This is a genomic window from Flavobacterium geliluteum, from assembly GCF_017948595.1.
Taxonomy (GTDB): Bacteria; Bacteroidota; Bacteroidia; order Flavobacteriales; family Flavobacteriaceae; genus Flavobacterium; species Flavobacterium flavipigmentatum.
The window spans coordinates 115,343-173,013 of sequence record NZ_JAGFBV010000003.1 but is presented as its reverse complement, the minus strand read 5'-3'; the positions used below and the strand labels follow the sequence as shown (position 1 = coordinate 173,013).

Below are 57,671 nucleotides of genomic sequence, written 5' to 3'. Positions count from 1 at the left end.
ACATTGGGACTTCTTGCTGTACAGGTCTAGGAAGTGTTGATATGAGTACATCTTCATTGTACGCATTCTTGTATGATATAGAATTGCCTTTCCATAATTCTTTAATTTCATTAATGTTTTCATATAACAATTCATTACGTTTTTCATAATTCTCAGGAATTAAGACAAAATCATTAGCATTCCATCCAGAAGCTAAACAGATACCTGCTCTACCATTAGATAAATTGTCTACCACAGACCATTCTTCTACTATTCTAATAGGATGATGTAAAGGGGTTACAATACTACCGGATCTAATACTAATATTTTTGGTAATTGTTGCTAACGAAGCTCCTAATACACTAGGATTGGGGTATGGGCCTCCAAATTCATTAAAGTGTCTTTCTGGCGTCCAAACTGCACTATAATTATTTGCATCTGCATACTTTGCTCCTTCTATTAATAATTGGTAATTGTTTTTTTCGGTTCCTTTATTTCCAAAGTAAAAAAGACTAAATTTTAAGTTTTTTTCTTCTTGTTCTTTTAATAAACTTTTTTCATTAATTACTCCTCCAAATTCTAAAACTTGTTTTTTTTCGATATCCGTTACTAAATCTATTTTATTAATGCTTACTTTAGTATTATTTAGAACAATATCCATTAATAGTTCTATATGATTGGCTAGCTGTTCTATAGTCCTTTTATTAAAAATACTTCGATTATACTCAATAGCGTATTCAAGTCCTTCTTCTGACTCTCCACAGTTTATAATTAAATCAAATGCGGCATATCTAGTATCTTTGCCTTTAAATTCAGTTACTTTTAACCCCTCAAAACTTACTGCTGTTTCTTTTGAGGCAAAATGTTCAAAATTTTGAAGCACAACAAATACATCAAAGAAAATAGTTCTACTAGAATCTCTAATTGGATTTAATTCTGTTATTAATTCTTCAAAAGGGTAATCTTTATGCTCATAAGCTTCAAAAGCTCTTTGATTTACATTATTTAGTAATTCTTCAAAACTGTTTTCTCCATTAAATTTTGTTCTTAATGCTAATGTATCTGCAAAAAATCCTATTAGTTTTTCTAATTCTACAAATTCTCTTCCATACATTGGGAAACCCAAAATAATATCTGTTTGATTGGTATATTTATAGAATAGAAGATTAAGTAGACTCATTAAGCCTGTAAATAATGTCGCTCCTTGATTTGAGCAGTATTTTATGAATTTATTAGTTAGTTCTTTATCAATTTTTCTTTTGATCATGCCCGCTTCAACCATTCGCTGTGCCGGCCTTTTCTTATCTAATGGCAGCTCTAAGACTGGTAATTCTCCTTCAAATTGTTTTAACCAATATTCTTTTTGAGTTTTTAGTCCTTGACCTTTCAAATTAGTATCTCTCCATACAGCGAAATCTTTATATTGTATATCTAATGGTATTATGCCTTTTGAGTTATTATTTACTCTAGCATTATATGATAATAATAAGTCTCGTTTCAAAACATCAAAAGATCGACTATCACATATAATATGATGAATTACAAAAAGACAAACCCATTTATTTTTTGAAATCTGGTATAATTTACATTTTGTTAATGGGCCCGTTGATAATTTAAAAACAACTTTGATTTCATTTAAAATTAATGCTTGTAATTGCTCATGTGAATGGGTCTCTTCTTTTAAATCTACCGTTTCTAATGCAAAACTAAATTCCTCTGTTTTTCTAACAAATTGTCTAACCTCTCCATTATCATCTTCTTTAAAAACTGTTCGAAATATTTCATGTGCATTAATTAAATCTATTAATGCTAATTGCAATTTTTCCTCATTTAGTTCCCCTTCAAGCACAAAAGCTTCATACATATTGTATGCGAAATTATAGCCTTCCAGCTGACTTAGTATCCATGCTCTTTTTTGTGAAGGTGTTAGCGGATATCCATTATTGGAGTATGCTGCTTTTGGAATAGTTTGATTCGAACTATTTAAATAATCAATAATTTCAGTTTTGTTTACTCTTATTTCATTGATAATTGTCTCTGATAAATTATCCTTAAAGTTTACCTCTAGATTATTTTTATCTCCTGACAAAATGATCTCAATACCCTGATTTTTTAATTCTTCCAAGAAAATACTTACACTCATATTGTAATTGTTTTATATGAATTTAAATGAGACTTATTAGATTGAAATTGTACTATTTTAGAAGTAATATCTACTATTGATTCACATTCAAAAAATTCGTGCAGTGTAAGGTCTATCCTAAATTCTGTTTTAATATTTTTTAATAAAAGCATTCCGTTTAATGAATTTAATCCTAATTCAAAAAAGTCACTTTCAACCTTAACTTCCTCAATATCAAAAAAGTCTTTGAATATTTTTTTTAATTTATCCAGTACTATATCTTCTTCTACAATTGGCTCTGATACGATAATTTCATCTTTTTGTGTATGGAAAATATTTGATGCGGCAGAAGATGGTATTTTTGTTTCAAACATTGCTTTAAATGGTTCAACTTCTGAGGGAAATTGATTTGTTTCAAAAGGGTGTACTGGTAATGAAATTCTCTTATATTTACATTTATCATAGTAAGCTGCCCAATTTACATTTATGCCGTCATACCACAGTTTTACCAATGCTTTTTCTAACACATTTGAGTCCTCAGCATTATCTTTTGATTGTCTAGTTAAATTAATAATTGTTGCTTTTTTATTTATTGAAACGGCTTCCCTTTTTATTAATTTTTCAAGAGTATTTCCTGAGCCAACTTCTATAAAAACAAGATCATTCTCTTTTTCTGTTAATGCTGCTATACTATTATAAAATCTGCTTGTTTCTGTAATAAGATTTAACCAATATTCTGGTTTCGTTACTTCTTCCTCTTTTACTATTTTTGCTGTTATGCTAGAAACAAAAGGGACATTCATTTTATTTAGTGATAATTCATTCCAAAATGAAATAAATTGTTTTTTAAAAGCATCATTTACATTTGAATAATCTATGTGCTTTTTTTGAAGCTTAGAATTCATTATTCCCATTTCACTTAACTGATTACTAAGATCTTCTATTTCTTTTTGCTTCCCGGAGAAGGTTACTTGCTGTGTACCGTTTACAGCTGCTAATGAAATTTTCTTATTAATAAACTTTTCTGCTTCTTCTTCTGTCAAGAATACACTTAATAAAATATCAGTTTTTTTCTCATTTAATAAATTTGATTTTAGAATCATTAATTTTAAGCCTTCTTCAAATGTGAATATTCCACTCACGCATGCAGCAGCATATTCTCCAATATTTTGACCTAATACATAGTCTGGTAATACATTAAATGATTTTAACAAATAGGCTAGCGAATATTCTACTAAGAAGAGTAATGGCTCTGCATATTTTTGTTTCTCAATTTTTTCGCTTTCGGAAAATAAGATTGTTTTAAAATCTTCGCCTGTTAGTTCTTTTAGATAATTACATCCTCCATCAATTTTTTCTTTAAAGATATTTTCGTTTTCATAAACATCTTTTACCATCCCGCTATATTGACTTCCCAAACCTGGAAAAAGAAAAACAGTCTTTTTTTTCTTGGTTACATCTGCAAAAAGATCTGATCTGCCGTAATTTTCAGACAGCCTATTTAGAAGTTCATTTTTATCCTTAAATTCTAATGCTATTCTATGATTAAAAGAAGTTCTCCCTACTCTATATGTGTATATAAGATTATCTAAATTTACGTCTTCCGATTCCAGAAAAGTATGAAGCTTATTTAAATACTTTTTGAGTGAGCTGCTAGTTTTTGCAGAAACTGTTAAAACTCTATTTCTCTGTATTTCAACTAGATTATATGCTTGTTCAGGGGCTTCTTCCAGTATTAGATGAACATTGGTGCCGCCAATTCCAAAGGAACTTACACCAGCTCTAAGAGGTTGTCCATTACCTTCCCATTCTTTCAGTTCTGCATTTACATAAAATGGTCCTTCATCAAAATAAATTTCAGAGTTTGCTTTTTTGTAATGTAGAGTCGGAGGTATTTTTTTATATTTTAAGCTAAGTGCCGTTTTTATTAATCCTATAACTCCTGATGCAGCATCTGTGTGCCCAAAATTTGTTTTTACTGATCCTAAAGCACAATGATGGTTGTTATTATTATTGAATGCTAAATTTAAAGCTTCTACTTCAATTGGATCCCCTATTTTGGTTCCTGTTCCGTGAGCTTCAATATATTCAATAGTTTCTGCTTCTACATTTGCTAGTTTATGAGCTGTTTTTATACATTCTGTTTGGCCTATAATACTAGGAGCCGCATATCCTACTTTTCTATTCCCATCATTATTTGCAGCACTCCCTTTTATAACAGCATATATATGATCATTATCTTCAATAGCATCACTTAATTTTTTTAAAACTACCACTCCAGATCCTTCACTACCCACTGTGCCACTTGCCGCATCATCAAAAGTTCTACAATGCCCATCAGAAGAATATATTAGCTCTTCCTGATATTTATATCCTTTTTGTATTGATGTATCTAAGGAAATACCTCCTGCAACAGCTAATTTCGATTCTCCCATTAGTAACCCTCTACAGGCTAAATGAATGGCTGCTAATGACGATGAGCATGCTGTATTTATTGAGTATGCCGCTCCTTGTAAATTAAGTTTATAAGCTATTAGTGATGCTAAATGATCTTTACTTGAAATAAAATTTAGTGTCAAATCATCTAATAACCCGTCCATATTTTTCATCATGGCATAGGCCTTCCAATTTGTATCATCCCCTACTCCTGCATAAATGCTAATTTTACCATTAACTTGATCAGGAGTGTATCCCGAATCTTCTAGCGCTTCCCATACATTTTCGTGAAACATTCGGTGAGTAGGATTCATTAAAGCAGCTTCTTTAATTGAGTATTTAAAAAAAAGATTATCAAAACTTCCCTTATTATTCACAACAGATTTTGCTTTTACATAATTCTTTTCTGAAAATAGAGATTTATTTACCCCCAAATTTTCTAATTCAGCGTCTGTATAAAAATGTATAGATTCCTTTGCACTTAATAAATTATTCCAGAATTCTCTCCAATTATCCGCACCTGGAACTTTACAAGACATTCCTATAATAGCAAGTTCAAGCCCTGTTTTATCTTTATTATAATTTTTCATCATTACTGTCTAAATTGTTTAAAATTCTAATAGTATTTTGTATAGCCACTAGTGAAGATTCTATTTTTATAGTATCTGTTTTTATTTGAGCGGTATTGGCTTGATTTATTTTAAGGCTTAATAATTTTATTGTATTATACTTATACAAATCAACTACAGGAATTATAACCTCAAAAGCTTCTTTAATCAGCCTCGCCATAATCATTACTTTTATAGAGTTCCCTCCTAAATCGAAAAAATTATCATCAAGATCAATATTGGGATAGGATAATATTGATTGCCAAATCCCTTCTATTATCTGCTCTGTTTCATTAAATATTAAACTCTTTCTTGTTTCATTAGTTCTTGGAAGTGGAAAGTCATTAATGGCTATTTTTCCATTTGCTGTTATTGGGAATTCCTTTATTGTTAAAAAATATGATGGAATCATATGATTGGGTAATTTTATACTTATTTCTTCTTTTAATTTGCTAAGATTTAAGTTTTCTTGTCCTTTTATATAAGCTATCAATTCTTTTTCATTATTATTAATTGCCTTATATAGTACTATCGCATTTTCTACCAAAGGATTATCCTCAATAATACTTTCAATTTCATGTAATTCGATTCGGTGTCCTCTTATTTTTACTTGAGTATCCTTTCGACCTAAAAACTCTATTTTGCCATTATTAAGCCATCTCGCATAATCTCCTGTCTTGTATATTTTTTTATTTGAAACGACTGATTCTTTGAAGTTTGCGTCTTTCTTCTCATTAATATACCCTCTGGCTAATTGATTTCCTGTAACACAAATTTCTCCAGAGACACCAATTGGACATAATCTTTCTTGAGGATCTAAGATGTAAATTTTAGTATTGTCATTTGGCACACCTATGATATTCCCCTGGATTACCTCCCACTCATTATTTTCATATAACAATATCATCTGTTTCTACACCTTTAATATCAACAGCCGTATTAACCCAAATTATATTATCTATTTCATTAGATAAATCTCCTAAAATAGGTGCTTCAAATAATAGAGATATATTAAGTTCTACGCGAAAATGTTTATAAATTTCTGCGATTAAACGAGTCGCTTTTAAACTATGGCCTCCTAATTCAAAGAAGTTATCGGTTATACCTATTTTTTCTATTCCTAATATTCCTTGCCAGATCTCTGCTAATTTCTCTTCGGTTTCGTTTCTTGGAGCTGCATATTCTCTTTTAATAATGTCTTCTCCTGAGATACCCGGCAAGGCCTTTCTATCTATTTTTCCATTTGGAGTTAAAGGCAGGTTTTCTAATATGACATAAAAACCCGGAATCATATAATCAGGTAGTCTGGTTTGTAGAAAGTTTCGCAATTCTAATTTATCTACATTGATGTTCGATACCAGATAAGCGACTAATACTTTCTCCTGAATGTTTTCTTTTACTTCAACAACTACTTGTTTTAAATCCTCTGAATACTGCAAAATGGTATTCTCTATCTCTCCAGGCTCAATTCTGTAGCCGCGTATTTTTACTTGCTGGTCTTTTCTGCCTAAAAACTCAATATTACCGTTGGCTAACCAACAACCTAAATCTCCGGTTTTGTATATTCTACTACTTAAATCAAATGGATTTTCGATAAATTTTTCTTCCGTTAATTCTAGTTGATTTATATAACCTCTTGTAACTCCGTCACCTCCTACACATATTTCACCTGCTATACCCAATCCACAAGCTTGATTATGCTCATCAAGAATATATATACTTGAATTTGGATTAGGACTTCCTATTAAGGCTCCATTGTATTCATTGTCTTTTGAAGTACTATGATAATGATGAGCGGTAACAAATATCGTACTCTCTGTTGGCCCATAAAGTTCGTGTATGGCTGCATTTGGAAAGACTTCTCTCATTTCTTTGAGAATGCTTGTAGAAACTGCATCTCCTCCTATAAACAAGTTATTAATTCCTTGAAATTGATGCTGCGTATTTGTGCTTTTTATATAATTTAATATTTGAGTCATTAAGGCCGGTACAGCATGAAATCCATTTACCTTTTTCATGCATTGCGCTAAATAATTTATGTCTTTAATATTATTAGTGCTTAAAATTGTAACTGTTCCTCCTGTCGCTAAAGGATAAAACAATTCAAATAAAGAAATATCAAAGGCATTAGATGATAATAATGGTAATCTTAATTTTTCAATACTAAATTCTTTTTTGCAACTTTCAATAAACGATACTATATTTTTATGTTCAACCATTACACCTTTGGGTTTCCCTGTAGTTCCTGATGTATAAATAATATAAGCCAAATCATTTTGTAACAATCCTATTTTAAAATCATTATGTATTGGCGATATTTCGGTTTTATTTTTAAACTGGCTTATTTTTTCTTCATCGATTATCACTTTACAGTTACAATCTTCTACAATAAATTGAATTCTTTCTTCTGGATAATTTATATCGACAGGAACATATACCCCGCCAGATTTTAATATTCCTAACAAGGCTATAATAGTCCATTCTGTCTTTTCTAGTTTAACAACAACAGTGTCGCCTAACCCAATTTCATAATTACTTTTTAAGTAGTGAGTAAATTGATTCGATTTTTCCTCTAATATTTTATATGTAATGTTTTGGTCTTCATAAACCACCGCAATTTCATTAGGTGTTTTTTTTGTATATTCTTCTAAAAGAGTAATTAGATTATTTGCTTTATTATATAGTAATGTATCATTATTAAAATCTATTATTATTTGTTGCTTTTCTTCTTTTGACACATAATCCAGTGTGTCAATAATACAATCAGGATCTTTGGCAATTGCATGGATACAATTTTCTAAAAGCGCTTTTAATCTTTCTATTATTAAAGTATCATAGATTAGGCTATTATAATTAAACCTGATATCCAAACTGTCCTTTCCTGGAACAACAGCAACTGTAAAATCATAATTATTATGCTCATAAATTTCAGATTCTAACACTAAAAGTTCCTCGTCTGACGCAACTATTAAATTATCATCTATAGGAAAATTTTCAAAGACTAAAATATGATCAAATAAATCTCTTCCTAAATCACTCTCTTCTAATACGTCACTTAATTGAATGTAATGATGATAGGTACTGTTAATTGACTGCTGCATAACTTGTTTAAAAAGTTCCTTTGCTGTCATATTCTTTTGCGATTGTATACGAACAGGAATTGTGTTTATGAATAGTCCTATTATTTTTTCAACTCCTATTATTTCAGCTGGTCTACCAGATACTACAGAACCGAAAACAACATCATTAGTTCCATTATATTTTCCTAAAAGAATCCCCCATATTGTTTGAATAAAAATATTTTCTGTTATTCCCAGATTCGCGCAAACATGCTCTATTTCATTTCTTACAGATTTTTCAATCTTTAAAGTAATTTCTTTAGAAACAAAACCTTTACTGGCTACTGTTTTTTTAGGTGGTGAACTTTTGGTTTCATAATTTAATAAATAGTTTTTCCAATATTCCTTTGATTTGGACACATCTACTTTTTCGAGCCATTGTATATATTTTGAATAAGGAATAACATGATCTAATACAGGCTTTTTATTGATTTTTAAATCATTATAAATCTGAAAAAAATCTCTAATTAAAATACTTATACACCATCCATCCATTAAAATATGATGTTGACTCCAAACCAATTCGTATGTTTCGTGTCCTACTTTCAAAATACTTATCCTCATTTGTGAGCCTCTGCCCAAATCAAATCCCTTATTTCTATCTTTTTCTTTAAATTCTTGAAAAGAAAAGTCCGGATTTAAGCTTACATCTTCATAAGAAAATATTGATTCTCCTGTTTTTTTAACCACCTGCAGAACGTCTTCTCCAAATTTATGGGTAAAAAAAGTTCTTAGAGCGGCATGTCTATCAACCAAAACTTCATAGCTTTTTTCTAGTAATGCTATATTTAAACAACCTTTTAACCTATAACTTACTTGCTCAAAGTAAGATGTTGGAGAGGCTAACCAATGATAATACATTCCCTTTTGTAAAGGACTTAGCGGATATACATCTTCCATTTTTATTGAATTTTGTTTAATTGTTCCAATTCCTGCATGCTCAATCCCTTAAATGTAAAATCAGAAGGAGTTGCATAGGCTTCTTTTTCCATTGATAACTCTTCAATTAATCCTATTAAATTAATTTTACTTTGTTTTATTATTTCCTTTATGGTTTCATCATAAAATTGATCTTGACTATAACTTATATCTACATTTACACATCCGTGAGATATTATTGCTTTTACATCTAAAAGCTGCTCTCTTTCCATTACGAATGAACTCTCATTTCCTTTATATTTGTCCATTATCTCGAATAATTTTGTGTCTTGCTTTATCTCTATACTATCGTTAGAATTCCCTAAATAGTTAAAAGAAATCTCAGGATTTAAAGTATATTCTTTTGATGCTAAATATTTTAATACGCCATAACCAATTCCTTTATTAGGCACCCGTCTTAAAGTATCCTTAACCGATATTAATTCTAAAATATTTTTGTCTTCTTTTAGACTAAAAACGACTGGATATATAGACGTAAACCACCCTATTGTCCTGCTTATATCTATATCTGCATCAATATTCTCACGACCATGAGCTTCCATCCAAACAGCAACTTCCTGAAGGTGAAAAGTTTTCTTTATGGCAGTTACACAACTTGTTAATAAAATTTCATTTATTGTTGTACCGTATGCTTTATTACATTTGGTTAATAAAACTTCTGTTAACTCTTTGTTTAAACTATACGATTGAGTTGATTCATTCTTCACAAAATTATTTCCACTTTTTTTGTCTAAAGGAATTTTATCTATTGCTATTTTATTTACAGATGACCAGTAATAGTGTTCTTTTTCTAAAGTCGTACTCTTAGAATATCTTTGCAATTCTTTCTGCCAATGAATAAATGAATCTGTTTTTAGGGGTAATTTTAAAGTCTCACCTAGCATGTATTGATTAAACAATATTTCTAAATCTTCCAGTAAAATTTTCCAAGAAACAGCATCGATTACTAAGTGATGAATAACAATTAATAAATGGTCGCCAGCTGCACCTTTAAATAATCCCAGTTTTAATAGTGCCCCTTTATTTATATTTATGCTGGACTGTAATTGTTCGCATTTTTCATAAAAACTGTCTAAATCATTATAATTCCATTGTTTCAAATCATACTTTAATTCTTCCCCGTGATTCTTCTGTAGCCAAACATTTGATGCAGATTTATGATATGTCATTCGTAAAGCATCGTGATGCTGCATTATTTTGTCAAACACTTTTCGAACACCTTCTTCCTTGATCCCTTCTCTATTAAACAAGAGTATTGATTGATTAAAATGATGATAATTTATTGGGTGTTTTTCGAAGAAATAAGACTGTATTGGACTTAAGCCAACCTCGTCTTTTACGATTTCTTGAGAAATCGTTCGATCTACTTTTTTAACTATTCTAGATAAATCTTCTATAATTGGATTTAGCAAGATATCCTGAATCGTTAAGGAAAGGTTTCTTTGTTTTAAGCGAGCAACTATTTGAATTGATTTTATAGAATCTCCTCCCATAATGAAAAAATCATCTTTAATTCCTATTTTTTCTTTTCTAAGCACTTCTTCATAAACACCTACTATTATTTCTTCTATTTCGTTCCTTGGTGAAACATAGGTTTCTTGATCTTTTAAATCTGAATGTTCTGGGTTTGGCAGTGCCTTTATATCTATTTTACCATTATTAGTGAGCGGAAATGCATCTAATTGTATAAAATAGGTCGGAATCATATAAATAGTTAATGTTTTCTGTAGCATATTCCTTAAGGATTTTGTTTCTATTTCTTCATCGCTGATTAGATATGCTACTAATTCATCATTATTTTTTGATACTGCTTTTACTACTACAACTGCTTCTTTTACAAAACTTAAACTATTTAAAACATGTTCTATTTCTCCTAGTTCAATACGATGGCCTTTTATTTTAACTTGAGTATCTTTCCTTCCTATAAACTCTAAAACACCATTGGAAAGCAGCTTTCCATAATCTCCAGTTTTATATATTTTTTCGTATTCATTTTTGTATGGATTAGTAATAAAATTTTCAGCAGTTAATGCTTCTCTTTTTAAATACCCTCTTGCCACACTATTGCCTCCAATACAAATCTCACCTGGTATTCCTATGCCGCATAATTTATTTTTATTGTCTAATATTTGAGTATATGAGACTTTATTTGGTGTACCTATCAATGCACCATTATAATTATTTTCACTATGCGTTTTTGAGTAATGGTTTGCGGTAACAAATATTGTTGTTTCTGTAGGCCCATATAACTCATATATTGACGCCCTTGGAAACACTTCATGCATTTCTTTTAGTACACTGGTAGAAACTTTATCGCCTCCTATAAACAAATCTGAAATTCCATAATATTCTTCTACTTCTCCAGTGCTTTTTATATGAGCTAATATTTGTGACATCAGCGCTGGTACAGCATGAAATGCATTCATGTTTTTTAGAATATCTGCTAATAAGTACATGTCTCTAATATGTTCATTCGGAAGCATTAACACAGTGCCTCCTGTTAGCATAGGATAAAAAGATTCAAATAAAAAGATATCAAAGGCATTAGATGCCAATAAAGGCATTTTCATATTAGAAAGCCCAAACCTGCTTTTACAGCTTTCAAGAAAAGCGACGACATTTTTATGCTCAATCATCACTCCTTTGGGTTTTCCAGTAGATCCAGAAGTATAAATGACATACGCTAAATCACTAGGTGTATTTATAAAAGAAATGGCATCTTCTTTATAATAATGCGTTTCATTTTGGAAAGTTAAAATCTCCTCTTGATCTATAACTAGTTTACAAGAACTGTCTTCTAACATGTAATCAATTCGTTCTTGAGGGTAAGATGGATCTAAGGGCATATAAGCACCTCCAGATTTTAAGACACCTAACATTGTAATGATTATCCATTCATTACGTTCCAGCTTAATACCCACTAAATCTTCTTGCTGGATTTTATATTTATTTCTTAAATAATTTCCTAGTTGATTTGATTTTTCTTGAAGATCTTTGAATGTATATTCTTTTTCTTCAAATAATAAAGCAATCGCATCAGGGGTCTTGTTTGCTTGATCCTCAAAAAGTGATACTATAGTTTGTTCTTCATCATATGCCGAAGACTTAGCTCCAAAATTATTAAGCAGTTGTTCCTTTTCAAAATCATTTATATACTCTAAATCGTTTATCGAATTATTTGGCTGGCCAATAATACTTTCTGTAACCTGTAAAAAATGTAAAGCGATTCGTTCTGCCGTTTCTTTATAAAACAAATCTGAATTGTATTCTAAACTTAACCATAAGCCATCAGAACTCTGATTAAAGTTAAATGTTAAATCAAATTTTGTGACTTTAATCGTTGTTTCATTATAGTTCTCTATTTGCAAACCTGGAAATGATCTATTTTCACTGCTTATAACTGCATTTTGTAACGCTACAAATACATCAAATAAAACATTCCTACTCATATCTCTTTGTAAGTCTAATTGACCTACTAATTCATCAAATGGATATATTTGATGCTCAAGACCTCCTAAAGCTATTTCTTTAACTTTTTTTAATAGATCCAAGTAACTGTCATTTCCTTTAAATTGAGATCTTAAGGCTAAAGTATTTGTATAAAACCCAATTTGGTTTTCTAAATCTGAATGTGTCCTGCCTCCTACCGGACTACCTATAATAATATCATTTTGATTAGTATATCTGTATAAAAGTACATTCACTATTGCTAAAAGACTCATGTACAGTGTACCCCCTTCTTTAGTACTTATTTCTTTTAAAGCTTCTATTGTTGCTTTAGGAAGTTGTTTATTAATAATACCTCCATTAAATGTTTTAATTATTGGTCTTTTTTTATCGGTTAGAAGATTTAATACTGGTATTTCTCCTTCAAATTGTTTCAACCAATAATTTTTATGTCCCTCACTATCAATTTCTTGTAATTGTTTCTGCTGCCAAGAAGCATACTCTTTGTATTGTATACGGAGTGGAGTTAATGGATTTTCTTCTCCTTTAATAAAGGCGTTATACAATATAAATAGCTCTTTTGTTAAAATATCCATTGACCATCCATCACTAATGATATGATGTATTACATAACAAAATACCCATTCATTATTTTCTACCTGTAATAGTGTACATTTTAATAAATCATCAGAAGAAAGATTAAATTTATAATTACATAATTTATCTATAATTCGTTCTACTTTATCTCTTTTTTCTTTATTATCTGTTAAGTTTTTAAATGTAATTTTATTTTTAACGTCCTTTTGTTCTTTAATAAACTGTTTAATTTCCCCATCTTCATCTTCTTTAAAATTAGTCCTTAAGCTTTCATGGCGCAATATTAACGTTTGATATGCTAAATTAAATGCATCTAAGTTTAACTCTCCTTTAAAAACATAAACCTCTGGCATATTATAAGTTACATTACCGTCTTCCATCTGGCTTAAAACCCAAACTCTCCTTTGAGAAGATGATAATTCATAATGTTCATGTTTTTTTATTATTGGGATCTGTTTATCCCATGTTATTTTAGATGTTGAATATCGTTCAATTAATACAATTAAATTTTCTTTATTGACTTCGATTTCATTCAATAACTCTTTATTTATAATACCTTTAGGTGCTTTAATATCTAATTTGTCATTAACTATTTTTATAGTAATATTAAGTTTTTTTAACCTAGTGAGTAAATCATTAACTGTGTCTATATTTTTAACTTCATTAATGACCTTAACTTGGTCTTCTAATAATTGAATTTCATAAATATCTTTTAGTTCTAATTTTATGTGAAACTCTCTATCAATTAAGCTTATTAATCGAATTAATTTTAAACTATCTCCTCCTAAATCAAAGAAACGGTCTTTAACGCCTATCTTCTTTTTGTTCAGTACCTCTTGCCATATTCTTACCAATATTTCTTCCTCTTCCGTTCTTGGAGCCACGTACCCAGCTCCACTCTCTAATCCTGCAATTTCCATGGATAATAAGGCCTTGGTATCTATCTTTCCGTTGGGAGTTCTAGGAAATGAAGGTACTTGGGTGTAGTTGGATGGAATGGCATAACTTGGTAATATACCTCCTAGATATTGTTTTAGCTCCGATACATTTAAAGCGCCATCTCCTAGTACATAAACATACAGCTCATTATCGCCAGCGGGGTTGTCTTTGGCCAATACTACTGCAGATTCTATTGATTCGTAAGTTTCTAAGGCATATTGAATCTCTCCTAGTTCTATGCGATAGCCCCGAATTTTTACCTGATCATCTTTCCGTCCTAAAAACTCAATCTCTCCCTTGGCATTCCATCTCCCCAAATCGCCAGTCTTATACATTTTCTCTCCAGCACTAAACGGATCAGCTACAAACTTCTCCTCGGTTAATTCTGGTCGGTTTAAATAACCTTTGGTCACTCCTGCTCCGCCTATACATATTTCTCCGATTACTCCAATCGGAACCAAGGCATCTTCTTTGTTCAATATGTAGATATAGCTATTGGCTATTGGCTTGCCTATGGTTGATGTGACTTTCTCACCTGCCGCATATTTATGGACACTGCTCCATACCGTACATTCCGTTGGACCATATTCATTAAATAAACTACAGCCGGACTGCCCTATAGCGCTTGCATAATGGTCTGTTATTAAAGTTATTGGACAGTGTTCTCCTGCTACTGTAACCTCTTTTAATGAACTTGAGTCACCTTCTGACAAGGAATTTAATAGTAAACGATAATATGAGGGAACGGTTAATAAGTGACTAATCTGCTCGGTGATAATATAGTCGGCTATAAAAGAGACATTACTTATGTCAACCCCTTTAGTTACACACAATTGCCCACCAGTGCTCAAAGTACTGAAGATTCCGGCTACGGAACTGTCAAAAGCTATAGAGGACAATAACAAAAAACGGTCTATTGTACCATACACGGATTCGCGTGGGGCCAATGAGTGAATTAAGTTACCATGGGACACTAAAACGCCTTTGGGGTTTCCGGTTGAACCTGAAGTATAGATAATATACACCAAGTCATTTGCATTGATAGATATTGATGGTGCATGCTTGGAGTTAGTCAGCCCCAATAACTGTAGATCCATGGCGAACAGGTTCCCGCTATAATAGCTTAAATCAAAGATGTAGTCTGATTGGGTCAGCAAGACTTTTACTTGAGTATCCTTTAGAATGTATGCCTTTCTTGATTCCGGATAATCAGGATCGATGGGCACATAGGCTCCGCCTGATTTTAAAATCCCTAAAATACCAATAAACATTAGCTCGGAACGGTCCATCATAATACCAATTAAATCATTCCCAGAAACACCATATTCTTCTATTAAATAATGGGCTAATTGGTTGGAACGGTCTTCTAGTTCCTGATAACTTAAACGAATCCCTTCATAATATACAGCTATGGCATGTGGAGTCTTCTTTACTTGTTGCTCTATAAGGTTTACTATCGTTGTAGATCTATCATAAGGGATTTTCAAAGCATTAAAACTTTCTAATAGATGATTCGCTTCTTGCTCTGTTAAACAACTTAGCTGTGACAGCGATGTTTTTGAGCTCGCCAGCATCTCTTTTAATAACTCTTCTAAATGGATATGTATTTGAACGAGCCATTCATAATCAAAAACATCCGTGTTATAGATTGTACTGATATGAATACTGTCTTCGCTTTCTATAAAGTTAAATACAAGGTCAAAAATACTCGTGTGGGATACCTCTCCTTCATAATACGTTACAGAAAGTCCTTCTAATTCTTGTGAGGTGATCCTCTCTGTACTTGTTTTGTTTTGAACAATTACCTGCACATCAAACAAGGGGTTACGGCTCATATCGCGTTGTAGGCCTAAGCCCGACACTAGATCATCAAAGGGGTATAATTGATGGGCATGAGCATCTAAAACGACTGTCTTGACCTTAGATAACAGTTCTTCAAAGCTATCTTCTTTGCTGAATTGAGTCCTTAAGGCCAGGGTATTGACATAAAATCCTATCTGATCCTCTAAATCTCTATGGTCACGCCCTGCTATGGGACTGCCGATTATTATATCTTCTTGAGCGGTGTAATGGTAAAATAACGCGTTCACTGCGCTCAACAGACCCATAAATAGTGTAGCTTCTTCTTTTTGCAATAAAGCAGCCAAAGTATTACTTAAGGTTTTAGAGAGCTTACTGTTATAAACACCGCCATTATAGGTCTTTATTCCTGGACGTACCTTACCACCCGAGAGATCTAAAACGGGTAAGTCCCCCGAAAATTGATTGAACCAATAGGCCTGATCTGAACTGGAATCATTAAGGGTGTTCAGCTGCCAAGAGGCATAGTCCTTGTATTGGATTTGTAAGGGTGGTAAAGAGTGTGACACTCCTGTTACCAGACTATTGTAAAGTATCAAGAGTTCTTTGATTAATACCTCCAAAGACCAGCCATCACTTATGATATGGTGTATAACACTACTAAATATACAGCTGTCTTCTGATACTTGATATATGTCAACGCGTAACAAAGGTCCTTGTGACAGGTCAAATGGGGTTTTTAATGTCTTGGATAATGCTAATGAAAGGTCAGCCTCTGAGAACTTGCGGGCATCTACAGATCCCAAACTAAAATCCACCGATGCAATAGGTTGTATATATTGACGGATATCTCCTGAGGCATCCTTCTTAAAATAGGTTCGTAAGATCTCATGTCGGGATATTAAGGTCTTAAAGGACTGCTCTAACAAAGATAACTCTAAATGCCCCTTAAAGACATACACCGTCGACATGTTATAGGCGATATTAGCGTCTTCCAATTGACTCATGATCCATAAACGTCTTTGCATCAATGATAATGGATAAGAATCTTGCTCCTCCAGTCGAGGTATGGAATCGTATCTCACTGATTTTTTAGAGGATATCAACGCACTTTGTGATTGTAAATCGGGATGGTTGAAGAATTCTAATAATCGGAGTTTGACATTGAATTCCTTATGAATTCTGCTCATTAGTTTTGTCGCCTTGAGACTATGCCCTCCTAATTCAAAAAAGTTGTCCAACAATCCTACTTGAGGGACATTGAGGATCTCCATCCAAAGCTCACTCAATTTCTTCTCTATTTCATTCTCTGGTGCAATATATAAATCGCTGTTCACGAGTACTCCAGTCATGTCTGGCAGATTAGTTCTATCGATTTTACCATTTACCGTTAATGGAAATCGCTCCAGTACATGTATATAACTCGGTACCATGTAAGATGGTAATCTTTGGAACAACCAGTCGCGTAAAACACTCTCTGCTATTACTTCTTCACTGGTAATGTACCCTAACAACAGCTTATCGCCTTGACTCTCTTCTACCACTACTAACGTAGAATTTACCCCAGGATAGGTACTCAACAGGTGTTCAATCTCACCTAATTCTATACGATAGCCTCTGATCTTTACTTGGGTGTCTTGTCGTCCTATAAATTCGATCTCGCCATTTTGATTCCTCTTTACTAAATCTCCTGTCCTGTATAGACGCTGTCCTGCAATAAAAGGAGACGCTATAAATTTTTCTTCTGTTAAATCCTCTCTATTCAAATAACCTCTTGAGACTCCAGACCCTCCTAAATAGAGTTCGCCGACTACTCCTTTTGGAACCAAAAACATGGCAGTATCCAATATGTAAGCAGTACTATTGCTTATAGGGTTTCCTATTGGAATCGTATGGGTTCCTTCACGTACTTCTTTTACTGAATGACTTGTTGAAAAGGTTGTGTTCTCTGTTGGGCCATAGCCATTTATAATTTCCATCAAGGGGTATCTTGAACGCAATTTTCCAATGTGTACAGGTGACAGACGATCCCCTCCTGATAATACAGTCGTCAAGCCTTCAAATACCTCTATGGATTCGTCTATTAGTTGGTTAAGTAAGCCACAGGTAAACCACATGATTGTGACTCCTTTGGCTTTTATTAAAGAAGATAAATCTATAGGAGACAAGAAGAGATCTTCTTCACTTAAAATCAATGTCCCGCCATTTAATAGCATTCCCCAATATTCAAAAGTGGTGGCATCAAATGAAAAAGAACCAGTAGACAATAAGACGGAACTAGGTCCTATATTGATATAATTTGACTTTTTCACTAATCGAATAATACCTCTCTCTTCTATTAAAACGCCTTTTGGACGTCCTGTAGATCCTGAGGTGTACATCACATAAGCCAAACTCGATAGGTCCCTGGAGCAGATGTCTTTTTCTTTTGAATAATCTCCAATGCTGGATTCGAAATCGAATAGGAGTTCTGGCGTGATCACAATCTTACTTTTAGTATCGGATACAATGAAGTCTATTCGGTCTTGTGGATAATCCAAAGCGATTGGGACATACGCACAACCTGATTTTAAAATACCTAAGATCGATATGATCTGCCAATGGCTTTTAGGCAAGGCTATGGCTATTAAATCTTCCAAAGCCAATTCACTTTGCTTCTCCAAATAATGACTGAATTGACTGCTCAGAACATCCAACTCAGTATAGGTTAACGAGATTTCACCATAGATCAATGCGGTCTTATCAGGAACCATTGCGACTTGCTCTTTAAACAAACCCAGTAAAGAAATCCCTTCTTCATATCTTGTTTCTGTTGTATTGTAATCCACCAATAGTTCGTGTTTCTCTAAAGAATTTAAACAGGAAATCTCGGAGAGTTCTTTTTTTGGAGAAGACACTAGTCCTTCCAGCAGCTGCTCCATATGCAGCAATAGTTGCTCACACAGCCTTTTACTAAAAATATCACTATTGTATTCTATTACCAGGCTTAAGCTATCTGATACTTCGGCAAATGAGAATAACAAATCAAATTTACTTCCAAAATGTTGTTCATTTTTATAAGGTGATATAGATAGGGAAGTTCCTTCTAGTACATCTGCTATTTGTTTTTCTTTTGAATCTTGAACTACCAGCATTACATCAAATAATGCATTTCTGCTTAAGTCTCTTTTAATGTTTAAATCATCTAAAAGTTCATCAAAAGGGTAATCTTGGTGTTCGAAGGCATTAAGTGTATTTTCCTTGACCCTACCGAAAAGAGTTTCAAAACTATCCCCCGATGTAAATTTAGTACGAAGTGCCAGAGTGTTTACATAAAAACCTATTTGATCGTGAAGCACAGTGTTAGTCCTTCCAGAAACGGGACTTCCAATAATAAATTCTTCTTGGCCTGTGTATTTATGTAATATTACATTTAGAAGGCTTAAACACCCCATAAACAAAGTGCCTTCATTGGCTTTGTATAACGTTTTGAATTGCTCATTAAGTGCCGTGCCGATTTTACGCTCTACTATTCCTCCATTATAGGTTTTTATTGCCGGACGGGGAAAGTCTCCAAAATGGAATAGTGTTGGCAAATCGCCTTTTAAATGTTCTAACCAATAGGTTTTATCTTTTTCTAAATGGCCATTAACCAGCTGGTTTTGCTGCCATACGGCGTAGTCTTTATATTGGATTTCGAGTTCCTTTTTTGAGTCAAATCTATTTTCACCTAGTAATTTATACTGCCCTATCAATTCATTCATCATGACATCAATAGACCAGCCATCACTTATAATATGATGCATCACAAAACAAAATATCCATTTTTCATTAGTTAAACGAATTACAACACCTCTTAATAGAGGACCTTCTTCTAAATCAAATAGTAATGCACATTCTTTTTCTATGTATGTTTCTAATTTCTGCTTATAAGTATTGATTCCTCTAAAATCTATCTCTACTAACGAAAAATCTATATCTTCAATGTTTCTTATATACTGCTTTACATTCCCTAGCGTATCTTCTTTGAAAACTGTTCTAAGGATTTCATGACGGTATACTAAATTTTTGAAAGATTGATTTAATAATTCATAACTAAACTCACCCGTTAATTCATAGATACTAGGCATATTATAAGAAATACTAGCACGATCTACTTGACTTAATGTCCATAACCTTTGTTGAGATGATGACAAAGGGTATCCATTTAATTCTGGAGTTTTGTGTATTGTGTTTTTTATATTATTTGAATTATCAAGACTTCCATTTTCTAAAATAATTTCTGTTAACTCTTCTTTTCTTGCCTTTATTTCTGCAATTAAGTTTTTATTAATATCTGTTCCATTAGTAAACACTTTTAGTTTACCATCTATAACTTTTAATAATAAATTATTCTCTTGTATTTTATTTAATAAATCTTTCATTAATCTATATTTATTTCTTGAAGTTCTTTGTTTTCAGATAACTCTTTTTGCTGTAACATAAATTTCACATGTTCGGAAATTCCAGATATTGTAGGGTCTTCAAAGATTTTTTTTATCTTAATTTTAACTAGAAACAATTCATTAATTTTATTTATAAGCCGTGTAGTTTTTAAACTTTCACCTCCTAAATCGAAGAAATTATCGTAAATACCAATGGATTCTTTTTCAAGTAAATCTTTCCAAACTTGCGTTATCTTAATTTCAATTTCATTTCTTGCTGGCGCAAATGAAATTCCAGATTCTAAAAGAGTTCCATTTTGTTTATGAAGAGCTTTTTTCTCAATTTTCCCATTCGTATTTAATGGCATTTTATCTATTTTAATATATTTAGAAGGAATCATATAATCTGGCAATATTTTATTCAGATACCTTCTTATATCGAGTACATTAAGTTCTTCTTTCACTACAAAATAGGCTGCCAATTCTTTTATTCCTTCATTATTTAAAGCAACTAAAACGGCTGCACTTTCTATGGCAGGATGATTTTGTAAACTATTTTCAACCTCCCCTAATTCTATTCTATATCCTCTAATTTTTACTTGGTCATCTTGTCTTCCTATAAATTCAATATTTCCATCTGGCAGCCATTTTCCTAAATCACCTGTTTTATAGGTTCTGCCCAGCAATTCACTTGTAATAAATTTTTCTGATGTTAATTGGGATTGATTTTTATATCCTCTGGCTAACCCAGAACCGCTTATCCGGATCTCTCCAATAATTCCTATAGGTTGAAGCAGTCCTTTATTATTGGTAATAGTTATGGTTCTGTTTGTTATCGGTTTTCCGATGATACATTTTTCAGAAATATTATTAATTTTATAATAGGCACTGCAAACTGTAGATTCACTTGGCCCATAAGTATCATATACTATGGTTGTATCTAGAAATTTAGAGACATAATTTCTATTAAGTTTATCTCCCCCGCTTATTAATAATCTTAATTTGTTTACATTAAACTCAGACTCATTTAATGCTTTTATTATTAATGGCGTAGAACTTAAAACGGTAGCATTTTCTTCTTCTATTAGATATTGAATTTCTTTAATATCTCTACCTCCAGTTACTCCCATTAAAATTGTTGCTCCTGTCATTAAAGCGGGATAAATTTCTTCTACATGGGTATCAAAAGATATTGAAGATTGCTGGATGATAGTATCCAATTCATTTAACTTGAAGGTTTCGATAAAGGTTGAACAATAATCTAATACACTAGAATGCTCCACCATTACTCCTTTTGGGTTTCCTGTTGTTCCTGAAGTATAAATTGTATATGCTAAATCCGAATTATTAATATCCCTTTCTAAGTTATTTTTTTTAAGAGTGTCTATATCTTGTTCAAATTTCAATAATTCAAATTCATCAATTATACAACTACAAAAACTGTCTGATTTTATAAATTCTATACGCGCCTTAGGATATTCAGTATCTATGGGTAAATATGCTGATCCTGTTTTTAGTATTGCCAGCATACTTATAAGCAGCCACTCACTTCGTTCAAGTTCAATCCCAATTAATATATCAGATCCAACAGCATATTTTTCTTTAAGGTAGTGTGCTAATTGATTAGCTTTTTCATTTAACTCTTGATAAGTAAAATACTTTTTATCAAATAATAATGCTTTGTTTTCAGGATATTTCAATACCGTGTTTTCAAATTCTTGTATGACTGTTTTTTTAGAAATATTCCTTGAATCTGTAGAACTAAATTTTTCTAATAGCAGCTTCTTTTCTGTTGTAGTTAGAATATCTATATCATTAATTTTAATATCAGGATTTTCTATTACGCTTAAAATTACTTGCTCTAAATGCTGCAACATTCTTTGAGCTGTTTCTTGAGTATATATATCGCTGTTATATTCTATACTGGCTTCTATTTCGTCATTGACTTCCAGAAAATTAAATGATAAATCAAACTTACTTACTTCGTAATCAAAATCTTGAAAATCAGAAATATGCAGCCCTTCTATCTGGTGTTCTTTATTTTTAGTAAGTTGATTATTAGTTGCATTTTGCAATACCACCATTACATCAAATAAAGCATTTTTGCTCATGTCTCTTCGTAGTTTTAAATCGTTTATTAATTCATCGAAGGGATAGGCTTGATACTTATAAGCTTCTAGTGTATTTTGCTTTACTAATTGAAATAATTCTTTAAATGAATTCGTGCTGTCAAACTGTGTTCTAAGTGCCAATGTATTTAAATAGAACCCTATTTGATCTTCTAAATCTGCATGTTCTCTATTAGCTATCGGACAACCAATAATAATATCTTGAGAGTTTGTATATCTATATAGTAAAATCTTAACTATTGTGAGTAAACTAATAAATAAAGTAGCTCCTTCTTGATTAGTTTGATATTTAAGTTTCTCTGTTACATCTGCAGTTATTTTTGTTTGAATTATTTTACCATTGTACGTCTGTACTAAAGGTCTTGGCTTATCTTCGGGTAATTGAAGCATTGGTAATTCTCCTTGAAATTGTTTGAGCCAATATTTTTTATGAAGTTCTAATTTTCCTTCTTTGAATTGATTTTGCTGCCAAACTGCATAGTCTTTATATTGAATTTTAAGAGCTTCTTTTTCTATGTTTACACCTTTATTGTATTCATCATATGTTTCCAATAGTTCTTTAATTAAAATGTCCATAGACCATCCATCACTAATTATATGGTGCATAACATAACTAAAAATCCATTTATCATCTTCTATTTGATAGATAGAAGCTTTTAATAGTAGTCCAGACTCTAAATTAAAGTTAGTTTCAACGTCATTTTTTATATATGCCGCCAACGTTTGTTTTTTATTAGTAACTTCTTGAAGATTCTTATAGGTTACTTCAAAATCAACATCTTCAGCTGATAAAATATATTGTCTGGCTTCTCCTTCTTTATTTTGTTTAAAAACTGTTCTTAAATTTTCATGACGTTCAATAAGGCTTTCAAAAGCAAATGTTAAACTATCATAATTTAAGGTCCCTGTGAATTCAAAAACCGCTGGCATGTTATATGCAGTGTTGGCATCTTCAAATTGACTTAAGATCCATAATCTTTTTTGAGAAGAGGAAAGCGGATAATTGGATTGTTCTTCAACTTTCGGAATTTGATAATAATCACTTTTAACAGCATTATCAATCAGCATCGCCTGATCTTGTAATATCGTTGTTTCGAATAATTTTTTCAGTTCAATTTTAACGTCGAACTCCTTGTGTAACTGACTTATTAATCTGGTCACTTTTAAACTATGTCCTCCTAAATCAAAGAAATCATCAGTGATGCTTATCTGATCAAAATCTAATATTTCTTTCCAAATTTCAACTAATTTGGCTTCTGTTTCATTTCTTGCTTTTAATACTACTTTTTCAAGGTTTAAATCTAGTTCTGGTATTGGCAGTTCTTTTTTATCTACTTTCCCGTTGGAATTTAAAGGCAATGCTTCTAAACATATAAAATATTTTGGAATCATGTAATCTGGTAACTGCTCTTTTAAATATTTTGGAAGGTTGGATATTTCTTTAGCTTTACTAGTATAGTATGCAACAAGTTCATTATCCTTATTTTTAGTTTCTCTTGCTATGACTATACATGAAACAAGGTCTTCATGATTAGACAAAATATTTTCTATTTCCCCTAATTCTATGCGATGCCCTCTTATTTTTACTTGATCGTCTAGTCGACCTATAAACTCAATGCTTCCATCTGGCAGCCATCTTCCTAAATCTCCTGTTTTATAAATGGTTGTATTGGATTTATAAGGATGAAGTACGAATTTTTCGGCAGTCATTTCAGGATTATTCAAATATCCTCTCGACAATCCTACTCCTCCCACATATATTTCACCAACAACGCCTATTGGCGGAATTGTTTTTTTATAATCTTCATGATTTAGTATATAACATTCTGAATTTGAGATTCCTTTTCCTATAGGTATCGTATTCGTATTATCGACCACTTGTTCCACATTATAAAAAGAAGAAAATGTCGTGTTTTCTGTTGGTCCGTAAACATGAACTAAATTGGCTTGATTATAGCGTTCTTTAAACTGTTTTACATGGGATACTGAAACTCTTTCCCCTCCAAACAATACATATTTTAAGCTATCAAATCTTGAAAAATTAATATCAACTAAAGAATTAAACAGTGCTGTAGTTAAAAAGAATATAGATATTTTATTGTGATTAATTGTTTCTCCTAAAACTTCATAATCGAGAAAACATTCTTTAAGAGGAATATGAAGCGTAGCACCATTTAATAGAGATCCAAAAATGTCAAAAACAGAGCCGTCAAAAGCAAAATTAGATAAACTTAAGATGTTATCTTCTGCATCTATATTTACATAATTCATAGACTTTATTAATCTAACAATACTTTTTTGTTCTACCATAACTCCTTTAGGTATTCCGGTAGATCCAGAGGTATACATTACATACGCCAAGTCATTACCTGATGAGTTACTAGTGATTTGATTATTTGGAATATGGATATCGTTTAGTTGTACATCAATTGCAAAAAATCCTCCTTGATAGAAATCGTAATTGAAAAGATATTCTGTTTGGGTAATTAGTATTTTTATTGCTGTATCTGAAATGATATATTCTTGACGTGCTTTAGGATAGTCAGGATCTATAGGAACATAAGCTGCTCCAGATTTTAGTATTCCTAATATAGCAACAATATACAGGTGTGATCTATCTAAAGCAATACCAATAAGATCCTCTTTTTTTAGATCGAAATTTTGCTTTAAAAAGACTGCTAATTGATCTGACTTATAATCTAATTCACTATAAGTCAACATTTCTCCATTAAACACAAGTGCATTTTTATGCGGATCATTCTTTACTTGCTCTTTAAATAATTCTATTATATTTTTATCATTTGGAAATTCTATAGCAGTATCATTAAAATCCTCAAGAATTTTTTCTGTCTCTTTTTGGGTTAAAATATTGATTTGATCTAGAGTACATTCAGGTTTTTCACTAATAACTTCTACTATTTTTTCAAAATGCTGTAATAATTGATTAATAGTAAATTCATTGAAAATGTCTGTATTAAACACAATGGTGGTTAATAGCTCTCCTTGTGTTTCAATGAAGTTAAAACTAAGGTCAAACCTACTAACATTCAATTCGCATTCTTTGTAAACTTGAATGTCTAGATCTCCCATTTTTTCTAATGTGACTTTTTCGTCTAGGTCTGCATTCTGTAAAACAACTGTTACATCAAATAAAGGATTACGGCTGATGTCATGCTTTAATTTTAAATTGTCTATTAGTAAATCAAAGGGATAAAGCTGGTGCTCAAAAGCTTCTAATGTCCCTTTTTTTACATTTTGTAATAATTCTCTAAAGCGATCTACTCCTTTAAATCGAGTTCTTAAAGGCAGAACATTAATGTAAAGACCTATTTGTCTCTCTAAATCAGTATGCACTCTACCAGACATTTGACTTCCTATTATGATGTCTTCATCACTTGTATATTTATAGAGTAAAGTATTGACAATGGCTTGCAATCCCATGAATAGTGTAACTTCTTCTTCTTGAAAAAGTTTTTTTAAAGTGTTTAAACTTGAGGCATTTATTATTTTTTCTTTTATAGCACCGTTGTAGGTTTTAATTTTTGGTCGTGCTTTATCTCCCAATAAATTAAGTATAGGAATATCTCCTTTAAATTGTTCAATCCAATAATCTTCATGCCCTCTTAATACTTGTTCTTCTAATTGTTTGTTTTGCCAAGTAACATAATCTTTGTAATGAATTCTCAATGGATTTGGCATCTTCGAATCCCCATTTACATATATATTGTAAAATAAGAATAACTCTTTTATAAGAATTTCCATAGACAAACCATCACTTATTAGATGATGTAATATGCAGCTGCAAACCCATTTTTCGTCTTCAAGTTGAATTATATCTACTTTTAATAATGGCCCTTCGGCTAAATTAAATTGAGTCTCTGATAATGTCGATACTTTATTTTTTAATTCATTTTCTTTACTTTCAAGCTTTCTAAAGTCATGGTAATCAATATTAAAATTATAATCGGTGCCTGATATGATATATTGTCTTGGCTCCCCATCTTCTCCTGCTTTAAATAAGGTACGTAGGCTTTCATGACGCTCGATAAGCGTTTTAAAGGAAGACATTAAAGCCAGTCTATCAAGATTACCCGTAAGAATATAGATGCCAGAAATATTGTAAGCTTTTTTAGCTCCTTCAAATTGACTTACAGCCCATAATCTTCGTTGAGAAGAAGATGTCGGGTAACTTTCCTGCTTAGGAACAGGCTCAATTTCAGTAAATTTGGTTTCGTTTAAAGCCTCTATCGTTTTTGAAAGTTCAACAATTGTTCTTGCTTCAAAGACATTACTAATTCGAATTTTAATTCCTAGTTCTTTATGAATCATAGAAACCAAATGAGTCGCTTTGATACTATGCCCTCCAGATTCAAAGAAATTATCTGTAACTCCTATCTTTTGGATTCCTAAAACTTCCTGCCAAATCTCTGCCAATTTTTTTTCAAGCCAACTTCTCGGAGCTATATATTCTTTTCTTACAATATCTTCGCCCGAAATACTTGGCAGTGCTTTCCTATCTATCTTACCATTTGTAGTTAATGGGATTTTATCCAATTTTGGATAAAAACTTGGAACCATATAGTCTGGTAATTTTTCCTGTAGAAAACTTCTCAATTCCGATTTATCCATGTCTGTAGCAGAGACTAAATAAGCAACTAATACTTTCTCTCCATTTACTTCTTTAGTCTCTACAATTACTTGATTTAAATCCTCTGAGTACTGTAAAATAACATTTTCTATTTCTCCAAGCTCAATTCTGTAGCCTCTAATTTTTACCTGATGATCTTTTCTGCCTAAAAATTCAATATTTCCATCAGATAACCAACAGCCTAAATCTCCCGTATCATACATTCGCTCTCCTGCTTTGAAAGGATTTGCAATAAACTTCTCTTTTGTAAGTTCTGGTTTGTTTAAATAACCTCTTGAAACTCCCGTGCCCGATATATAAATTTTACCAGTTACTCCTATTGCGACTGATTGTAAATTTTCATCTAGTATATAAATCTGGGTGTTTGAGATTGGGCAGCCGATGGGCGGATTATATGTCAGGTAATTGTCTTTTATTGTAATTGTTGAAACAACATGTGTTTCAGCTGGACCATAGTGATTATGGAGTTTGGTATCTGATGCACTAATTTTATCTATCGCCTCATTACTTAAAATTAGTTGTTCTCCCGCAACTATAATATTTTTTATTAAATTGGACTTTAATAGGTCATAGAAGGCCTTAACATCAATTAATATCTTAAAATATGACGTTGGTAAAAAAACCGTATCGATATTATTCCTTTTTATAAAGGCAGACAGCTCGTTTGAATCTGTTTTAACTATTTCTTTAACTGGATATAAGGCTGCTCCTCTTGTTAATGTTGTAAATATTTCCTGAAAAGACACATCAAAACTTATGCTTGTAAATTGTAATACTTTATGAACATCACTGTTCTGAAATTGTTTGTTGTGAAAAACGATTAGATTGAACATGCTTACATGTTCCATCATAATCCCCTTTGGAGTTCCCGTAGAACCAGAAGTATAGATAACATAAACAAGGTTATCGTTTTTAATAATTAGATCCCCTTTTTTATGAGAATATTTTTCCTTGACTACATCAAATCTTTCCAATTCCTCTTGGTCAATAACAACTTTACAATTGCTGTCTTTTTCCATATAGGCTATCCTCTCTTTCGGATAATTGATATCTATAGGAACATAAGCCGCACCAGCCTTTAGCACGCCTAAGATGGCAATTATAAATTTTTCACTTCTCTCTAGCTTTATGCCTATTAGATCATCAGATTGAATAGCGTAGTTTTTTCTTAAATATGATGCAAATTGGTTCGTTTGTTCATCGAGTTCTTGATAAGTTAATTTGGTTTCTTCAAACACAACAGCAACATTATTTGGTGCTTTCTGTACCTGCTCTTCAAATAAATCGATTATTGTTTTATCTTTAGGATAAACTGCTTCTGTATCATTAAATCCTGACAATACCTTATGTTTTTCAGATGCTGTTAGATAATCCAATAAACCGACGGAAACTTCAGATTTTGCAATAATGCAATGCAATAAGACTTCAAAATGGCTTAATATATTTTCCGCAAAATATTTTGAATAAATATCAGTATTGGATATCAGTGTTAAACCCAGTCCTTCAGCTGTTTCTTTAAAAGCAAATTCTAAATCAAACTTACTGAGAACTTTTTCTTCAGATTGATATCCCTTAATTTTAACTTCCCTTTCTTTTTGGCTACTTACTTTAAATAAATCATCATTCTGAACTGTAACCATAACATCAAACAATGGATTACGGCTCGTATCTCGATTGAGAGGCAAATACTCCACTAGCTCATCAAATGGAAAAATTTGATGTTCGTATGCTCCAAGGGTAACCTCTTTTACTTTTGTTAACAATTCTTTAAAACTGTCATCGGCTTCAAACTGTGTTCTTAACGCCAAAGTATTTACATAAAAACCTATTTGATTTTGTAAATCTACATGTTCCCTTCCTGCTATAGGGCTTCCTATAACTATATCTTTATGATTACTATATCTAAACAATAACACTTTTACAGCCGTTAGTAACCCCATAAACAAGGTACTCCCTTGTGATTGACATAATTCATTGAAATCATTTAAAAGACTCTCATTGTAAAGTTTTTTTACAGCGTTTCCATTATAGGTTTTAATTAGTGGTCTTGTTTGATAAGAAGGTAAATCTAATACAGGAAGATCTCCATTAAATTGTTGTAGCCAATAGGATTTATGGACTTCTATATTATCATTCTTCAATTGTTCCTGCTGCCATGCAGAATAATCCTTATACTGTATTTTTAGTTCTGGTAATGGATTAGGATTTCCTTTTACATGGGCATCATACAACTCAAATAATTCATTCGTCATAATTTCTGATGACCATCCATCACTTATAATATGATGCATCACGCAAATAAATACATAGACATCTTGTGATGTTCTTACTAATTTGGCTCGAAGTAAGGAATCGGCTGATAAATCAAAAACATATGCCGCTTCTTCTTGAATAATAGATTTTATTTTTACTTCCGAATTTGCTTCTTTGCTTAAATCTTCATATTGCAATTGGAACTGAATATCTTCCAAATTCAATATCACTTGCCTAACCTCCCCTGATTCATTTTCTTTGAACAGAGTTCTTAATGATTCATGGCGTTCTATAAGAGACAAAAAAGCACTTTGAAAAGAAGGGATGGCTAATTTGCCTTCTAACTTAAAGACATTCGGCATGTTATAAGCTACATTTCCTCCTTCAAATTGGCTTAACAGCCACAACCTGCGTTGTGAAGAAGATAATGGATAACTAGATTGTTCAGGAATTTTAGGGATAAATATAGGTCTGTCCTTTTTTGTTTTATATAAAGTAATAAATTCTATTAACTCCTTTTTATTTAACTGAATTTCGTTTAATATATCCTGAGTCATAACTCCTTTAGGAGCTTGAATATCAAGCTTATCATCAAGTAAATCAATTTTTATATTAAACTCATTTAATTTTTTAAGTAATGTTTTCATTTCTCTTGTCGTCTCAAAATTTGTTAATTGCCTATTCTACTTCTTTCCACTTCATTACCCGTTTCTCTTTGCCTGGTCCTAATTTTTTTATTTCGGAACCCAATATTTTATCTATTAAGTAACTCTATGATTTACAATACATTTCATTAATTAAAAGAACATCAATAAAAAATCATATATAAAACTTTTCAATTTCAACATTACTTTTATCTTGATCAACATCAACACCATACGCTGCATGAATATTTTCAATTAAAACAGCTTGATCTTCTAATGTTCTATTTTTGAACAAATCATTAATAGAAATTTTCACTTCAAATTCTTTATGTATAAGGCTAATTAATCTTGTCGCACTTAAACTATTTCCTCCTAATTCAAATAAACTATCTGTTACCCCTATTTTCTGAATTCCTAAAACTTCTTGCCATATTAAAACTAGCTTGTTCTCAACCTCATTCCTTGGAGCTACATACTCTTTTCTCATAATATCATCTCCGGATATACTAGGTAAAACTTTTCTATCCACCTTTCCATTTGGAGTTAATGGTAATTTTTCCAATTCTAGATAAAAACCCGGAACCATATAATCTGGCAGCTTTTCTTGTAAAAATTTCTTTAGTTCTGTTTTATCCACGCTTATAATCGATACTAAATAGGCAATCAATACTTTATCCTGATTCACTTCTTTTGACTCAACAATTACTTGCTTTAAATTGTCTGAATACTGTAATATCGCATTCTCTATCTCACCAAGCTCGATTCTGTGCCCTCGTATCTTAACCTGATGGTCTTTCCTTCCCAAAAATTCAATGTTACCGTCCGGCAGCCACCTGCCTAAATCTCCCGTGTCATACATTCGTTCTTCGGCTGTAAAAGGATTCGAGAGAAACCTCTCGTTTGTAAGTTCTGGTTTGTCAAGATACCCCCTCGCTATTCCAGCACCCGATAGGTACAGTTTTCCTACTACTCCAACGGGAACTAAATGAAAATCAGCATCTAAAATATAAACCTGTGTATTGGATATCGGTTTACCAATTGGAAAGTTGATATAGGTTTGCTTGAGTGCTTTATAACTTGTACTATATGTTGTATCCTCTGATGGTCCATATAAGTTTCTGACCTCTATTTTTTCTGTTTGAAGTTTTTCCACAATATCAGGAGGCACAATTTCTCCCGCCATATTAATAAAAGCTGCATTCTTTAAATCTATTTTATCTTCTAATAAATTTCTAACTACAGAAGGCACCGTATTTAATGCTACTTTGCTATCCTCATTTATATGATCTTTTATTTCCAAAGCATTATTTAAAACCCTAATCTTTTTCCCTATTGCTAAAGTGTAAAACATCTCATATATTGATAAATCAAAACAATATGATGTTGCCGCATACATGATTTCAAATTTTGACTGATCAAATTCCAATTTTGACCAATTAATCAGTGCCGCTGCATTTCCGTGCTCCACCATAACTCCTTTTGGATTCCCGGTGGTGCCTGATGTATAAATTATATATGCTAAATCCTGTGGTTTGTTTATTTTATCCGGATTCTCTTTCGGATATTTCTGCTGAACTTCTGTAAATACACCTAAAGCTTCTTCATCAATAACAATCTTGCTATTGCTGTCCTTCTCGATATAAGCGATTCTTTCCTTAGGATAATTAACATCTATTGGCACATAAGCCGCACCCGATTTTAATATTCCCAGAATAACGATGATCATCTTCTCGCTTCTATCGAGCTTTATACCAATCAAATCATCCGGTTCAACAGCATAATGTTCTCTTAAGTAAAAAGACAATTGGTTTGCCTTTTCATTTAGCTGCTGATATGTTAGTTGTATTTCTTCAAATACAACAGCAATATTATTTGGTGTGCTGCTGACCTGCTCTTCAAATAAGTCTATTATTGTTTTATCTTTTGGATAAGCTATAGCTGTATCATTAAACCCAACCAATAACTGCTGCTCTTCTTCTTTGGTGAGGTAGTCTATCTTCTCGATAGGCATTTCTGGATGTTCCAGAGCTACCGTAACAAGATTCTCAAAATGAGTAAACATTCTTTCTATCAAATACGCATCATAAATGTCTGTATTGTATTCAATGGTCAGGTCTAACCCTTCTGTTTCTGCAAAGGTGAAACTTATATCAAATTGCGATGTTTTTCTGGAAAACTCATAATCACTTACCTGAAAATTTGCTAGTTCTTCATTATTAAGATTATTCAACTGTCTCTGGTTTTGTAAAACCACCAGAATATCAAATAAAGCGTTACGGCTCGTATCTCTTTTTAAATTCAACTTGCCCACCAATACATCAAAAGGATAATTTTGATATTCGTAAGCTCCCAATAAAGTCTCCTTTTGGGATGCTGCCAGATCAGAAAAACTAGTTTCTTTTTTCAATTGAGTCCGTATGGCAATCGTATTGAGATACAAGCCTATTTGATGCTCCAGATCCGGATGCTCTCTTCCAGCTATTGGTGTTCCTATTATAATGTCGTCCTGACCTGTATATCTATGCAGCAAAGCATTTATTCCCGCCATTAAACTCATAAATAAGGTAAGGTCCTGTTCTTTTGAGAATCTCTTTAATTTCTCTAAAAATACTCTTGAAAATCTGTGCGTAAGATTTTCTCCATTATAAGTCTGAATTAGCGGCCGGATTTTAAAACTTGGCAGATCCAATACCGGCAACTCTCCTGCAAATTGTTTAAGCCAGTAATGCTCAGATGCCTGATACTTCTCCTGCTGTATTTCGTCATTGAACCATACTGCATAGTCTTTGTATTGAAGGTTTAATTCCGGTAAAGCAATTTCTGTCTCTAGTGTTAGTGCATTGTAGGTTTTCACAACCTCTGATATCAATACTTCTACTGACCATCCATCTCCAATAATATGATGAAGGGATAGGAAAAATACATATTCTTCTTCTTTTAATTTGATTAAAGATGCTCTTACAAGTGGTGCCTGTTCTAAATCGAAAGGCTCATTATTTACTTCTTGTAAATAAGCTGTAATGCTTTCTCCTTGATTTCCATTTGCACTATAGTCCTGCTCTGCTATCTTAAAGTTGATCTGCTCTGCAGGTATTATATATTGTCGAACACCTCCTGAAAGATCTGTTTTGAAGCAGGTTCTAAAAATTTCATGACGATCGATCAATCGTTTAAAAGATTCTTCAAATTTAGTCCCATCAACAACTCCTGTTAGTTTGACCGCCGCTGGCATATTATACGCCAGTGAACCGCCTTCCAACTGGCTCAATATCCAAAGTCTGCTTTGCGAAGGTGTCAACGGATAAGATACCGCTTCTGTTGCTTTGAGTATTGCTGTAAAATCCTTCTCCTGTAATTCCTTACTCAGGCCTTCTATCGTTGGATTGGCAAAAAACACTTTAAAAGATACTGTTTTTCCTAATTGCTTACGGGTGCGGTTGATTATTTGAGCTATAATAAGACTATGTCCTCCTAACTCAAAGAAATTATCGGTTATCCCTATTGGCTCTATTCCTAATACTTCCTGCCATATTAGAACTAAATTTTCTTCTGTTTTGTTTCTTGGTCCTATATACTCTTTTCTTACAATATCTTCTACCGAAATACTTGGCAAAGAGTTCCTGTCTATTTTTCCATTAGGGGTTACGGGCAATTTTTCTAATTCAATATAAAAACCCGGAACCATATAATCCGGTAATTTCGCTTGCAGAAAGCTTCTCAATTCCGATTTATCTATGTTTGTCGTCGATACCAGATAGGCTGCCAATACTTTCTCTTGGTTGTTTTCTCTTACTTCAACAGCTACTTGTTTTAAATCTTCTGAATACTGCGAAATTGTATTTTCTATTTCTCCCAGCTCAATTCTATATCCTCTGAGTTTTACTTGGTGGTCTTTTCTCCCTAAAAATTCAATATTCCCATCGGGTAACCAACACGCTAAATCTCCCGTATCATACATACGCTCCCCTTCTATAAAAGGATTTGCAATAAATTTCTCTTCTGTCAGCTCAGGCTTGTTTAAATAACCTCTAGCCACACCAGCACCCGAAACATACAGCTTTCCTGTTGCTCCAATCGGCAATGGCTTTAATGCTTCATCCAATATATAAACTTGAGTATTTGATATTGGTCGGCCAATTGGAATGACTGACTTTTCAAAATCATCTTTGGTTACCTTATAAATTGACACACAAACAGCACATTCTGTAGGTCCATAGGCATTATAATAATCAATTCCTGATGCTGCAACAGCTATTGCTTTAGTTGAATTAGCAGGTTCTCCGGCAGTAATTATACATCTCAATCCAGAGATATCATTTTCAGACAATAATCCTAAATAACTTGGAGGAAAAGTAACTACTGTTGATTTTGTCTCTTTTAAAAAACTTATAAACTGATCTTTGTCTTTTATTATTTCTTCTGTTGGAATGCATAATGTAGCACCACTATACAAACTCATCATAATCTCAGATATGGATGCATCAAAAGCTACTGAAGCAAACCATATAATCTTGTCATTTTTATTAATCCCAAAAGACTTAATCTGATCCAAAGACATGTTTATATTACTCCTATGTTCAACCATCACCCCTTTAGGCTGTCCGGTGGAACCAGATGTATAAATTACATAGGCTAAATCTTTGGATGAAATAGGTGTATTGACATTATTGCTGCAATTGTCTTCAAAAATTATTGATTTTACAGCTATTGTCTCACAATTATCAATACCTAATTCGATACTGTCGCTAATTAATAATTTTAAACCGCTGTCTTTTATTAAATAGTCTATTCTTTCCTGAGGATAATTTGTATCTATCGGTAAATAAACCGCACCTAACTTTAGTATCGCCAATATTGAAATGATTCCAATATCAGATTTAGGTAACAACACACCAATTATGTCTCCTTTATTTATGGAATGTTTGGAAGAAATATGATGAGCTAACTGATTTGCCTTTTCGTTTACTTCTTTATACGTTAATTTAGTCTCTTCAAATAAAACAGCAATATTATTTGGAGTATTTTCAACTTGTTCTTCAAATAAATCCACTATCGTTTTATTTTTCGGATAAGCTGCATCGGTATCATTAAAATTTACCAATAATTGGTGTTTCTCTTTTTCAGAAAGCAATGGATATTCACATAAATTAAATGTTATATTGCTTTCTAAACTAATTATAAAACATTTAAAACACTGAATCAAACGTTCTACTATTGCTTTTTTCACAAAACCTTCCAAATAAGAAGCGTGAATTTCTATATCACCTCCCTCATTTATTTTTATATCAAACAAAAGACCATTACAATATAGCTTCGATTCGGAATTGATATTTATACTATAATTGGAGAAAATACTTAAATCTGCAACACCTGTTTTTTTAGAAATAATATCAGTATTGTAATCAGAATGTTTTAATGTCTCTAAAATTTCAAATTTGATCTGATGTAGATATTCTTTAAACGATGTTTTTAAATCTATGGAATATGATAAAAGCAGGGAATTATTTTTATCTTTAAAATTAGATACGACAAAACCGTCAAATTCATTAATCAGTTTCTTTAACAAAAAAGAATAAATAGCACTTATAACAGTATATTGAGCTATTGGGTTTTTATTGGTAAGACTATTGAAATAAATTAGCTCATTGGCATTAACAGTAGCACAAGGCAGACTATTTTGTTTCTGAAGCCCCCCAAGAACTTCCTCTCTATTTAATATCTTTTTCTTCCAATATTTTGAAACCAAATTAATATTATTTGACACCGTATTATCCATAAATTTAGCATTCCTGTTTTCTGGTCACAACCAGTATTCTATTGTACAATTTTATTTAATAATCATTTTGAAGGATCATGCAAGACTCTTCATTCCTACTCTAAACTATTTTCTACAAAGTCTAAATATTAAACCATCAAAATATTAATTTTTAACATTTAGTCACAATTAATTTTATACCAAAATAGCAGTAACATTCATCTAAAAATTACGGAATTTTCATAAAAAAATTACGGACTTTCAAAACGCTCAAAAAATTAATCATGAACCGAATAACAACATACATTATTATTATTTTTTAAAATCTTCTTTTAAAAACTTATAAAGAATAACATCTCTAAATTTTGTTTAAATAATGAATGTTTATGCTGTTTCAGTTCAGTTACCTTTAGAAGGCTGAGGCACGATCTTTTTTAGATTTTAATAAGTTTGAAATTAGGATACTAAAAACATATTTTCAGTTGCAGTTCGCTTTCTTTTGGGGCATTCTATAGAAGTCGTTTCAAATGGATTTGTTTTCAGGGATGTCAAACAATTCATAGAAGTAAATACTTCTGAAGTTCGGAGCAGGTAAAAGATTGGTTTTAACATTAACGCCTGATTACCCAGCCTGAATTTAGCCAAAATAGATTGGTTTTTCCGATGAGAAAAAGCAAAAAAAAACTATCCTCAATGGCGGATTATAAAACTTGCACCTACCTTCGAATATAATTAGTTTTGTTAGGCAATCCGGCAAAATCTGCCAAGCCGGCAAAACCACAGGTTCTCATTTTTAAGACTTAATTTTGTCAAGTTTTTTTAATGCGATCTCAAAAGCGCGTGCACTAATATTTGTTTTGGAAGTATTTAAACTATAAACTTTCATTATAGCATCTTTTATGGTCTGGGAAATATCATTAAAAATAGTTTCATCATCCATTTTTACTTCTTTTTGCATGAAGTAAGCAAAAAGTCGAGCCATGCCGCAGTTTGAGATAAAATAGGGCAATACGCTTACTTTGTTATCAACATGTTCCATAATTGGACCATAAAAAACAGCTGAATCTGCAAAAGGCATGTTAACACCGCAGGAAATAATTTCTAGTCCATTTAAAACTAAAAGCTCAACTTGATTTTGAGTTATTTTCTCAGATGTAGAACAGGGCGCAAATATTTCTGCGCCTATCATCCAAATTTTCTCATTAATCACTTCAAAAGGAATTTTATGTTTACTGACAAATTTATTCGCGTCTTTAGTCAGAAATAATAAGCGAATTTCCTCTATAGAAAACCCCTCCTCATTTATTAAGCCTCCTTCACTATCAATAACTCCTATAATCTTAGCACCCAAGCTAGTTAAATAAAATGATGTTGCGGCGCCTACACTTCCAAAACCCTGAATGACAACCTTTTTACCTTTTAATTCTCCTCCATACAGCGTATAATAATGTCGAATTGCTTCTGCGATTCCATAACCATTAATCATTTCAGAAATAGTATACTTTCTACTAACATCAGGAGAAAATTTCGAATTCTCAATTATTTTTAAAACACCATGGCGTAATTGTCCAATCCTATTAATTTTATCTGCTTCTGTATGTTTGAAATGTCCATTAGAGATACCTTCTTGCGGATGCCAAATACCACATTCTTCTGTAATAGGAACAACTTCATTAATATCATCAACATTAAAATCACCGTAAGTCCCATAATAACTTTTCAATAAAGGAGAAATCACTTTATACCAACGCTTAAGTACCTCTTTTTTTCTTGGATCATTTGGATCAAAGTTAATTCCTGATTTAGCTCCGCCAATAGATGGTCCAGAAACTGAAAATTTCATCTCCATCATCTTAGCTGAATATAAAACTTCTTTCATATTAAGCCCTTTTCTCATCTGTGTCCCGCCCCCCGCAGCATCACCTCGAAGAGAATTGATAATTGTCCACCCCTCAGCTTCAGATTCAGAATCTTTCCAATTAAAAACAAGCAAAGGTTCTTTACTTTCAAAGTTATTTAATGCTTTTTTCATTTTAGCTTGAATATTATTTTATTGGGCAATTCTGGTTGTTCTTATATTTATTTTCATTAATAAATACAAGCATACTAAACTGTACTTTTATATATTATTAATTTGACATCTGATTTAAAACATTCATGATTAGAATTCGCCGTTATCTCTTAATCTGCTTAGTAAATTGATAAACAAAAGGTATTTAATTCCTCTTTTAAATTATTTTTCAACTTAAAGTATTAACTTTTTTACGAAAATAACAGGAACACTTATCTGAAAATTACGGGCTTTGTGTATAAAAATTACGGACTTGCATTTATTTGTAGATGCAATTATTTAAAATCCGTAATTTGCGGGAATAGTATGTTGCCCCTAAAAGCAATTCTTGCTTTTAGGGGCAGTTTTTAAATTTTGTGAATTGTGGATTTAGAAATGAAGCGTAATTTCTATTCTTGTACCTATTCCTATTTTTGATTCTATATAGAATTCACCTCCCATGGACTCTGTTCTCTCGCTCATGTTAGTTAATCCTATACCCTTTTTTTTGGTTTTAACATCAAAGCCCTGTCCGTCATCTATAATACTCATTGTCAAAGATTTATCGCTGTACTTCTGGATACTAATCTCACAACTTTTGGCATTGGCATATTTGTTAACATTTAAAATAGCTTCCTGAACGATGCGATATAAATTTATTTTGTAAATATTTTGAATGTCTCCCCACTCAAAATCTGAATCTGTTATGTACCTGAAGTTAGTTTTACTAATTTCTTTTTGATTTTCGATTAAGCTCATCAGTAAACTATTAAAATCATTACCATCCAAAAAAGAAGTTCTACTTAAATCATGAGATATGGTTCTAATTTCATTTTCTATAATTTGTAACTCGAATATAAACTCTTTTCTCTTTTCGATGATTTGTTTATCTACCTTAGAATTAAAGAAACCTAAATTCATACGAACACTATAAATTTTGTTCATTATCCCATCGTGCAATTCTCTGGCTATTCTAGCTTTCTCATTTTCTTTGGCGGAGTTAATTTTTTCATGCTGTTCTGTTAACAACAAATATATTTCCTCATTAGCCTTTTTCTGAAGCTTTAAAAACCTGATTTCACTATTTTTAAATTTAAAATATCTCAAAATAAAAACAATAACTAATAATAGAATCACACCAAATGAAATAATTATAATATAGTGGTTCTTTGTAGTTAAAATTCTATTTTCATCTTCAATCTTAGAAGTTTCATATTCAATTCGTGCATATTTATTATGCGTATTTTTTTGAACAATATTTATACTATCGCTTAATTTTATATATTCATTTGCATAGTAAAATCTATTGTCTTTATCTAAAACAGAAAGTAGTTTTAATGAAGTTAAAATTTCATTGCTATTCTTAATTCTAATTGCCAATTGCTTTGCTTCTTTAAGAATTTGAATTGCTTTACTAGTATCTCGCTGAGTTAAAAAATATTCGCCAATATGAATTTTTTTATAGAGTACATCAGATTCATTTCCACTATTTTTTACTATTTCTAAGGATTCGGAAAACATTGCATAAACATTATGAAATTGTCCGCTTTTCATTTTTGAATAAGCCAAATTACTGAGAACATTTGCGTATAATCTGGGTGATTTTTCTTTCAAATTATTTGAGAGTAATTCACTTAATTTTTTGATAGATTTTGAATATTCACCTTTTATATCATAGAGATTACAGATGTTGATAATAGATGTTACATCGTAATTAAGTATTTCATCTTGATCTATATCTGTAGACTTCATTGTCTTGAAAGTATTTAAAGCCAATTGGTGATACCATAATGCTTTATCATAATTTGCTAACTTCTCTAGGCAATTTCCCATTAAGGTATTGCAGGAATAAATTAATCTTTCATCTTTAGAGCCTTTTAAAAGCTTTAAAGCTTTAGAAATTTCAACTTCACATTCTGTGTAATTTCCATCATAAAAAAGTACATAAGCTTTATTGAATAACATTCTTGCTGTGTTATCATAATCAGATAATTTGTAGTACAATTTTTCTGCCTGCAAATAATAAAAATAAGAACTATCTTTTTTTACATTTACATAACTATCACCAACATAATAAAGTGCTTTTGCAATTCCCTTTTTATCATCTACCTCCTTTGATAGCTTAAGTGCCATTAAACTTGCCGATAATGATTTTTTAAAATTATTATTATTATAAAATTCTGTAGAAATCTTAAAGTAAAAATTTCTAATAACTGAATCATTTTTTTGATACTTTAATGAAGCATTTATAGAATCGAGATACCTCTCTTTCGCATTATTATCTAAATCGTTAACAAATGAAATACCTCTACTCAATTCCGAATTAGTTGATTGAGTTTTTGTGCATGAAAAAATTAGCAACGCCAGAAATGAATAAAAAAAATTAAATATAGTTTTCAATAGTTTAATTATTATTTTATAATTCAAATATAGTCTTTTGAATAAAAAAGACTATTAAATTTAAAAATAAATCAAATAGTCTTCTTATAAATAATAAAAAATTAATCTTTTCTGGGCGGCCTCGGATTACTTGGATCACCATATATAGTGGTCGTAACGTTTTCCTCTTGAATTACATTCGGCAATACAGTGTCTTGTAAGTACTGCATATTTGCTTTTTCATCGAAATTGTTTAATTGGTTTGTTGGTACAGCTTTTAATTCTCCGTAATTATCCTGTGGTATTTCATAATCATCATTTGTACACGAAAAAGTCAGCCATAAAACAAAAATCAGCACTCCTGAAACAAATAATTTGCTTTTCATAAAAATAATTTTTTAATTGATTATTTTAACAAAAAAACTACTATAAGTAAATTATAATGTACGGTAAATCCGTAAAATTTATGCTTTTATCGAAAATAATATGATTTGATTATTATTTATTAACTATTAATTAGCATTGTAATTCATTTAATATTACAGTACGGAAAATCCGTATTATTTCTTACATTTGTTAAAAATCCAATTAAACAATTTATGAATCTAAACATTTTAATCGTCGACGACCATCCGATGACAGTGGATAGTTATGTCAACCTTTTATCCGACGATCAATTTCAAGAAAACACCCCAAACTTTATAAAGAGCTATAATTGTGAAGATGCCCATAATAAAATTATTTTAAACCTAAAGCAAAATATTAATATAGATGTCGCATTACTTGATATAAATTTGCCCCCTTATAAACAATTAAATATTAATGATGGTATTGATTTAGCATTTCTTCTTAAAGAAAAATTCACGAAATGTAAAATAGTTCTTCTTACAATGCGCAGTGAACCTTTGACTGTGGACAAAATAATAAAAGGTATAAGGCCTGAAGGCTTTATATCAAAAAATGATATCAATTTTGAATCATTTCCCGTGATTTGTAAAAATATTATTGATGGAGAAATATTTAGGAGCAGTACAATCGTAGAATCCCAACGGGAGTTATTTAAAAAAAATATAAATTGGGACCATCATGACAATCAGATTTTAATATTAATTTCTCAAGGTGTCAAGACAGTAAACCTTACTGATTATATTCCTCTTTCTATGAGCGCTATAGAAAAAAGAAAAGCAAACATAAAAGATCAGTTATTAAGAGGCAAGGGAAGTGATAAAGATTTAATAGAAAAAGCTAAAACTTTAGGATTATTATAGTCGCGCAAATACTTTTATGATCTCTAATTGAGTGTTATAAAAAGTGGAATGATCTTCAAATTTGCTACAAAAAGCAAAAACAGTCTTTCAAAAATATTCAAGATGAAGCAGTCTCGAATTCGGTCGCAAAGCCCAAAAAGTTTTGAAAAAAAGAGAATAGACATTTTAGCACTATAACTCAATAGAAACTTAAAAATCAAACACTTACTTTAAAAAATTTAAACATTATTCCGAAGTTATTTTAAAATTTATAGTTTATTCTTTCTAATGAGTAATTTTACATACTCCATCATATTGTCATATCCTGAAAGATATTTTTTGATGGATGACTTTATTTCATATTATAGAGTAAAACTTAGAAAACTTCCACTTGAATTTACATAATATCCGCCGCCAGTTTCCTCCCCAAAGAATTTTGCATTAGTATGTTTTTTTTGCCAGTGCCGCAAATTCAGAACCTCCTGAAAAAATGAAACTGGTTATTAAAATATAAATATCTCCTTTAAAGTTTGTACTACGATGTGATTTAAACGCAAAAAGTCGGGATACGCAAGGTTTGCAAAGTTTTTAAAATACAAAGCTTTGCAAACTTTACGTTTTTACAAAATACCGTATTATAAAAAATCTTTGCGTCATTGCGGTTAAATGCTATCTATTTATAAAGATTTACTTTTAAGAACCATCAATTTTTCTCTTGTCATATCATTTATAGTATAGTAGATTCCGGCCATTCCAAGATCTGAAGCATCTCTTCCGCCAAACAGCATCCAGTCTACTCTAAAAGCAGTATTATCATTTACCATAACAGCAGTTGCGTTTAGTTTTTTTGTCGCATCCAAAGCAATATCAACATTTTTTGTAAAAACAGCGGCCTGAAAATGAACATCAAGCGCATTTGCTTTTTTTATGGCTTCTTGCCTATCTGTAAAAGGATAAATACATACAACGGGACCAAAAATTTCGTTTGTTGATACTTTTGTATTAAGTAAAATTGTTGGCTCAAAACAAGTATCAGAAATACGTTTTCCACCGCAAATTTATGGCGGCTCTACTCCTCAATACGAGGAGCAAAGTCACAAAAAAAGTGTGACGAGAATCACACTTTGAAAATTAAACGGATATATTATTTAGATGTAGTACGTCTATCTCTTTAAATCCTACATAAAATGTATAGAAATTTGTATCGTAGACGTCCCTTGACGGAACATAAAAACAGTAGATACTTAGAAAAAAAGTGAAAAGGACACCAAAAAGTCCATTTTTAAAAAATGGACTAGTTCAGAAAGTCAATAATGTTAATTTCACTTCCAAAAATTAAATTCTCAACACTAGATCACCTTATATACAGCCAAAATACAAATTGAAAAAATACAATTACAAGGTTAGAATCAAACGAATATAAAAATGTTTAAAAAAATTTCAGCATGCTAAATTTGTGGTAAAATCGCGGCATAAACGATATAAAAAAATAAATTCAGTAAATTTAAGAACTGGAGAGCTTAGGTTCGAAAGTTTATAAACTCCTATGTATACGAAATTCAATCCAAATTGTAAATTCTGAAAACGAAAAAGCTTAAAATGTCAATCCTATCAATCCTATTTTTTTATAAATTTGATTCAACCACTGGATGAATGTGTTCTTTTAAAAAATCATACTACAATTTAACAAACATCTTATTTCAATTGAAATATTAGATAAAAGTTTGCTTGTTTTTAGTTTGTTTTATTTTTGCTCAGATTAGTACTTTTCTTGTGCTTCAACATCTAAAACCTTAATAAAAAATGGGTTGTTAATTTCTACATTGGAAAATAAGCACTAAATTTGATATGCTTTACGCTAAATTAAAAGCTAAAAAACTTGCAAATATAATTGATGCTCATTATCAGTAAACTTGTATTGATTTAAGGTATTTCTATTAAAAGCGTTTATCGTTTTGATCTTTACAAAAAGACTTTTCGAGAAAGAAAAACCTTAATTAGGCGATGTGATATTAATGCTTTATTTGAAAAGCCAAATATTTATCTTTGATACTTGGTTGAGAATTAAAAAACAATGGCTAAAAAGACAAAATCAATACCAGTACATTCGCTTCCCGATGGGCATAACCTTGGTATCGTGGTCGGAAAAATGTCGGCAAAAGAAATTCCATTAGACGAAGCAAGTCATGCTCACCGACACGATTTTCATTTTTTTATTATACAGGAAAAAGGAGTAACTTTTTTTGAGGTTGACTTTAAAAAATATAAAATCAGCAAGTCGTCTGTTTTATATATTCACCCCAATCAAGTACATCGTTTTTTAGAAACAACTGACACAACCATCTATGGCTTACTGATTACTAATGAAAACCTGCATCCTGAATACATTGATTTGTTGGAAGAGATTACGCCAGTAAACCCCATGCTAATAAAAGAAGACAGCTTATCTATACTTACTGATACTGCAATGCTTTGCATAAAATCTTTTGAACGCAAACAAGATAGACTATACCACACTTTACTTAAAGACAATTGTAATGCATTGGTGGCTTTAATACTTTCTGCCTATTTGGAAAAGGATAAACCTGCAGAAAAATACTCCCGTTTTGAAGCCGTTACAAAAAAGTTTAAGGCAAGTTTGGAACGTAACTTTACAACAATGAAACGCCCCTCAGACTATGCAAAAATTTTAAGTATATCTACACCCTATTTAAATGAATGTGTCAAAAATACAACTGGTCAGCCAGTTTCATACCATATACAGCAACGTGTTATTTTAGAAACTAAACGCTTATTATATCATTCTAATAAATCAGTAAAAGAAATTGCGACGGAATTGGGTTACGATGATTACCCGTATTTTTCACGGCTTTTTACAAAAGTTGTGGGTACAACTGCTATCACTTTTAAAAATAAAAACCTCGATTAGTCCAATACTTACCTTGTATTGACATTGCCGGCACTAGATTTTCATTGTTTCTTTGCAATGAATTAAAAATTGCACACAATGATTTCGAGTATACCAAAATGGTTAGGGGATTTATTTGAAGGAACGCTTCGCCCCAATGTCAAGATTAGAGATACTACCTATCTAAGCCCAAAAATAAAGAAAATACGTTTTCAGGGAAATGTATCCCGGGTAAATATCCCGATGGGATACGCCAATGTTATTCGTGTAAGTGAAACTGAGTTTAGGAATTATACCCTAATACATCACGACACTGAGAATGATATTTTCGATATTGTTTTTCATATTCACGGAAACGGTGTAGGAAGCCATTACATCAATGGATTAACAAAAAACGATGAATTATATATTAGTCCGCCGAGAGGAAAAAAGCTGTACGAACCAAGCGTGAAAAAACAATTTATTTTCGGAGATGAAACTTCGTTAGGCTTTGCTAGTTCTATTCTTCCGAGTTTAAAAGAGTATAAACATCAGTATCTGTTTTGTTTTGAATTGGAAGAAGAAAACCATAATGTACCGCAATTATTAGGATTAGATCTGTACGTGGTATTTCAGAAAAACAATTCATTCTCCAATGAAAACTGGATAAACAAACTACCTATTTTTGAAACAGATAATTGGCTGGATGCAAATTTTATTCTAACTGGAAATATAACATCCATTCGGATTTTTAAAAAGATTTTAAAAGAAAAAAAAGTGAACCGTATATCATCACAAGGCTATTGGCTTGAAGGCAAAAAAGGAATATAAATTAAAAATAAACAACAATGTCACACACACATAATCATTCAAATAAAAAAGGACTTTCATTAGCCTTTTGGCTTAATATTTTATTTTCAATAGTTGAAGTAGTTGGTGGTATATTAACCAACTCCACCGCTATTATCGCAGATGCATTTCATGATTTTACAGATGCCATAGCCATCGGTGTGGCGGTATTGCTAGAAAAAATATCCGGAAAGAAAAGAAGTTCCAAATTTTCATACGGATACAAAAGGTTTTCTTTATTATCTGCATTAGGCATGTCGCTATTTTTATTGATAGGTGCAGTATTTATGTGCTTTAATGCGTACCAATCATTTTTAAACCCAGAAATAGTTGATGGCAAAGGCATGTTGTGGTTAGCTATAATGGGCATAGCCGTAAATGGTTTTGCTTTTTTGAGAATAAAAAAATCTAACGCAGATACCCATCAGGAACATTCACATCACGGACATAGTCATATACATGAAACCGATTTTAATAGCAAAGCCATCATGCTACATTTGTTGGAAGATGTATTGGGTTGGGTAGCCGTTTTAATAGGTGCCGTGGTTATTTATTTTACCGGTTGGTATTGGATAGATGGCGTATTAGCTTTGGCTATTGCCACTTTTATCGGATACAATGCCACAAGAGGCGTGATTAGCACGATGGAGGTTTTACTTCAATCTGTCCCTAAAAACATAGATCAAGAACAACTATCTAATGAACTGTTGCAAATTGATGGAATTGCAAATATCCACGACCTTCATATTTGGACATTGGATGGTAATTATAACATTGGCTCCCTCCACGCTGTTGTAAATACGGTTGATAAAAGCAGAGAAGCAAATATTCTTTCGTCTATTTTACAGCTCATGGAAAAGCATAAAATTCAACACCCCACTGTACAAATAGAAACGGACTTAATTACTTGTAGGCTTATCGCTTGTTGAAAATAAAACGATTATCTTATTTTTTGTGCCCCCTACAATAGTAACACGTTTAAAAACTAGGTTTTTATGTTGGGTAAATAACGGCACTTAAATGCTCTTAAATTTACTAAAAGAGGGATTTTCAGTCCCTAGTAAAACAAGCCTCTATACTTTCAGTGCAGAGTGGTTTAGTGGTCTCATATTCTGGCTTATAACCCTAATATGAGACACACAAACCTAAAAAAGCATTGTAAATATTTTATATCTGTAATACTTATAAAGTACTATTAGAAATAGACAATGCTGATTATTTTTCAAATCAATACAAGAACAATTCGGTATGGAGAATTGAGAAGGTGCATTACGGGGATTAGTGAAAAAATGCTGATCAGCCAGCTGAAATATTTATGCGAAAAAGGCATTGTATGCAAAAAAGCTTATCCTGAAATCACGCCTCGCGTAGAATATACTTTAACATCTACCGGAAAGGAAATACTTCCAATTATAGACGAAATAATAAAGTTTGGCTTGAATCACCTCTAAACCAGCGTAAAATATTATTCCCATCTTTAGTTACAAGGAAGCTAACGTTTATAATCGCCTTTTGTTTATTATAAACTGCAAGATGAAATTTATTTGTAGAAGTCTTTTACTTTAAAGGCCCTTTTGTAGCTGGAATTGACTTTGTAGATCCCTCCCATGTTTTATTTTGCCCGACCACACTTTTCTTGCTCGGCACCGATTTTGTCTTTACAATTTTCTTTTCTTTCCCTCTATTTTCCTTTGGATACTTAACAAGATGCTTTTGGTGGTACTGATACGGAATATTGCCATTATAATCGGTTATTATAACCTTATAACCTTCATAAAGATTATATCCTTTGCATTGCGAAGGAAGCGACTTCACGCGTACCCATTTGCCTTTTTTATCATAAATAAATTCACTTTTTTCAGTATCGTAATAAATATCGATATCGGGTAAATAATAGTATCTAAAATCTTCACTGCTCAAAGGTCCCCAACTTGGTTTGGAGGCAGCATTTTTATGGGTTACTACTTGAGCATTAGAAAAAACACTCATTAAAAACAAACAGACAAGAATTATTTTTTTCATCTTTTTTTTTGTGTTAATTAATTGAATTTGATTAATATATACCACAATTTAGATACATTATTTCAGCTGCAATCTATTTTTTATACCGAATGATAAATAGTATCGACCAACGCCAATTTTAGTCCGATTACAAAATTCAATAATCTATTTTGTCTTCTATAATTATGTCCGGATCTAGTAATCTTTTTTATTGAGATAACTGCTGAAAATAATTTCACTAATTTTGTGTTTTACTTGATTTATGGAAGAATATTACCTCGCACTCAGAAAACACATAGAAGAAATTAGTCCGTTAACCGATCAGGAATGGGAGTACGTTGCACAATGCTTTACATATAAAACACTTAAAAAACATCAATTTCTTATTCAGAAAGATGAATTAGTTCCCAGTGAATATTGGGTTATCAAAGGATTATTAAAAACCTATACGATTGATAGTGAAGGCAAAGAACACATTCTTCAGTTTGCTATGGAGCAATATTGGACCAGTGATTTTCAGGCTTTTCAGAACCAGATTCCAGCAACATTATTTATAGATTGTATTGAAGATTCTGAGTTTTTTTGTCTTCGATTAGAAAACCGTGAGCGATTGTGTCAAGAAATACCAAAAATGACCAATTTCTTCAGAATTAAATCGCATTACGGTTATATTGCTTTGCAGCAACGCATCATGTCTTTGCTTACAGAAACTGCCGAAGAACGTTATAACAACCTAATTAAAAAACTCCCCCATCTTATACAAAGAGTTCCTAAAAAATTACTGGCTTCTTATTTGGGGGTAACCCGTGAAACCTTAAGCCGATTAAAAGGGTAATTGTAATCGAATCTGTATTATAGCTTTGTGGTTCTTAAAATTGGCTTATTTATTTTTCATGTAACAGAATGTTCCAAAACATTCTTTGATCATTAATTCTACCGAATATTCAGCAAACAACTTGCAAACCTTTGAATAAAAATGTGACATACATCACTTTATAATAGTGATGTACCTCCTCGTACAGGTTGCCCTTTCGGCGGAAATTTGCATAGTAAATAAGAAGCAACTTTAAAAATAATAACATGAAAACTACAGAAGCAATAAATCCTGCCACAAAAGTAAAAAAAGGAATACCTGCTGCATTATGGGCATTAACTATTAGTGCATTTGGTATTGGAACTACAGAGTTTGTAATCGTTGGTTTATTACCAACTGTTGCGACAGATTTGAATATAACGATTCCATCTGCTGGATTATTAGTCAGCTTGTATGCAATAGGCGTTGCCATTGGAGCGCCAGTACTTACAGCATTAACAGGCAGTATCCCTCGAAAAAAATTATTAATCTGGTTAATGATTGTTTTCATATTAGGAAACGGATTGGCATCGATTGCACCGGGATTTATTACTCTGGTTATTGCCAGAATTATTACCGGACTTGCACACGGTGTTTTCTTTTCTATAGGATCTACAATTGCAGCTTCATTAGTACCCGAAAATAAAAGAGCTTCGGCAATTTCTATCATGTTTACGGGTCTTACTGTTGCAATTGTTACAGGAGTTCCTTTTGGAACATTCATTGGCCAGCAATTTGGCTGGAGAGCTACTTTTATTGGAGTTGCGGCACTTGGACTTATAGGATTAATTTCCAGCTGGATTTTAGTCCCAGGTCATATAAAAAATGAACAAAAAATAGCAATAAAAGACCAGTTTAAAGTAATTACAAACGGCCGTTTACTGCTGGCTTTCTTAATGACAACATTAGGTTATGGAGGAACATTTGTTGCTTTTACCTATTTATCACCAATTCTTCAAAAAATTACAGGGCTTTCAGAATCTATGGTGAGTTTGGTGCTAGTTTTATACGGAATTGCAATTGCGTTTGGAAATCTTATAGGGGGAAAAGTATCCAATAAAAATCCTTTGAAAGCCTTATTGTGGATGTTTATTCTGCAAGCAATCGCCTTGCTGATCTTCACATTTACAGCAAGTGATTCCGTTTGGGGAATTGTAACTTTATTTATCATGGGAGCACTATCATTCTCGAATGTACCCGGATTGCAATTGTATGTGGTACAACTATCCGAAAGATATTTACCAGGAACCGAAGATGTCGCTTCTGCTTTTAATATCGCTGCCTTTAATGTGGGGATTGCCATTGGGGCCTTTGTTGGCGGAATGGTTGTAGAATCTACTTTAGGACTTGAAGCGACACCTTGGGTCGGTGCATTATTTGTTTTTCTTGCTATTATAGTGACCCTAATAAGTTCTCGAATTTCGAGAAAGTAACTTAGAAATTAAATTCATAAACATTCCAATTAGATACAAGATTGGTTGATATATAATTTCCATAACCGTATCTCTTAACTAGAATACATTAAAAATACAAGGGTTGTTGTAACCGCTAATTTATTTTAAGAAAAAAATGAAAACAATATGTAAAATTCATAATCCAGGAAAAATGACCATCGGATTAGAATTTCCGTTAGATAATGATTGGTCTCTTGAAGGCGAAAGAAAGAGAAAAACTGAAGGCAGACCTTTTGGTATTCCCGATATAAAAATGCATACCGAACTTATAAAACTGGCAGAAGAATTAGGCTTTTCGGCTTTGTGGATGCGCGAAGTTCCTGTCTATGACCCTAATTTTGGAGATGGTGCCCAGATTTTTGATACATTGGCATATTTGGGCTATATTGCCGGAATTACCAAATCGATTGTAATAGGAACTGCCGCCGTAGTACTGCCTTTACACGATCCTTTGCAATTAGCAAAAGCTGTAGCAACAATTGAAAACTTGTCTGAAAGCAGGTATTTATTTGGAGTAGGATTGGGTGACCGACCTGTTGAATTTCCATTGTTTAATTTTGATTTTGAAACCAGAACCGCACGTTTTGTTCTTAATCATAATATTATTAAAGAAGCATGGAAAAACAATAGTGAACTAAATCAATACTACGAAGGTTTGTCGAATACAATTCAAATTTATCCAAAACCACAAAAGGAAATCCCATGGATATTAGCCGGAAGAGCACAACAAAGTTTAAATTGGATCGCTCAAAACATGCAAGGTTGGTTTAATTATCCACGAGATCTTGAAGACACTCGAAATTTGGTTATCGATTGGAAAAATGCTTTATATGATAACAATCAGGCGACAAAACCTTATATTACGGCTTATCATTTAAATCTCTTAAAAAATCCGAATGCACCACTTATTCCGCATAGATTTGGTGGTTCCGTAGGAGTTAATAGCTTGGTTACACTTTTAAAACAATATGAAGAAGCCGGTGTAAATCACATGGCACTTCATTTAAGAAAATCCGAAACTCCCTTAAAAGAAGCCTTAACCTTGATTGCGGAAAAAGTACTTCCACATTTTAAAATTGAAGAAACTCAAAAAGAAACACTATATGTTCATTAAATCATACAAACTAGGTTAATATCTCCTTATATCAAATCGTTAGTAAATTATGCTGGATAATAAAAAATAGCAACAAAAAAAAACTCACAATCAAACATTTAAAAAGATGTATTTTGACGTTTAGATTCATTTATTCTGAGTTCACAAAAAAATTCCCTTGTTTAAATATAATTTAAACAAGGGATTTTTTTTTAAGTACGAACTACTTTTTGAAAAGTGCTTCCATTATTTTAGTGTAAATCTCTGTATTTTGGTAAACACCCATAAAATTTTGAGCACCAGGTCCGTAAGCAAAAACAGGAACCGGAACGGCCGTATGGTCGTTTGTACTAAAACTACCGTGCACATATCCGTCTGTAATGCTTCCGCCAATTAAGGAAAGACCGCCCGTTTCGTGATCAGCAGTTACTATTAATAATGTTTCGGGATTTTTATCAACAAATTCCATTGCCTGCCCTACTACTTTATCAAAGTCAAGCATCTCCCGAACAACATATTCCAAATTATTTTGATGTCCGCCGTAATCAATCTGAGCTCCTTCCAACATAATAAAAAATGGATTCTTTGTTTTGGCAAAAGTCGAAGTTGCTTTTAGCAGAGATTGAGCTAAGAAATCTCCTCTCCCATCTTTCATAGAAACTACCGAGGCATCTTCCAGAACTACAAATCGATTGTTTTTGATGGTATCCAGAGTATTGAATTTATCTGAAAATGTAAAGCCTGTTTCTGTTAGCAATTTAGCCAGATCCTTACCATCTTTTCTCGATTTAAATTCTTTTAACCCTCCGCCAATTAAAATATCTGACGGATTATTTATAAAATCTGCCGCTATGGGTTCGCTGAAACTTCTTTCAGGCTGATGCGCGTAAAAAGCTGCCGGAGTTGCATCTGTAATATTACCTGCAGAAATAATCGCAGTTTTATAATTATTCTTTGCGAGTTGCTGTGTTATCAGTTCCAATGGTTTTTGGTTTTCATCAACGCTAATAAAACGGTTATTTGTTTTTTGTCCGGTTGCCATAGCCGTTGCGCCTGCGGCAGAATCGGTAATATAACTGTCTAAAGATTTGGTAATAGACAGCCCTTGCGTCGGAATATTAAAAAGATTCAACTGTCCTTTGTTAGCTGTATAACCGGAATAAATCTGAGTCAAACCCATTCCATCGCCAATGAGCAGAATTACATTCTTGGGTTTCTTTTTGGCGAAAGCCGAAACATTTTTAGGAACATAGGCCTGATGAAATTCCGTATTTTGATAAAAAGTAGTTTTGATGTTTTTGATGAATTGGGTTAATCCAAAAACATTATCTGTAGCTATAAAATCAACTTTTAAATTCATCAAAGTCATCCAGGTATTGACATTATCCGCCGTTGCCCAAAATCTTACTTTTTTATTTTGATCGTGAACTTTTTTAATCGACTGTTGCATTTTTTCTAAATCGGCTTGTGTCAAAATACCTTTGCCGTTCCAAACTGTTATTTTATGCAAATCCTCGCTGATCATCGCTACACGAGATAATTCAGATGCAGAATAAGTTTCGTTGAACCTTCCGTCAAAATAAATAAAATCGGGATAAGATGTCCATTTATCTATAGATGGTCTGTTGCCTGAAATCACTATTTTTATGTTTTTGTTCGAAATTATTTCCGGAAAAGTTTTTAATTGTTCAACAATTAATTTTAGAGTAGCATCTGCTTCAGATTTTACATCAATCATTACAATCAGAGACTTATTGCTTTGATATGCTTTTCCTCCTAAAGTTTTTAATTTAGCAGATAATGGTTCCAAATACAAACTTTTTAAGGAATTATGAGCGAGAATTTCTTTGGAAGTATGTGCCACCAATAATTCATTATTTACTAAAAAAACATCGGCTTCGATAACTCCCGATTCATTAGAATATGCTCCATAAAAAGGAAGTGTGCTAGCATAATCGTTATGCGAATGAATATTGGAAGAACTGTATTCCTGCGCTTGTACAGACAGGAAAAAATGGAGGCAAAAAAGAGTGATTATTTTTTTCATTGAAAATTGAGTTTCATTTCTTTTAAAGCAGTAGGTAACTTTATTAAGAATATAAATTGGGTATTATAAAGGTGGAATTATGTAAAACACATAAAAACATAGCCCTTGGGAGGCAAAAAGAAATTTGATTTTAAAATAAATTGCATACCAATTTTTGTGAAAGCTGCAGACCCAACCAGGTCTGCAGCAAAAAAAAAATAAACAAAACAAACAAAATTATTAATTATCCGCCTTGCTTTAAAAAGGCAAATTTGTTTATGTAATACTTAAATTATCAGCAGAATATGTACAGATTAAATTACCATGAAGTAAATTCGGCATATTTATTTCTGTCGAAGATTTTCTTGTTTTTTAATTTCGGTACTGTAAATGACTTCTCCTTTTTCATTAACCGCTTGCACATATAATGTATCGGGAAGAACTGAAAATGTCATAAATCCGTATTCGGAAGAAGCCAGTTTACTAATTGGCAATTGATCGATGGGAGTAGCCTCAGAAGCTGATCCCGAAACGAAATAATTTGTCTTGCCCTCTGGCAATAAATGCTGTAAATCATGATCATGACCTGCGATGTAAGCATCTACTTCGTATTTATCAAATAAGGATTTTAATGATTTACGCACTGCCTTCGTGTCATAACTTTCTCGTCTTTTTAAAGTTGCGGTAAACAAAGGGTGGTGTCCAACAACGAGTTTCCACTTAACACTTTTAGGCGCATCTGACAAGGTTTTAATAAGCCATTTTTTTTGTGCAGTGGTATCTTGTGAAATTACATTTTTACCATACACATCATTTTCATAAAATGCAGGAATTAAAGGATTCGTGTCTATAAAAGCGATTAATACCTGTTGGTTTGAATCTCCGTTTATATTAAATGTCTTGCTATAATATCGGGCTGGCATATTCCAGCGACGACTTATTTTAGAGTAAGCAACCTGCGCATCCGGATTACCGGCATAATCATGATTTCCTAACACCGGATACCAGTTCCAATGCAATGAAAAATCGGTATAAATATCTTCATAAGAAGATTTCCACTGCGGATCAAATTCACTTGCAACGCCTACCGGATAGAAGTTATCTCCTGTAGAAATTATAAAATCACGATTAATCGCTGTAGCAGTAATGCCCATTTGCTTGGCTACAGGAATTTGATGGTCTTCGCCAAATCTGCCCCAATCTCCCATTACAATAAAATTAAGAGCATTGGGATATTTTTTTACACTTGTATCTTTTGTTTGAGCAGAAGCAAAATTGATAGAGAATAGGCACACAAATACTTTGAACATATTTTTTTGCAGTACTGGTATTTTCATTTTTATAAGAATTAGAAATTTGAAGGCTATTGGGTTATCTCAATAAAAGAAAACCTGAAGCCTTCAAATTAAATATATAATTTACAGAATTTAGTATCCTTTATTTTGTACTAAATATCCAGGAGTGTTAGAAGCCCCGTCAATAGCAACTTGAGGAATTGGGAACAATCTATGATTTACATCTGCATCTGTTTTTTCAGTCCATTTGTCCTCATAATGTCCAAAACGTATTTGATTGGTTCTTCTTAGACCTTCCCAGTAAAATTCAAAACCATATTCTCTGTACAAAATATCTAAATTGATCGTTGGAAGTGCCGCTGGAATTGGAGCACGGGCAGTTCTTGAAGTTCTTACGGTATTCATATCTGCTAATGCACCAGCGGTATCTCCTTTTCTTAATTTGGCTTCGGCACGCATCATAAAAATTTCAGCATATCTAAGCAGTACCATATCTACGCTACTAAAATAATTTCCATCAGGAGAAGTGTGACTAAATTGGTATTTAGAGACTCTATATCCAGAATAGTGCATACTGCCCTCTTTAGTAAAATCTACCTGAAGAGTAAGATTAACGTAACCCACATTTTTATCAGGACCGTTCCCTTTTATTTGTTTAACAGGATAAATTCTGTACCCGCCATCGCATTTAAAAAATGCACCATTAGCATCTTTTCTTGCTGCCCAAGGAATACCTCTCATAATTCCTCTGTCAATTTCAAAATCTTCTCCTTTTACACAGTAATAATGATTTTGATCGTTTAAAGGTGAAAGCCCAGTAAGATCCTTCAAATTTGCTGGTACTTGTGCATTGTTCTTGTAAAATCTCGAGTCGGCATCGGCAGGATCTACGTTACCATAAGCATCAACCCATGTCTGATAGAAATCTGAAGTAATGGCCGGACCATCTGTTCCATCTGCATTAATTGATTCCGGTCTAGGGAACATTGAGCCCGGAATTGACCAGTAAGCCCAACGGTTATTTTCATCTCTTAAAACTCCGCGCTGATCTAAAGCAAAAATTAATTCTTTATTTGAATTGTTCGCATCGTCAAAAAGGTCAAAATACTCAGGAGATAAGCTAAATTTACCAGAATTAATAATGTTATCAGTGTATTTAATTACCTTATCCATATCGGCAGCAGCAAATGTAGGTGTACCATAAGGATCACGGTAAACTGCAGCATTCAGATTCAATCTGGCAAGAAGTCCCCAAACGGCAGCCTGCGTCATTCTTCCTGGTCCTTTGGTCGTATTAATAACATCGGCTACAGACAATAACTCACTTTCGATATAAGAAACTGCTTCTGTTCCGCGAAGTATTTCTGAAGTACTCGCTGATGATTCTTTTTTAAACACAATTCCCCAACTGTCCAAGGTAAGCATATTAAGGTAAGCTCTCAAGGCTTTCATTTCGTACAATGCTCCCTGAGCCTCTGCATTTCCGCTTTTTGCAAGAGGAGTCAATACTTCAATAGCAGACAATGTTCTGGAAATGTTTTTTGTAAGCTCATTCCATGTACTTGTAACCAAATCGTTTGTAGGTGTGGTAGTATGTGCGTGTACAGCCAGATACTTACCGCCATCATACCAATCTGTTCCTCCTCTGTAAGGTAAAATACCTTCATCACTGGCAATTAACTGCAAACCAAAGTTGTTGGTGTGTATCCAAGTCGCTTTTAATTGACCATAAGCCGGAGCAATTGCACCACTAATTGCATCTCCTTGACCGCTGCCATTCAACGATTCATCTAATACTTTTTCTTCCAAGTCGGTACAACTCCAAGTAAATAATAAACCGAATGCAAGAGCTGTTACTATTATTTTATTTTTCATGTTATGTTATTTTTAATTAAAATGCCACGTTTAAACCAATCAAAACGGTTCTGCTTCTAGGATAACTGAAATAATCAATTCCAAAAGACTGAATATCACCAACAGCAGTACCCGTGTTTATTTCAGGATCGTAACCACTATACTTTGTGATCACAAATAAGTTTTGTCCAGTTAACGAAAGGCGAATATTATCCATTACAGTATCAAGTCCAATTGATTTTGGGCTTAAATTATAACCAAGAGTTGCATTATTTAATCGTAAGAAACTTCCATCTTCTAAATATCTTGTAGAAACGGTATTTGAATTTGTAGAAGCTTCGTTTGAAAATTCTGAAGCTCGGTCTGTGGTATTAAAAGAATTTGCTAGGCTTCCTCTGTTGAATGATGTCATTGCTACGTGATTGTAAATTTTGTTCCCGCCTGCACCATTAAAATTAAATCCTAAATCACAGTTTTTATATTTAAAATTCAAATAGAAAGCATAAATATAGTCGGGTAATGCGCTGCCAGCAACGATACGGTCATCGTCAAGAATTGCACCATCATTATTTGTATCAGCAAATTGATTTAAACCATTAGCACCAATTCCTGTAAAGTCAAGCATATAAAAAGAACCTATAGGCTGCCCGTTTAGGACTCCATTTATGGTTGCTCCAGACTGTCCACCTCCTTGTGCTCCACCTGTAGTCAATATTTTATAAGGTGAATTTTCTACTTTATTCTCTGTAAAAGATATATTTCCGCCAATACTATAAGAGAAATCACGGCTTTTATCGCTGCTATAATCTAAAGCAATTTCGATACCGTTATTTTGTATCTCCATGTTTGGAATGTTTGTCCAATATTTTGATGTAGGCTGAATAGGATCTACAGGCGCTACTTCTAATAAAATGTTTTCTGAAACTTTGTTAAAATAATCAATAGTTCCTGATACTCTATTATTGAATAAACTAAAGTCTACCCCTATATTGGTCTGTGTTGAAACCTCCCACTGAATGTTAGGATTGGCCAAACGAGTATAAATAGAACCATAAGGATATCCGCCCAAATCTGTTGCAGAAGGATCTAAAGGATACGTATCGTTTCCTGTATTGCTTTCTGTATAACTTGCTTTTGTTATTTTAGAAGGAATCTCCTGTGAACCAGTTTGTCCCCAGCTTGCTCTTAACTTCAAATTGTTAACAATTTCAGATTCATTTAGAAAATTTTCTTTGGTAATATTCCAACCCAAAGCTACAGATGGAAAGTATCCGTATCTATTATTCTTACCAAATTTAGACGAACCGTCAGCACGCATAGTTGCTGTAAGCAAATATTTGTTATCATAGCCATAATTTAATCTTCCGAAGAAAGACTGAAGTTCGTTTTCTACTGCAGACGAAGCCTGAGTGGTGCGCTCACTTGCAGTTTCTATCTGATTTTTTGGCTCAACACCATTATCAGGAAATCCGGATAAATTATAACTCTTTTGATTTACTTGTATTTTTTGATACGACTGACCTGCTAAAATTGTAAAATTATGAGCCTCTTTACTAAAATTATAAGTAAGTGTATTTTCGTACAAGATATTATTATTGGTCGTAACGATATTGTTCAAAGATCCTAAAGTCGTGTTTGTAGCCGATCTGTATGGCAAGACCTGAATGTCTCTTTCAGACATAGAATAATCTACTCCTAAATTAAATTTATAAGTTAACCCTTTTATAAATTCATAAGATGGTGCAATATTGGCCAAAATACGATTGTTGTTCGTTTCATCAGAGTAAAGTCGCTCACTGATTAAAGGATTCAAAACATCATTACTTAAGTTAACATTTGGCTGTCCATCTACATAAACTGCATCT

Annotated in this window: 24 protein-coding genes (2 of these 24 running past the window's edge); 8 read left to right on the top strand and 16 right to left on the bottom strand. The window is 32.3% G+C overall.

Annotation, left to right across the window (positions count from 1 at the left end):
* The 10 genes from J3495_RS03085 to J3495_RS03040 all read right to left on the bottom strand — a co-directional run.
* Nucleotides 1–2,122, bottom strand: partial view of a non-ribosomal peptide synthetase gene (locus tag J3495_RS03085; protein ID WP_210665102.1) — the 5' end (the start) only. 2,417 nt of this gene lie to the left of the window's left edge; only the first 2,122 of its 4,539 coding nucleotides appear in the window; it begins with the start codon at nucleotides 2,120–2,122; the stop codon falls past the left edge of the window.
* Complete coding sequence (locus J3495_RS03080) at nucleotides 2,119–5,130, bottom strand: type I polyketide synthase (protein ID WP_210665101.1); 3,012 nt, start codon at nucleotides 5,128–5,130, stop codon at nucleotides 2,119–2,121. The genes J3495_RS03085 and J3495_RS03080 overlap by 4 nt, the downstream gene beginning before the upstream one ends.
* Nucleotides 5,114–6,052 (bottom strand): non-ribosomal peptide synthetase, encoded by a 939-nt coding sequence (locus J3495_RS03075; RefSeq protein ID WP_210665100.1) that lies wholly within the window; start codon nucleotides 6,050–6,052, stop codon nucleotides 5,114–5,116. The genes J3495_RS03080 and J3495_RS03075 overlap by 17 nt, the downstream gene beginning before the upstream one ends.
* Complete coding sequence (locus J3495_RS03070) at nucleotides 6,036–9,164, bottom strand: non-ribosomal peptide synthetase (RefSeq protein ID WP_210665099.1); 3,129 nt, start codon at nucleotides 9,162–9,164, stop codon at nucleotides 6,036–6,038. Before J3495_RS03070 ends, J3495_RS03075 begins: the two co-directional genes overlap by 17 nt.
* A gap of 2 nt (nucleotides 9,165–9,166) precedes the next feature.
* On the bottom strand, nucleotides 9,167–20,389 hold the full coding sequence (locus tag J3495_RS03065) for a non-ribosomal peptide synthetase (protein ID WP_210665098.1): 11,223 nt from the start codon (nucleotides 20,387–20,389) through the stop codon (nucleotides 9,167–9,169).
* Nucleotides 20,389–30,066, bottom strand: a complete 9,678-nt coding sequence (locus J3495_RS03060) for a non-ribosomal peptide synthetase (RefSeq protein WP_210665097.1) — start codon at nucleotides 30,064–30,066, stop codon at nucleotides 20,389–20,391. The genes J3495_RS03065 and J3495_RS03060 overlap by 1 nt, the downstream gene beginning before the upstream one ends.
* Before the next feature lie 172 nt (nucleotides 30,067–30,238).
* The gene (locus tag J3495_RS03055; protein WP_210665096.1) at nucleotides 30,239–35,839 is read right to left on the bottom strand and encodes a non-ribosomal peptide synthetase; all 5,601 of its coding nucleotides are present in this window, start codon (nucleotides 35,837–35,839) and stop codon (nucleotides 30,239–30,241) included.
* Between the two features lie 772 nt (nucleotides 35,840–36,611).
* A complete protein-coding gene (locus tag J3495_RS03050; RefSeq protein WP_210665095.1) occupies nucleotides 36,612–37,850 on the bottom strand; it encodes a Glu/Leu/Phe/Val dehydrogenase dimerization domain-containing protein in 1,239 nt (412 codons plus the stop codon).
* 408 nt (nucleotides 37,851–38,258) lie between these two features.
* Complete coding sequence (locus tag J3495_RS03045; RefSeq protein WP_236025386.1) at nucleotides 38,259–40,184, bottom strand: tetratricopeptide repeat-containing sensor histidine kinase; 1,926 nt, start codon at nucleotides 40,182–40,184, stop codon at nucleotides 38,259–38,261.
* A gap of 185 nt (nucleotides 40,185–40,369) precedes the next feature.
* Complete coding sequence (locus J3495_RS03040) at nucleotides 40,370–40,633, bottom strand: hypothetical protein (RefSeq protein ID WP_210665094.1); 264 nt, start codon at nucleotides 40,631–40,633, stop codon at nucleotides 40,370–40,372.
* A 213-nt stretch (nucleotides 40,634–40,846) separates the two neighbouring features.
* Between J3495_RS03040 and J3495_RS03035 the strand changes: the two genes are divergently transcribed.
* Entirely contained in the window at nucleotides 40,847–41,515 is a 669-nt protein-coding gene (locus J3495_RS03035; protein WP_210665093.1) for a response regulator, read from the top strand.
* A gap of 656 nt (nucleotides 41,516–42,171) precedes the next feature.
* Here the strand turns inward: J3495_RS03035 and J3495_RS03030 are convergent.
* Nucleotides 42,172–42,552 (bottom strand): aldehyde dehydrogenase family protein, encoded by a 381-nt coding sequence (locus tag J3495_RS03030; RefSeq protein ID WP_210665124.1) that lies wholly within the window; start codon nucleotides 42,550–42,552, stop codon nucleotides 42,172–42,174.
* 1,016 nt (nucleotides 42,553–43,568) lie between these two features.
* On the opposite strand from J3495_RS03030, the gene J3495_RS03025 reads away from it, so the two are divergent.
* The 4 genes from J3495_RS03025 to J3495_RS03010 all read left to right on the top strand — a co-directional run bounded on the left by J3495_RS03025 (nucleotide 43,569) and on the right by J3495_RS03010 (nucleotide 46,681).
* A complete protein-coding gene (locus J3495_RS03025) occupies nucleotides 43,569–44,423 on the top strand; it encodes a helix-turn-helix domain-containing protein (protein ID WP_210665092.1) in 855 nt (284 codons plus the stop codon).
* Between the two features lie 78 nt (nucleotides 44,424–44,501).
* A complete protein-coding gene (locus tag J3495_RS03020) occupies nucleotides 44,502–45,212 on the top strand; it encodes an FAD-binding oxidoreductase (protein ID WP_210665091.1) in 711 nt (236 codons plus the stop codon).
* A gap of 17 nt (nucleotides 45,213–45,229) precedes the next feature.
* Nucleotides 45,230–46,159 (top strand): cation diffusion facilitator family transporter, encoded by a 930-nt coding sequence (locus tag J3495_RS03015; protein ID WP_210665090.1) that lies wholly within the window; start codon nucleotides 45,230–45,232, stop codon nucleotides 46,157–46,159.
* A gap of 279 nt (nucleotides 46,160–46,438) precedes the next feature.
* Complete coding sequence (locus tag J3495_RS03010; RefSeq protein WP_210665089.1) at nucleotides 46,439–46,681, top strand: winged helix-turn-helix transcriptional regulator; 243 nt, start codon at nucleotides 46,439–46,441, stop codon at nucleotides 46,679–46,681.
* A 106-nt stretch (nucleotides 46,682–46,787) separates the two neighbouring features.
* Here the strand turns inward: J3495_RS03010 and J3495_RS03005 are convergent, their stop codons facing one another.
* Nucleotides 46,788–47,252 carry a hypothetical protein gene (locus J3495_RS03005; protein WP_210665088.1) on the bottom strand — a complete coding sequence of 155 codons (465 nt, stop codon included), beginning with the start codon at nucleotides 47,250–47,252 and terminating at the stop codon, nucleotides 46,788–46,790.
* 241 nt (nucleotides 47,253–47,493) lie between these two features.
* Between J3495_RS03005 and J3495_RS03000 the strand changes: the two genes are divergently transcribed.
* The 3 genes from J3495_RS03000 to J3495_RS02990 all read left to right on the top strand — a co-directional run bounded on the left by J3495_RS03000 (nucleotide 47,494) and on the right by J3495_RS02990 (nucleotide 50,652).
* Complete coding sequence (locus J3495_RS03000; RefSeq protein ID WP_210665087.1) at nucleotides 47,494–48,066, top strand: Crp/Fnr family transcriptional regulator; 573 nt, start codon at nucleotides 47,494–47,496, stop codon at nucleotides 48,064–48,066.
* Between the two features lie 245 nt (nucleotides 48,067–48,311).
* Nucleotides 48,312–49,517 (top strand): MFS transporter, encoded by a 1,206-nt coding sequence (locus tag J3495_RS02995; RefSeq protein ID WP_210665086.1) that lies wholly within the window; start codon nucleotides 48,312–48,314, stop codon nucleotides 49,515–49,517.
* A 136-nt stretch (nucleotides 49,518–49,653) separates the two neighbouring features.
* Nucleotides 49,654–50,652: a TIGR03571 family LLM class oxidoreductase gene (locus tag J3495_RS02990; protein WP_210665085.1), complete on the top strand. Its 999-nt coding sequence runs from the start codon at nucleotides 49,654–49,656 to the stop codon at nucleotides 50,650–50,652.
* Between the two features lie 202 nt (nucleotides 50,653–50,854).
* Here the strand turns inward: J3495_RS02990 and J3495_RS02985 are convergent, their stop codons facing one another.
* From J3495_RS02985 to J3495_RS02970, 4 genes are all read right to left on the bottom strand, one after another.
* Nucleotides 50,855–52,678 carry an alkaline phosphatase gene (locus J3495_RS02985; RefSeq protein ID WP_210665084.1) on the bottom strand — a complete coding sequence of 608 codons (1,824 nt, stop codon included), beginning with the start codon at nucleotides 52,676–52,678 and terminating at the stop codon, nucleotides 50,855–50,857.
* Nucleotides 52,679–53,001: 323 nt separating this feature from the next.
* Complete coding sequence (locus tag J3495_RS02980; protein WP_210665083.1) at nucleotides 53,002–53,994, bottom strand: purple acid phosphatase family protein; 993 nt, start codon at nucleotides 53,992–53,994, stop codon at nucleotides 53,002–53,004.
* Nucleotides 53,995–54,084: 90 nt separating this feature from the next.
* Nucleotides 54,085–55,827, bottom strand: a complete 1,743-nt coding sequence (locus J3495_RS02975) for a RagB/SusD family nutrient uptake outer membrane protein (RefSeq protein WP_210665082.1) — start codon at nucleotides 55,825–55,827, stop codon at nucleotides 54,085–54,087.
* Between the two features lie 16 nt (nucleotides 55,828–55,843).
* On the bottom strand, nucleotides 55,844–57,671 hold the 3' portion of the coding sequence (locus tag J3495_RS02970; RefSeq protein ID WP_210665081.1) for a SusC/RagA family TonB-linked outer membrane protein. Its footprint extends 1,142 nt past the window's final position; 1,828 of the gene's 2,970 nt are visible here — the last part of the coding sequence; the start codon falls outside the window, past its right edge; it ends in the stop codon at nucleotides 55,844–55,846.

Coding starts and splice junctions, on each gene's coding strand:
- J3495_RS03080 (WP_210665101.1), bottom strand. CDS start 5,130: ATGATGAAAAATTATAATAAAGATAAAACAGGGCTTGAACTTGCTATT.
- J3495_RS03075 (WP_210665100.1), bottom strand. CDS start 6,052: ATGATATTGTTATATGAAAATAATGAGTGGGAGGTAATCCAGGGGAAT.
- J3495_RS03070 (WP_210665099.1), bottom strand. CDS start 9,164: ATGGAAGATGTATATCCGCTAAGTCCTTTACAAAAGGGAATGTATTAT.
- J3495_RS03065 (WP_210665098.1), bottom strand. CDS start 20,389: ATGAAAGATTTATTAAATAAAATACAAGAGAATAATTTATTATTAAAA.
- J3495_RS03060 (WP_210665097.1), bottom strand. CDS start 30,066: ATGAAAACATTACTTAAAAAATTAAATGAGTTTAATATAAAAATTGAT.
- J3495_RS03055 (WP_210665096.1), bottom strand. CDS start 35,839: ATGGATAATACGGTGTCAAATAATATTAATTTGGTTTCAAAATATTGG.
- J3495_RS03050 (WP_210665095.1), bottom strand. CDS start 37,850: ATGAAAAAAGCATTAAATAACTTTGAAAGTAAAGAACCTTTGCTTGTT.
- J3495_RS03040 (WP_210665094.1), bottom strand. CDS start 40,633: ATGAAAAGCAAATTATTTGTTTCAGGAGTGCTGATTTTTGTTTTATGG.
- J3495_RS03035 (WP_210665093.1), top strand. CDS start 40,847: ATGAATCTAAACATTTTAATCGTCGACGACCATCCGATGACAGTGGAT.
- J3495_RS03025 (WP_210665092.1), top strand. CDS start 43,569: ATGGCTAAAAAGACAAAATCAATACCAGTACATTCGCTTCCCGATGGG.
- J3495_RS03020 (WP_210665091.1), top strand. CDS start 44,502: ATGATTTCGAGTATACCAAAATGGTTAGGGGATTTATTTGAAGGAACG.
- J3495_RS03015 (WP_210665090.1), top strand. CDS start 45,230: ATGTCACACACACATAATCATTCAAATAAAAAAGGACTTTCATTAGCC.
- J3495_RS03010 (WP_210665089.1), top strand. CDS start 46,439: ATGCTGATTATTTTTCAAATCAATACAAGAACAATTCGGTATGGAGAA.
- J3495_RS03005 (WP_210665088.1), bottom strand. CDS start 47,252: ATGAAAAAAATAATTCTTGTCTGTTTGTTTTTAATGAGTGTTTTTTCT.
- J3495_RS03000 (WP_210665087.1), top strand. CDS start 47,494: ATGGAAGAATATTACCTCGCACTCAGAAAACACATAGAAGAAATTAGT.
- J3495_RS02995 (WP_210665086.1), top strand. CDS start 48,312: ATGAAAACTACAGAAGCAATAAATCCTGCCACAAAAGTAAAAAAAGGA.
- J3495_RS02990 (WP_210665085.1), top strand. CDS start 49,654: ATGAAAACAATATGTAAAATTCATAATCCAGGAAAAATGACCATCGGA.
- J3495_RS02985 (WP_210665084.1), bottom strand. CDS start 52,678: ATGAAAAAAATAATCACTCTTTTTTGCCTCCATTTTTTCCTGTCTGTA.
- J3495_RS02980 (WP_210665083.1), bottom strand. CDS start 53,994: ATGAAAATACCAGTACTGCAAAAAAATATGTTCAAAGTATTTGTGTGC.
- J3495_RS02975 (WP_210665082.1), bottom strand. CDS start 55,827: ATGAAAAATAAAATAATAGTAACAGCTCTTGCATTCGGTTTATTATTT.